The 57,671-nt window shown below is 35.5% G+C and carries 67 protein-coding genes and 1 riboswitch (2 of these 68 only partly in view); of the genes, 11 read left to right on the top strand and 56 right to left on the bottom strand.

The features are described 5' to 3' along the window. Positions 1-1,332, bottom strand: the 5' portion of a protein-coding gene (locus ACHUE4_RS02900) for a sigma 54-interacting transcriptional regulator (RefSeq protein ID WP_394187813.1). It extends 720 nt beyond the left edge of the window; the window shows 1,332 of its 2,052 coding nt (coding positions 1-1,332); the start codon lies at positions 1,330-1,332; its stop codon lies off the left edge, out of view. A 122-nt stretch (positions 1,333-1,454) separates the two neighbouring features. Here ACHUE4_RS02900 and ACHUE4_RS02895 point away from each other — a divergent pair, with 122 nt between their 5' ends. Next, on the top strand, positions 1,455-1,700 hold the full coding sequence (locus tag ACHUE4_RS02895) for a DUF2627 domain-containing protein (protein ID WP_394187811.1): 246 nt from the start codon (positions 1,455-1,457) through the stop codon (positions 1,698-1,700). 5 nt (positions 1,701-1,705) lie between these two features. Here the strand turns inward: ACHUE4_RS02895 and ACHUE4_RS02890 are convergent, their stop codons facing one another. The 27 genes from ACHUE4_RS02890 to ACHUE4_RS02760 form a co-directional block, all read right to left on the bottom strand. Next, positions 1,706-2,437, bottom strand: a complete 732-nt coding sequence (locus tag ACHUE4_RS02890) for a glycerophosphodiester phosphodiesterase (protein WP_394187809.1) — start codon at positions 2,435-2,437, stop codon at positions 1,706-1,708. Then, a complete protein-coding gene (locus tag ACHUE4_RS02885) occupies positions 2,430-4,001 on the bottom strand; it encodes a DUF342 domain-containing protein (RefSeq protein ID WP_394187807.1) in 1,572 nt (523 codons plus the stop codon). The genes ACHUE4_RS02890 and ACHUE4_RS02885 overlap by 8 nt, the downstream gene beginning before the upstream one ends. 197 nt (positions 4,002-4,198) lie before the next feature. After that, positions 4,199-4,993, bottom strand: coding sequence for a sporulation transcription factor Spo0A (gene spo0A / locus ACHUE4_RS02880; RefSeq protein WP_394187805.1), 795 nt, complete (start codon positions 4,991-4,993; stop codon positions 4,199-4,201). 280 nt (positions 4,994-5,273) lie between these two features. Beyond that, on the bottom strand, positions 5,274-6,227 hold the full coding sequence (locus ACHUE4_RS02875) for a SpoIVB peptidase S55 domain-containing protein (RefSeq protein WP_394187803.1): 954 nt from the start codon (positions 6,225-6,227) through the stop codon (positions 5,274-5,276). A gap of 116 nt (positions 6,228-6,343) precedes the next feature. Then, complete coding sequence (recN, locus tag ACHUE4_RS02870; protein WP_394187801.1) at positions 6,344-8,035, bottom strand: DNA repair protein RecN; 1,692 nt, start codon at positions 8,033-8,035, stop codon at positions 6,344-6,346. Between the two features lie 15 nt (positions 8,036-8,050). After that, positions 8,051-8,500 (bottom strand): transcriptional regulator AhrC/ArgR, encoded by a 450-nt coding sequence (ahrC, locus tag ACHUE4_RS02865; protein ID WP_394187800.1) that lies wholly within the window; start codon positions 8,498-8,500, stop codon positions 8,051-8,053. 104 nt (positions 8,501-8,604) lie between these two features. After that, on the bottom strand, positions 8,605-9,423 hold the full coding sequence (locus ACHUE4_RS02860; protein ID WP_394187798.1) for a TlyA family RNA methyltransferase: 819 nt from the start codon (positions 9,421-9,423) through the stop codon (positions 8,605-8,607). Further along, positions 9,420-11,324 (bottom strand): 1-deoxy-D-xylulose-5-phosphate synthase, encoded by a 1,905-nt coding sequence (dxs, locus tag ACHUE4_RS02855; RefSeq protein WP_394187796.1) that lies wholly within the window; start codon positions 11,322-11,324, stop codon positions 9,420-9,422. Before dxs ends, ACHUE4_RS02860 begins: the two co-directional genes overlap by 4 nt. A 92-nt stretch (positions 11,325-11,416) precedes the next feature. After that, positions 11,417-12,301: a polyprenyl synthetase family protein gene (locus tag ACHUE4_RS02850; RefSeq protein WP_394187795.1), complete on the bottom strand. Its 885-nt coding sequence runs from the start codon at positions 12,299-12,301 to the stop codon at positions 11,417-11,419. After that, positions 12,298-12,540 carry an exodeoxyribonuclease VII small subunit gene (locus ACHUE4_RS02845; RefSeq protein WP_394187793.1) on the bottom strand — a complete coding sequence of 81 codons (243 nt, stop codon included), beginning with the start codon at positions 12,538-12,540 and terminating at the stop codon, positions 12,298-12,300. The genes ACHUE4_RS02850 and ACHUE4_RS02845 overlap by 4 nt, the downstream gene beginning before the upstream one ends. 2 nt (positions 12,541-12,542) lie before the next feature. Further along, positions 12,543-13,895 carry an exodeoxyribonuclease VII large subunit gene (xseA, locus tag ACHUE4_RS02840; protein WP_394187792.1) on the bottom strand — a complete coding sequence of 451 codons (1,353 nt, stop codon included), beginning with the start codon at positions 13,893-13,895 and terminating at the stop codon, positions 12,543-12,545. 89 nt (positions 13,896-13,984) lie between these two features. Further along, on the bottom strand, positions 13,985-14,845 hold the full coding sequence (gene folD / locus ACHUE4_RS02835) for a bifunctional methylenetetrahydrofolate dehydrogenase/methenyltetrahydrofolate cyclohydrolase FolD (protein WP_394187790.1): 861 nt from the start codon (positions 14,843-14,845) through the stop codon (positions 13,985-13,987). 23 nt (positions 14,846-14,868) lie between these two features. Then, positions 14,869-15,249 carry a transcription antitermination factor NusB gene (gene nusB, locus ACHUE4_RS02830; protein ID WP_394187788.1) on the bottom strand — a complete coding sequence of 127 codons (381 nt, stop codon included), beginning with the start codon at positions 15,247-15,249 and terminating at the stop codon, positions 14,869-14,871. Positions 15,250-15,385: 136 nt separating this feature from the next. After that, complete coding sequence (locus ACHUE4_RS02825; RefSeq protein ID WP_394187786.1) at positions 15,386-15,793, bottom strand: Asp23/Gls24 family envelope stress response protein; 408 nt, start codon at positions 15,791-15,793, stop codon at positions 15,386-15,388. Between the two features lie 15 nt (positions 15,794-15,808). After that, positions 15,809-17,158 carry an acetyl-CoA carboxylase biotin carboxylase subunit gene (gene accC / locus ACHUE4_RS02820; RefSeq protein ID WP_394187784.1) on the bottom strand — a complete coding sequence of 450 codons (1,350 nt, stop codon included), beginning with the start codon at positions 17,156-17,158 and terminating at the stop codon, positions 15,809-15,811. An 11-nt stretch (positions 17,159-17,169) separates the two neighbouring features. Further along, positions 17,170-17,682, bottom strand: a complete 513-nt coding sequence (gene accB, locus ACHUE4_RS02815; protein ID WP_394187783.1) for an acetyl-CoA carboxylase biotin carboxyl carrier protein — start codon at positions 17,680-17,682, stop codon at positions 17,170-17,172. A gap of 194 nt (positions 17,683-17,876) precedes the next feature. Next, on the bottom strand, positions 17,877-18,410 hold the full coding sequence (locus ACHUE4_RS02810; RefSeq protein WP_394187781.1) for a SpoIIIAH-like family protein: 534 nt from the start codon (positions 18,408-18,410) through the stop codon (positions 17,877-17,879). Next, positions 18,407-18,748 carry a hypothetical protein gene (locus ACHUE4_RS02805; RefSeq protein ID WP_394187779.1) on the bottom strand — a complete coding sequence of 114 codons (342 nt, stop codon included), beginning with the start codon at positions 18,746-18,748 and terminating at the stop codon, positions 18,407-18,409. The genes ACHUE4_RS02810 and ACHUE4_RS02805 overlap by 4 nt, the downstream gene beginning before the upstream one ends. A 157-nt stretch (positions 18,749-18,905) precedes the next feature. After that, entirely contained in the window at positions 18,906-19,067 is a 162-nt protein-coding gene (locus ACHUE4_RS02800) for a hypothetical protein (RefSeq protein WP_394187777.1), read from the bottom strand. Position 19,068: 1 nt separating this feature from the next. Next, positions 19,069-19,971 (bottom strand): stage III sporulation protein AE, encoded by a 903-nt coding sequence (locus tag ACHUE4_RS02795; protein ID WP_394187775.1) that lies wholly within the window; start codon positions 19,969-19,971, stop codon positions 19,069-19,071. 406 nt (positions 19,972-20,377) lie between these two features. Beyond that, a complete protein-coding gene (locus tag ACHUE4_RS02790; protein ID WP_394187773.1) occupies positions 20,378-20,587 on the bottom strand; it encodes a SpoIIIAC/SpoIIIAD family protein in 210 nt (69 codons plus the stop codon). A 104-nt stretch (positions 20,588-20,691) separates the two neighbouring features. Further along, on the bottom strand, positions 20,692-21,249 hold the full coding sequence (gene efp, locus ACHUE4_RS02785) for an elongation factor P (protein WP_394187771.1): 558 nt from the start codon (positions 21,247-21,249) through the stop codon (positions 20,692-20,694). A gap of 19 nt (positions 21,250-21,268) precedes the next feature. Next, positions 21,269-22,330, bottom strand: a complete 1,062-nt coding sequence (locus ACHUE4_RS02780; RefSeq protein ID WP_394187769.1) for a M24 family metallopeptidase — start codon at positions 22,328-22,330, stop codon at positions 21,269-21,271. Further along, positions 22,330-22,770 carry a type II 3-dehydroquinate dehydratase gene (aroQ, locus tag ACHUE4_RS02775; protein ID WP_394187767.1) on the bottom strand — a complete coding sequence of 147 codons (441 nt, stop codon included), beginning with the start codon at positions 22,768-22,770 and terminating at the stop codon, positions 22,330-22,332. The genes ACHUE4_RS02780 and aroQ overlap by 1 nt, the downstream gene beginning before the upstream one ends. 66 nt (positions 22,771-22,836) lie before the next feature. Further along, a complete protein-coding gene (locus tag ACHUE4_RS02770) occupies positions 22,837-23,253 on the bottom strand; it encodes a hypothetical protein (RefSeq protein WP_394187766.1) in 417 nt (138 codons plus the stop codon). A gap of 113 nt (positions 23,254-23,366) precedes the next feature. Continuing rightward, positions 23,367-25,931 (bottom strand): vitamin B12-dependent ribonucleotide reductase, encoded by a 2,565-nt coding sequence (locus tag ACHUE4_RS02765; protein ID WP_394187765.1) that lies wholly within the window; start codon positions 25,929-25,931, stop codon positions 23,367-23,369. Positions 25,932-26,111: 180 nt separating this feature from the next. After that, positions 26,112-26,948, bottom strand: coding sequence for a lipoate--protein ligase family protein (locus tag ACHUE4_RS02760; RefSeq protein WP_394187764.1), 837 nt, complete (start codon positions 26,946-26,948; stop codon positions 26,112-26,114). 98 nt (positions 26,949-27,046) lie between these two features. Here ACHUE4_RS02760 and ACHUE4_RS02755 point away from each other — a divergent pair, with 98 nt between their 5' ends. Further along, positions 27,047-27,427 carry a rhodanese-like domain-containing protein gene (locus tag ACHUE4_RS02755; RefSeq protein WP_394187763.1) on the top strand — a complete coding sequence of 127 codons (381 nt, stop codon included), beginning with the start codon at positions 27,047-27,049 and terminating at the stop codon, positions 27,425-27,427. Positions 27,428-27,793: 366 nt separating this feature from the next. Here the strand turns inward: ACHUE4_RS02755 and gcvPB are convergent, their stop codons facing one another. The 12 genes from gcvPB to ACHUE4_RS02695 all read right to left on the bottom strand — a co-directional run bounded on the left by gcvPB (position 27,794) and on the right by ACHUE4_RS02695 (position 37,044). Continuing rightward, positions 27,794-29,284 (bottom strand): aminomethyl-transferring glycine dehydrogenase subunit GcvPB, encoded by a 1,491-nt coding sequence (gcvPB, locus tag ACHUE4_RS02750; RefSeq protein WP_394187762.1) that lies wholly within the window; start codon positions 29,282-29,284, stop codon positions 27,794-27,796. Beyond that, positions 29,247-30,593 (bottom strand): aminomethyl-transferring glycine dehydrogenase subunit GcvPA, encoded by a 1,347-nt coding sequence (gene gcvPA / locus ACHUE4_RS02745; RefSeq protein WP_394187761.1) that lies wholly within the window; start codon positions 30,591-30,593, stop codon positions 29,247-29,249. The genes gcvPB and gcvPA overlap by 38 nt, the downstream gene beginning before the upstream one ends. Positions 30,594-30,617: 24 nt before the next feature. Continuing rightward, complete coding sequence (gcvT, locus tag ACHUE4_RS02740) at positions 30,618-31,721, bottom strand: glycine cleavage system aminomethyltransferase GcvT (RefSeq protein ID WP_394187760.1); 1,104 nt, start codon at positions 31,719-31,721, stop codon at positions 30,618-30,620. A gap of 315 nt (positions 31,722-32,036) precedes the next feature. Then, positions 32,037-32,125: riboswitch (glycine riboswitch) on the bottom strand. Between the two features lie 151 nt (positions 32,126-32,276). Continuing rightward, positions 32,277-32,789 (bottom strand): shikimate kinase, encoded by a 513-nt coding sequence (locus ACHUE4_RS02735; protein WP_394187759.1) that lies wholly within the window; start codon positions 32,787-32,789, stop codon positions 32,277-32,279. Positions 32,790-32,825: 36 nt separating this feature from the next. After that, positions 32,826-33,011, bottom strand: a complete 186-nt coding sequence (locus tag ACHUE4_RS02730; protein ID WP_394187758.1) for a hypothetical protein — start codon at positions 33,009-33,011, stop codon at positions 32,826-32,828. Continuing rightward, on the bottom strand, positions 32,986-33,426 hold the full coding sequence (gene comGF, locus ACHUE4_RS02725) for a competence type IV pilus minor pilin ComGF (protein ID WP_394187757.1): 441 nt from the start codon (positions 33,424-33,426) through the stop codon (positions 32,986-32,988). Before comGF ends, ACHUE4_RS02730 begins: the two co-directional genes overlap by 26 nt. After that, positions 33,411-33,710 (bottom strand): hypothetical protein, encoded by a 300-nt coding sequence (locus ACHUE4_RS02720; RefSeq protein ID WP_394187756.1) that lies wholly within the window; start codon positions 33,708-33,710, stop codon positions 33,411-33,413. The genes comGF and ACHUE4_RS02720 overlap by 16 nt, the downstream gene beginning before the upstream one ends. Further along, positions 33,700-34,128: a competence type IV pilus minor pilin ComGD gene (gene comGD, locus ACHUE4_RS02715; RefSeq protein ID WP_394187755.1), complete on the bottom strand. Its 429-nt coding sequence runs from the start codon at positions 34,126-34,128 to the stop codon at positions 33,700-33,702. The genes ACHUE4_RS02720 and comGD overlap by 11 nt, the downstream gene beginning before the upstream one ends. Then, entirely contained in the window at positions 34,121-34,441 is a 321-nt protein-coding gene (gene comGC / locus ACHUE4_RS02710; RefSeq protein ID WP_394187754.1) for a competence type IV pilus major pilin ComGC, read from the bottom strand. Before comGC ends, comGD begins: the two co-directional genes overlap by 8 nt. A 9-nt stretch (positions 34,442-34,450) precedes the next feature. Beyond that, a complete protein-coding gene (gene comGB, locus ACHUE4_RS02705; RefSeq protein ID WP_394187753.1) occupies positions 34,451-35,485 on the bottom strand; it encodes a competence type IV pilus assembly protein ComGB in 1,035 nt (344 codons plus the stop codon). Then, complete coding sequence (comGA, locus tag ACHUE4_RS02700; protein WP_394187752.1) at positions 35,478-36,524, bottom strand: competence type IV pilus ATPase ComGA; 1,047 nt, start codon at positions 36,522-36,524, stop codon at positions 35,478-35,480. Before comGA ends, comGB begins: the two co-directional genes overlap by 8 nt. Positions 36,525-36,666: 142 nt before the next feature. After that, a complete protein-coding gene (locus ACHUE4_RS02695) occupies positions 36,667-37,044 on the bottom strand; it encodes a Spx/MgsR family RNA polymerase-binding regulatory protein (RefSeq protein ID WP_394187751.1) in 378 nt (125 codons plus the stop codon). Between the two features lie 327 nt (positions 37,045-37,371). Between ACHUE4_RS02695 and ACHUE4_RS02690 the strand changes: the two genes are divergently transcribed. After that, positions 37,372-37,614, top strand: a complete 243-nt coding sequence (locus ACHUE4_RS02690) for a DUF2626 family protein (RefSeq protein ID WP_394187750.1) — start codon at positions 37,372-37,374, stop codon at positions 37,612-37,614. A 51-nt stretch (positions 37,615-37,665) separates the two neighbouring features. Here ACHUE4_RS02690 and ACHUE4_RS02685 read toward each other — a convergent pair whose 3' ends face one another. Continuing rightward, positions 37,666-38,304: an MBL fold metallo-hydrolase gene (locus ACHUE4_RS02685; RefSeq protein ID WP_394187749.1), complete on the bottom strand. Its 639-nt coding sequence runs from the start codon at positions 38,302-38,304 to the stop codon at positions 37,666-37,668. Positions 38,305-38,467: 163 nt separating this feature from the next. On the opposite strand from ACHUE4_RS02685, the gene ACHUE4_RS02680 reads away from it, so the two are divergent. Further along, on the top strand, positions 38,468-38,647 hold the full coding sequence (locus tag ACHUE4_RS02680; RefSeq protein ID WP_394187748.1) for a DUF2759 domain-containing protein: 180 nt from the start codon (positions 38,468-38,470) through the stop codon (positions 38,645-38,647). A 40-nt stretch (positions 38,648-38,687) separates the two neighbouring features. Here the strand turns inward: ACHUE4_RS02680 and ACHUE4_RS02675 are convergent, their stop codons facing one another. The 5 genes from ACHUE4_RS02675 to rpmG all read right to left on the bottom strand — a co-directional run bounded on the left by ACHUE4_RS02675 (position 38,688) and on the right by rpmG (position 43,161). Then, positions 38,688-39,803: a YqgU-like beta propeller domain-containing protein gene (locus ACHUE4_RS02675; RefSeq protein WP_394187747.1), complete on the bottom strand. Its 1,116-nt coding sequence runs from the start codon at positions 39,801-39,803 to the stop codon at positions 38,688-38,690. Between the two features lie 209 nt (positions 39,804-40,012). After that, entirely contained in the window at positions 40,013-41,914 is a 1,902-nt protein-coding gene (locus tag ACHUE4_RS02670) for an LTA synthase family protein (protein WP_394187746.1), read from the bottom strand. 272 nt (positions 41,915-42,186) lie between these two features. Then, a complete protein-coding gene (locus ACHUE4_RS02665; protein ID WP_394187745.1) occupies positions 42,187-42,378 on the bottom strand; it encodes a YqgQ family protein in 192 nt (63 codons plus the stop codon). Next, complete coding sequence (locus tag ACHUE4_RS02660; protein ID WP_394187743.1) at positions 42,375-42,956, bottom strand: 5-formyltetrahydrofolate cyclo-ligase; 582 nt, start codon at positions 42,954-42,956, stop codon at positions 42,375-42,377. Before ACHUE4_RS02660 ends, ACHUE4_RS02665 begins: the two co-directional genes overlap by 4 nt. 55 nt (positions 42,957-43,011) lie before the next feature. Continuing rightward, positions 43,012-43,161 (bottom strand): 50S ribosomal protein L33, encoded by a 150-nt coding sequence (rpmG, locus tag ACHUE4_RS02655; RefSeq protein ID WP_394187741.1) that lies wholly within the window; start codon positions 43,159-43,161, stop codon positions 43,012-43,014. 171 nt (positions 43,162-43,332) lie between these two features. On the opposite strand from rpmG, the gene ACHUE4_RS02650 reads away from it, so the two are divergent. Together ACHUE4_RS02650 and ACHUE4_RS02645 are read left to right on the top strand one after the other, a co-directional pair. Next, positions 43,333-43,680 carry a hypothetical protein gene (locus ACHUE4_RS02650; RefSeq protein WP_394187740.1) on the top strand — a complete coding sequence of 116 codons (348 nt, stop codon included), beginning with the start codon at positions 43,333-43,335 and terminating at the stop codon, positions 43,678-43,680. Further along, positions 43,680-44,153, top strand: coding sequence for a hypothetical protein (locus tag ACHUE4_RS02645; RefSeq protein WP_394187739.1), 474 nt, complete (start codon positions 43,680-43,682; stop codon positions 44,151-44,153). The genes ACHUE4_RS02650 and ACHUE4_RS02645 overlap by 1 nt, the downstream gene beginning before the upstream one ends. Positions 44,154-44,194: 41 nt before the next feature. On the opposite strand, the gene phoU is transcribed toward ACHUE4_RS02645, so the two are convergent. From phoU to ACHUE4_RS02600, 9 genes are all read right to left on the bottom strand, one after another. After that, the gene (gene phoU / locus ACHUE4_RS02640) at positions 44,195-44,854 is read right to left on the bottom strand and encodes a phosphate signaling complex protein PhoU (protein ID WP_394187738.1); all 660 of its coding nucleotides are present in this window, start codon (positions 44,852-44,854) and stop codon (positions 44,195-44,197) included. Between the two features lie 19 nt (positions 44,855-44,873). Beyond that, positions 44,874-45,632, bottom strand: a complete 759-nt coding sequence (gene pstB, locus ACHUE4_RS02635) for a phosphate ABC transporter ATP-binding protein PstB (protein WP_394187848.1) — start codon at positions 45,630-45,632, stop codon at positions 44,874-44,876. A 93-nt stretch (positions 45,633-45,725) separates the two neighbouring features. After that, positions 45,726-46,604 (bottom strand): phosphate ABC transporter permease PstA, encoded by an 879-nt coding sequence (gene pstA, locus ACHUE4_RS02630; RefSeq protein ID WP_394187737.1) that lies wholly within the window; start codon positions 46,602-46,604, stop codon positions 45,726-45,728. Position 46,605: 1 nt separating this feature from the next. Then, the gene (gene pstC / locus ACHUE4_RS02625; protein ID WP_394187736.1) at positions 46,606-47,553 is read right to left on the bottom strand and encodes a phosphate ABC transporter permease subunit PstC; all 948 of its coding nucleotides are present in this window, start codon (positions 47,551-47,553) and stop codon (positions 46,606-46,608) included. 74 nt (positions 47,554-47,627) lie between these two features. Continuing rightward, positions 47,628-48,557, bottom strand: coding sequence for a PstS family phosphate ABC transporter substrate-binding protein (locus ACHUE4_RS02620; protein ID WP_394187735.1), 930 nt, complete (start codon positions 48,555-48,557; stop codon positions 47,628-47,630). A gap of 147 nt (positions 48,558-48,704) precedes the next feature. Further along, on the bottom strand, positions 48,705-50,915 hold the full coding sequence (locus ACHUE4_RS02615) for a peptidoglycan D,D-transpeptidase FtsI family protein (protein WP_394187734.1): 2,211 nt from the start codon (positions 50,913-50,915) through the stop codon (positions 48,705-48,707). A 114-nt stretch (positions 50,916-51,029) separates the two neighbouring features. Next, entirely contained in the window at positions 51,030-51,638 is a 609-nt protein-coding gene (locus ACHUE4_RS02610) for a superoxide dismutase (protein WP_394187733.1), read from the bottom strand. 121 nt (positions 51,639-51,759) lie between these two features. Next, the gene (locus ACHUE4_RS02605) at positions 51,760-52,239 is read right to left on the bottom strand and encodes a DUF456 domain-containing protein (protein ID WP_394187732.1); all 480 of its coding nucleotides are present in this window, start codon (positions 52,237-52,239) and stop codon (positions 51,760-51,762) included. Between the two features lie 104 nt (positions 52,240-52,343). Next, positions 52,344-53,975, bottom strand: a complete 1,632-nt coding sequence (locus ACHUE4_RS02600) for a Na/Pi cotransporter family protein (RefSeq protein WP_394187731.1) — start codon at positions 53,973-53,975, stop codon at positions 52,344-52,346. Between the two features lie 196 nt (positions 53,976-54,171). On the opposite strand from ACHUE4_RS02600, the gene ACHUE4_RS02595 reads away from it, so the two are divergent. The 5 genes from ACHUE4_RS02595 to ACHUE4_RS02575 all read left to right on the top strand — a co-directional run bounded on the left by ACHUE4_RS02595 (position 54,172) and on the right by ACHUE4_RS02575 (position 57,106). After that, a complete protein-coding gene (locus ACHUE4_RS02595) occupies positions 54,172-54,669 on the top strand; it encodes a DUF1189 family protein (protein ID WP_394187730.1) in 498 nt (165 codons plus the stop codon). Between the two features lie 50 nt (positions 54,670-54,719). Then, entirely contained in the window at positions 54,720-55,058 is a 339-nt protein-coding gene (locus ACHUE4_RS02590; protein WP_394187729.1) for a hypothetical protein, read from the top strand. An 87-nt stretch (positions 55,059-55,145) separates the two neighbouring features. Then, positions 55,146-56,252, top strand: a complete 1,107-nt coding sequence (gene ispG, locus ACHUE4_RS02585; protein WP_394187728.1) for a flavodoxin-dependent (E)-4-hydroxy-3-methylbut-2-enyl-diphosphate synthase — start codon at positions 55,146-55,148, stop codon at positions 56,250-56,252. Positions 56,253-56,266: 14 nt separating this feature from the next. After that, on the top strand, positions 56,267-56,845 hold the full coding sequence (locus tag ACHUE4_RS02580; RefSeq protein WP_394187727.1) for a hypothetical protein: 579 nt from the start codon (positions 56,267-56,269) through the stop codon (positions 56,843-56,845). Positions 56,846-56,902: 57 nt separating this feature from the next. Continuing rightward, the gene (locus ACHUE4_RS02575) at positions 56,903-57,106 is read left to right on the top strand and encodes a hypothetical protein (RefSeq protein WP_394187726.1); all 204 of its coding nucleotides are present in this window, start codon (positions 56,903-56,905) and stop codon (positions 57,104-57,106) included. A 372-nt stretch (positions 57,107-57,478) separates the two neighbouring features. Here ACHUE4_RS02575 and ACHUE4_RS02570 read toward each other — a convergent pair whose 3' ends face one another. Beyond that, positions 57,479-57,671, bottom strand: partial view of a Fur family transcriptional regulator gene (locus tag ACHUE4_RS02570; RefSeq protein WP_394187725.1) — the 3' end only. Its footprint extends 221 nt past the window's final position; only the last 193 of its 414 coding nucleotides appear in the window; its start codon lies off the right edge, out of view — the gene reads right to left on this strand; its stop codon occupies positions 57,479-57,481.

Below are 57,671 nucleotides of genomic sequence, written 5' to 3'. Positions count from 1 at the left end.
TTCTTCATAACCAAATAATTCACTTTCTAATAAATGTTCAGCAATGGCTGCACAATTAACACGTACGAATTTGTTGTATTTTCGATCACTCGCACTGTGTATAGCATGAGCAAATAGCTCTTTACCGGTACCAGATTCACCTCGAAGTAATACAGTGACAGGTGTTTTTGCGGCTAGCTTCGCTTGATCAATTGAAATCTTCATTTCTTTTGAATCGCCAATGATGTCATCAAACGTATATTTTGACTCTAACGTCCGGATAATACTCCTCGCTCGATCCAATTCCTTCATAAGTGAACGAATTTCTGTCATATCATGGATAACCCCAACACTACCTTTTAATCGATTGTTAACGATTATTGGTGCAACATTAACGATCACTTCACGTTTTGCTGGTCCGACTCGCATGTTTACTCCTCGAATCGCTTTCCTCGTTTGAAGTACTTTTAAATGCATACTTTCACCTTCACTAATATCTGCAGTTGCTGGCTTACCTATGATGTCTTCAGTCTCAAGACCAGTAATTCGAGTGTAAGCAGGATTAATGAGTAAGCCCTTCCCATCCTCATCAACGACAGAAATCGCATCATCACTTGATTGAATGATAGCTTGTAGCATAGTCTGAATTTCCTTCAAGTTGGTTATTTCTTCAGCTAAGTTCACCACTTCTGTTATGTCTTTGAAAATGGAAAATGCGCCAATTCGCTCGCCTTGTTCATTTACAACAGGAAATCTAGAAGTGACAATTTTTGATCCATTGCTTAAAACTAATTCCTTATTTAATTCGGTTCTTCCACTTTCAAAAATCCGTGGGAGTGCGCTTGTTGGAATAACTTCATAAATGTGTTTTCCTACAGCATCTTCCGCAGTTACATCTGTCATGCGAGCAGCACTTTTATTGAAAAAGTTTATAATACTATTTTTATCAACTCCGACCATACCTTCGTCAATTGAGTTGAAAATTAATTGTTGTTGATGGGCATGTTCTTTTGTTAACTGAAGCAACGTATCTTTTTCGGTTAATAATCGAACGAGCATATTAGCGACACTACCAGGGATTAGAACTACGTGGTCGTGCTTGGCTTTAAGGAGCGCTTGGTATACTTCAGTTTGTCCCGTTAAATCAAAAATCATATGTAAATCATTGTTGATATATTTGCGCCAATCATCATCAACTGTGATTTGATGTTGTTTAGCAATTTCTAACGCTGAAGCATTCTTATTAATATCAATAATAGCTTCCACTTCAAAAAATTCAGCTGATAAGAGTAACTTTAAAATAGCAGTTCCTCCAATACCCCCACCAACGAGCAACACTTTTTGCAAAGACATTCAAAACACCCCACTAACTGTATGCAATCTTTTGCAAATTCTATTTCTATCATACAAGATTCTCCTTGTCTTGACAAAGATATAGCGGCTAGTAAAATACAATGAAGAGGAGTGATTGTAAGATGGCTAGAATGCTCGCTTTCATCGTTTTACTAATCCCAGGTCTATTAGCAGCCGGGGGAATTAAATTGATAAGAGATACTTTTTTTGGAAAGTTAATTGGACCCATTCCCTTTTTATGGCTTCAAATGGTGATTGGGATTTTATTCTTAATTATCGGTTTAGGTTTTTTTGCAGGATTTTTATTACACCGTGATCGTAAAAACGGGAAAGTACAAGCGAAGTTTGCAAAAAAAAAGGAATCCTAATGTCATTATGACATTGAGATTCCTTTTTGTTTCTTTAAAACAATATCTGGGTAATCAGTTATCCACCCAGCAACAACTGGATGAGGATTGATGATAAAAGATTCTTTTCCATCAATTCCATAAAATCGTACTTTTTTAAAAGATTGCTCCGCTAAGTCTAAATTTTCTTTTTTATAGTATCGCTTATGCACATGGATAGCATCTGCGGCTGCTAGAAAAGAAAGTTGCTGCCAGTTTAATTTTTTTGTCCCTATGAAAGCAGTTTCAAGGGAATGATTTATTTTTTTAATTCGTTCCAAAACTTCATAATGAAAAGATGAGAAATGAATATCAATTCCTTCGAATGAACGAGCGAATATCAAATATGCACTATCATTTGCCGTCAAAAAAGATTCTTTTAGTTCCACGTTTAATTTCAACGAATTACGGATAGCAAATTGTAGCACTTCTTCGAACGTCATTACATGCTCACCGTTAAACTTTCGCCAAAACCTTCTTTTACCTAACTTGATTTTTTGAGCTTCTTCTAATAACAAATCAGAAACTTTTTTCGGGTTTCCAGCCAATCGCCAAAAATCAATATCATGTGTAACGATTGGTACGCCATCTTTTGTTAATTGAAGATCTATTTCAAGACCATCTGCACCCATTTCTTTCGCTTTCACAAAAGCAGTAAAGGAATTTTCAAGAGCATAAGCAGATGCACCTCGATGAGCGTAAATTGGCAGTCTAGACATTTAATACACCATTTTCTATTTTAAATACACCTGATGTCACATGATTGAGTGATTTCGTTTTTGAACCAACTTGAATATGTGTTCCTGCATGTGCTTCTTTTGTAACTCTGATCTCACATTCGTCCGGTGTTCGTAACGTAACCAAAATTTGTTGAATTTCCTTGTCTAATTGTGAAGAAAGTTTCTGTTTCTCTTCTAATAACCGCTTAGATTCTTCATAAACCCCGATTTGTTGCGGAGACATTTTCCCTAACATTAACTGAAGTTGAGTAACTTTTTTCTCGAATGAATAAATTTCTTCTTGAATCTCTCTCAATTCAACTGCTTTAATTTTCACTTCATTTTGAAGGGCTTGTCGGTTAATACCATGTACGATTAAATCGGTTTTTCTTTCTAAATGATTTCCGGAATAAGCAGTGGTTATCACATTTATAGCTTCTGTCCGACCACCAATAATTTTCCCTTTTAATTCATTCACGAAAACATTATTCGCTCGAATGGTTGATCCTAAAGCATAATAGCCTATATGGATGTCTTTGTTTGCGGAAAGAATACTCTCATTTGAATGTTTGACAAAGATTGAACCACCAGCCTCAACCAGCGACTCTCCTTTGCCAAAAATGCCGCCACGAATATAAATGTCACCATGAACAGACTGAATATGTTTCGCATGAAAAACGCCATCAGAACTTTCAATGGAAATATCACCAGATGCAATCACAGAAAATCCACTAATGACGGTTCCAGTGATGCTTATGGAACCATCAAATTTCAAATTCCCCGTTTCGACACCCACGTCACCTTTTATCGGAAGGTGCTTATGAACCATAATTCTTCCGTCTTGAATATCTAATACTCCATTCATTTGTGCACGCAATACACTTTTCCCTAATTCTTCAATTTCGTAGACAGATTTAGAATCATATTTTAAGTTAAGGTCCTTCCCTTTTATTGCAGGAATCGAATCCCCTTTAATATTCGTACCCAAGACACCTTCTTGTGCTTCAAGCTTCTCTCCTAACCAGTCATCTTTATTGATTTCGAGAATGAAATTCATATCGAAGTAATCTGCTTTACCTTCTTCATCAATAATTGGTTTTCTCTCAGGTCTTTCAAGGTACTTTATTTTAGCATCCGGCCCTTTTTGTGGAGGAGTTCCTTTTGCAATCGTATAAGGTTTACTCGTTTTCAATTCCTTCAAAATAATATCTTGAATTCCATGAACAATTCCGTTTTCTCTCAGTAGCAGATTGACTCGTTTATTAAGATTCGTTTCATACTCATCATAATATTCAATGGTTTCATGGACAATGATATGTGCAGACATCAAATCATTTGTATATTCTAATTCAATCGACGGTAAAAATAAACCGACTTCAAAATCTGCTAGTTCTTCACTAATTAAAGCTTTCTTAAGTTCTATAAAGTTCGGAATTTTAATCCGTGGGTTTCTATGTAATATTTTTTCAAATTCCTTTAATGGGTAACCAGGTTTATGAATTGTAATCATCACTTTACCTTCGACCTCATTTAATGAAATGAATTTATTTTCTTCCAGTAACAAGATGTTTCTCCACCCTTCTCACCTTTCCATTATAATCATAAACTCAAGATTTGTTGATAAAAATCTGAAGATTTTCTACAAATAGATTTTTATCATAATTCACACATTCATGGATATTAGTAAATTATTGCAAGGAAAAAGGGCCACCTCTTAGTCATTTATGACTTAAGAGAAAGCCCCATCAGTATTTTATATTTTTAGCTTGCCATATGCTCCAAACGAATTTTGTCTGCGATCATGGCGATGAATTCAGAATTTGTCGGTTTGCTCTTTAAGTGATGAACTGTATAACCGAATGTTTTTGATATAGATTCGTAATTCCCACGATTCCATGCCACTTCAATTGCATGACGAATTGCTCGTTCTACTCGAGAAGCAGTCGTATTAAACTTCGTTCCGATTTCGGGATAAAGCACTTTTGTAATAGACCCTAGTAACTCGATGTCTTCATACACCATATGAATAGCTTCTCTCAAATAAGCGTAACCTTTAATATGTGCAGGAACACCAATTTCTTTAATAACAGCTGTAATAGTTGTATCAATCATTTTTTGATTAACTTTTTGTTGTGGAAGTCCTTGTAAAATACCTGCCGAACTTTGTTTGTTTTCTTGACGATGGCCAGATACCTGAAGAATTTGGTTTACTAAACGATCAAATTCAAATGGTTTCAACATGAAATACGAAGCGCCTAAATCCACTGCTTGTTTCATAACATCTTCTTGCCCGAAAGCTGTTAACATGATTACTTGTATTGAAGCTAGTTGTTCATTATTTTGCATCGTTTCTAACACAGCTATACCATCTAAGTGAGGCATGATTATGTCTAGTAGTAAAACGTCTGGAGCCTCATTTTCAATCATATTCAAACAAATTTTACCGTTTGCAGCCGTACCAATCACTTCGATTTGAGGATGATTTCCAAGATACGACTCCAGTGTTTTTACTAATTCCTTGTTATCATCTGCAATTGCGACTTTAATTTTCTCCATCTCAATTTCCCCCTTGAATAGCTTTAGCGTACATGGTTGTTTGTTTTCGCCACATTCTCCCAATTCCACACATGTCAGTTTCGACAATTAATAGTCAATTCCTTTATTAATTATAAAAATAAGTCTTTAGTTCGAATATTCAGTCAAGTTTCGACGTTTGTCAATCTTTTCTATGGTTTTGTCGAATTATCGTTATGCTTATTGTATCAAACTACAAAAAAAAGACCACACTTATTTAAGTGTGGTTAAATCTATGCATTCCTTCACTTTTATGCGAAGGTTAAGGATGTTTTTTTATCATTTCTCTAATTGTAATTGCAGCACCTTTTGTGGGATTATCAACAACCATATGCGTAATGGCACCAGCAAATTTATTGTTTTGGATAATCGGGCTACCGCTCATTCCTTGCAGAATGCCACCCGTTTTTTTAATTAATCGTTCATCCGTAATGTGAAACTGGAAAGTTGTATCTTCTACATTAATTATTTCAATGACGTACGTTTCAACCTTTTTCCCATTTAATGTGGTTAATATTTCTGCTTTACCTTCTTTAATCTCATTTACATGAAGCGTTGGAATTGCTTGTCCATTTTGCAAGTTCTTATCCAGTAAATTACCGAATATCCCATAAACCGTGTTTGCATTCACAATTCCGGCATTCTCACGAATGGAAATTTGTTTAGCAATTTTGTACCCTGGACGACCAGGTACACTTTTATGAATACTCGCTATTTCAGAAAGAAAAATACTCCCTCCTAAGAATGGAGGAATTTTTTCTATTTGTTGATCCACGATTTGATGTCCTAATGCACCATATTCACTCGTATTAGGGTCAACATACGTTAATGTTCCAATACCTTCCGTATGGTCTCGCATAAACGGTAATAACTCACTCAATTGATGCTTAGACACGGTAATTAAATGTTGTTTATTGGCTCGATTAAATGATACTTTTACTTCGTTTGTATTTATTTTTGATGAAATCTTTTTCCAGTCTTTTGTTGTTTCAACGGTTTCGTCACCGACTTTTAAAACTTGATCTCCACTTTTAAACCATATTTCGTCTTCAATTAACACATCATGAACAAAGGTAACTCTTTCTAATTTCAGTTGCACACCAATCGATTGTCCCATCGGAATTAACTCATCCGAATTTGCTAATGAATGAATAGGCATTGACATGAAGCAGATTGCAGCTAAAGCAATAATTCGCTTACCTAGATTCCATCGCATACTTCACCTCCATTCATCAAGATGTACTTACTATGTGTCTTCACAAAGTAGTTATGAAAGGTAATTTTTTCGAAAAAAAGCACTTTGCTTTAACAGCAAGTGCTTTTCGGTATACATTATTTATTTATTTTTTTTCGCTCTTCAGCTGTGGATAAAAGCTCCGTTGCATGATCTAAAGTTCGAGCCGTAATTTCTGCCCCAGACATCATACGACTAAGTTCATGAACTCGCTCTTTACCGGATACTTCCGTTAAAGTTGTCGTGGTTCGTTCATCCAGAACTTCTTTCGCAATCAAAAGCTGTTGATCGGCCATTGCGGCAACTTGTGGTAAATGCGTAATACATAATACTTGTGAAGAATTTGAAATGCTGGAAATTTTCTCAGCAATAGCTTGTGCAACTCGACCACTAACTCCAGTATCAACTTCATCAAAAATAATCGAAGTAATACCTTGGTGTTTTGAAAAAATACTCTTTAGTGCGAGCATCATTCGTGAAAGTTCTCCACCTGAAGCAATTTTTGATAAAGGTTTTTCTGGTTCACCAACATTTGTCGACATATAAAATGAAAGTGAATCTTTTCCATCTTTATCAAATTCATTTTGTGGAGAAAACTTCACGTGAAATGTTGCTTTTTCCATATATAATTCTCGAAGCTGAGTTAGAATAGACTGACTTAATTCAACCGCAGCTGATTTTCTTAATTTAGTTAATTTATTTGCTTTAGTTTCTAATTCCGATTCAATTTTCGTTAACTCTGCTTGACGCATTTGAACGCGCTCATCACGGTTAATAAGTTCGTCGAGTTCCAAACCAATTTTTTCTCGGTACACAAGAATATCTTCAATTGATGAGCCATATTTCCGCTTCATTGATTGGATCGTCGCTAAACGGTCTTCAATTTCGTTCAATCTGCCCTCATCAAATTCCATTTCATCCAAAATTCCCTTTAAATAATATGCGGATTCTTGTAAAGAATAAAATGTAGAAGATATTGTCTCGGAAGGTTCCTTAAATTGATCGTCGTAAGAAGCCACATCCGTCAATTCGCTCATAGCTTCTCCAACCCAGTCTAACCCTCTGGATTCATTGTTAATGGCTTCGTATGCCTTTGAAATTTTCTCGAAAGTTCTGTGATAATTTTGATGTTTTTTTCTCTCATCCGTTAAAGTTTCTTCTTCTCCTTCGTTTAATTGAACCGCATCTATTTCCCGAATTTGATATTCGTACAAATCAATTTTTTGGGCAATTTGTTGCTCATTATCATTTATACTAGTAAGCTCTTTTTTTAATTTTTTATACGCATTATATGTATTCTGATATTTCTCTTTTTGAATCATTAAATCTTTTCCTGCAAATTGATCCAACAAGGTAATATGTAGACGATCATCCATTAATTCTTGACTCTCATGTTGACCATGAATATCGATTAAAGATCCACCAATTTCTCTCAATATAGCAATGGTTACTAAACGTCCATTGACACGACATACACTTTTTCCATGGTCATTAATATCTCTTCTCAAGATAATCGTATCTTCATCAGGCTCAATGCCAAATTCAATCAGTTTGTTAAAAACAGGGTGCTTCTCATCTTGAATGAAAAAAAGACCTTCTAACTCAGCTTTTTTAGCCCCGTGTCGAATAAATTCCTGAGATCCTCGCCCACCTGCTAACAAATGGACTGCATCGATAATAATGGATTTCCCTGCGCCAGTCTCACCAGTTAATACAGTTAAGCCGTCAGTAAAACTAACCGATACTTCTTCAATAATCGCAAAGTTTTTAATCGATAATTCCTTCAGCATGATATCCCACCTCGTTTATAACATTTCCAACAATCTAGTCTTTATAATATCTCGTTCTGTTACGTCACGACAAATAATAAGACATGTATCGTCTCCACAAATAGTCCCTAAAATTTCACGCCAGTCTAAGTGGTCGATTAAAGAACCAATTGCGTGAGCATTACCAGGTAAAGTTTTCATCACCAAAAAGTGGCTTGCCCCATCAATACTTACGAAAGCATCTGTTAAAGCTCGGTGAAGCTTTTGCATAGGATTAAAGCGTTGATCTGCCGGTAAACTATATTTATAACGACCATCTTGCAATGGCACTTTTACCAAATGAAGTTCTTTAATATCTCTAGAAACCGTTGCTTGGGTTACGTTGTAGCCAGCATTTTTTAGAATATCAACCAAGTCATCCTGCGTTTCAATTTCATGATTTGCAATTATATCTCTAATCCTAATATGGCGTTGTCCTTTGTTCATTGAAAGTCACTCCTAGTATGAATGAATAAATATACTTAATATCTCATATCGTACCACCAACGAATAAGACAAACAAGAAAAACACGTCCTCAGTGAGGACGTGTTCAAGTTAGTTGTTTATGTGCTTCTTGGACTAGCGATTTTAATTGATCATAGCTATAAACAGGTTCTTCTGATTCTGTAGCGATCAAATGAAATAAAAATTCGATATTCCCTTCTCCACCTGTTATTGGAGAGAACGATGCATTTTGTAGAGTGAAACCTTCATTTTGAGCGAATTGAGCAATCTTTTCTAACACAGAGTAATGGACTTTCGGGTCACGAACGACGCCTTTTTTGCCAACATTATCTTTGCCAGCTTCAAATTGAGGTTTGACTAATGCAATGACACTACTTCCTGGAACAAGCAATGTTTTTAATACCGGAAGAATCAGTTTTAGTGAGATGAATGAAACGTCAATTGTAGCAAATTCGGGCATGCCTTGCGTTAAATCAGCCGCCGTTACATATCGAAAATTAGTTCGTTCCATCACTGTCACACGTTCATCTTGACGAATTTTCCATGCTAGCTGATTATATCCAACATCAAGAGCATAACAATGTTTAGCGCCATTTTGTAACGCACAGTCCGTAAATCCACCCGTTGAAGCCCCTATATCTAACATTAACTTATCTGTTACATCCAAATCAAAAATTTCAAGGGCTTTTTCGAGCTTCAAGCCCCCTCTGCTTACATACTTCAATGTATTTCCTTTTACCTGGAGAGGCGTGTCAATTGGAATTTTTTCTCCTGGTTTTTCGAGACGGTTTTCATTTGAAAAGACTGTCCCAGCCATAATAGCTCGCTTTGCTTTTTCACGCGTTTCACTTAATCCGCGTTCAACTAACAAAATGTCCACTCGTTCTTTCGCAATTTTACTCATAGCACATGTGTACCGGTCTGACGTTTTTCTTTAATAACATCCTCTATTCTTACGACTAATTCATCCGAGGTTAAGTGAATTTCATCTAATAATTCTTCAACACTTCCGTGCTCAATAAAATGATCAGGTATACCCATTCTACTTACTGTAGTATTGGAATATTGGTGATCACTTAAGAATTCGATAACACTACTACCAAACCCACCTTGAAGAACAGCTTCTTCAACTGTGAAAATTGGAAGCTTACGCTTAACAATTTCATGTAACATAGATTCATCTAGCGGTTTGATAAATCGAGCATTCACAACTTCAGCTTGAATACCGAGAATTGACAATCGTTCAGCTGCTTCTAACGCAAGAGTAATGGTTGTCCCAAATGTTAAAATAACAGCATCACTTCCAGGTCGTAGCACTTCCCAAGTTCCAATTGGAATCGTTTGCAATTGCTCATCCATCGGGACGCCAAGTCCATTTCCACGAGGATAACGTAGAGCGATAGGACCATCATTATATTCAATTGCTGTCTTCACCATATGTTGGCCTTCATTTTCGTCTTTCGGCATCATGATCACCATATTCGGTAAATGTCTTAAGAAAGCAATGTCGAATACGCCTTGATGCGTTTCCCCATCTGCCCCAACTAAACCAGAACGATCTATCCCGATAAAAACATTTAAGTTTTGGCGACAAATATCATGAACGACTTGATCATAGGCACGTTGTAAAAATGTCGAATAAATCGCTAGGAAAGGTTTCATACCTTGTGTTGCTAACCCAGCTGCCATTGTTGTGGCATGTTGTTCTGCAATACCAACATCAAACATTCGAGTTGGAAATTCACTCGCAAAGCCTTCTAATTTAGATCCTACCGGCATTGCAGGTGTAATAGCTACAATGCGTTCATCTTCACGCGCAAGTTTACGAACGGTTTCAGCTACTAAACCACTCCAAGAAGGCGCTGTTGATGAAGACTTAACAAATGCGCCAGTCTCCATTTTATATGGACCAGTACCATGCCAAGTTCCGATTTTGTCTTCTTCTGCAGGGCTAAAGCCTTTCCCTTTTTTCGTCAGAACATGAACAAGCACAGGACCTTTCATCTTCTTCGCGTTTTGCAAGGTATCTTGTAAATCTTGATAGTTATGTCCGTCAATTGGTCCTAAGTAGGTAAAGCCAAGCTCTTCAAAGAAAATACCTGACACCAATAAATACTTCAGGCTATCTTTTACTCGCTCAGCAGTAGAAGCAAGTTTTCCACCTACTGCTGGGATTTTCTTCAACAAATATTCTAAATCATCTTTAACTTTGTTATATTTACCGGCTGCTCGTAATTTCCCTAAAACTGTATGCAATGCTCCTACATTGGGTGCAATCGACATTTCATTGTCATTTAAAATGACAATCATGTCCGTTTTTTCATGCCCAATATGATTCAAAGCTTCCAAGGCCATCCCGCCGGTAAGTGCGCCATCACCGATAATTGGTATCACATAATTTTTATCCTTTTTAATATCACGCGCTGCAGCCATACCCATAGCAGCGGAAAGAGACGTGGAACTGTGACCAGTTTCCCAAACGTCATGTTCACTTTCGATGCGTTTCGGAAAACCACAAAGACCTTTAAATTGGCGTAATGTATCAAATTGATTGCCACGTCCAGTCAAAATTTTATGCACATAAGCTTGGTGCCCAACATCCCAAATGAATTTATCTTCTGGGCTGTTAAATGCGCGATGTAAGGCAACTGTAAGTTCGACTACACCAAGATTTGGTCCGATGTGACCACCAGTTACAGAAAGTTTTTCAATTAAAAACGCACGAATATCATCACTTAACTCTAAAAGTTGTTCGTGTGATAAATCTTTTATAAAAGATGGATTAGTTATTGTATTTAAATCCATATCCATCACTCACCTTTTCCCAGTTATCTGTATTTATTATTTAATTTCATTATAACAATGTAAAGGAATTGTACAAACAATACCTCACTATGTTAATTGCTTCGATTAATGATATAAGCAGCTAATTCGTCTAATATACCTGATTCTTCATGAATTAATCGCAGGCTAGAAAGAGCTTGATTAATATGCCATTCCTTTTTATCTTTCGCACCTTGTATGGTTAACAAGGCAGGATATGTATTTTTATCACTCGCCACATCTTTCCCTGCAGTTTTACCCAGGGTTTCTGAAGTTCCTTCTATATCAAGAATGTCATCTTGAATTTGAAAAGCAATGCCTATATGACGGGCGTAATTTTTTAGTGCCTCGACCTTTTCGCCTGTAGCATTTGCCAAAATTGCTCCTGCATAAATACTGAATTCTAACAATGCACCCGTTTTGTTTTCATGAATAAATTCAAGTTCAGTAACACTGATTTTTTTTCGTTCACTTTCCATGTCAAGTACTTGACCACCAACCATTCCTTCTGCACCAGATGCTTGACTTAATGCTTGAATTAAATCTAGTTTAGAATCGGAATTCAAGTTAGGTAAGCGAGCAATCATGCCAAAAGAATACGTTAGAAGTGCATCACCAGCTAGTATGGCTAATGCTTCACCGTACACTTTATGATTCGTTAATTTTCCACGGCGATAATCATCATTATCCATACTTGGTAAATCATCATGAATCAATGAATATGTATGAATCATTTCAATCGCAGCACCAATAGTATATGCATCTTTATGTTGTTCATTTAAAAAATCTAATACAGCCATTAGAAAAAGAGGTCGAATCCGCTTTCCTCCAGCTAACACAGAATACAACATGGATTCTTTTAATGGCTGTGGAGCAGAAATGGATTGAATTTGAAATTCAAGCTCTTTTTCAATTAATGATAAATGTCCATTCATAAAATGATTGAGGTTCGTATTCATTCAGTTTTTCCTTCTTTATCAGATTGATTAAAAGGTGTTTTTTCTCCATTCTCATCCATAATCGAAATTAATTGTTTCTCTGCATTTTGTAATTTATCGTGGCAGACCGAAGATAATTCCATTCCTTTTTTATATAGCGAAATAGCATCTTCTAGGGGTACATCACCTTGTTCTAGTTGACGTACAATATCCTCAAGTTCTTGAATTGCTTGATCGAAAGAAACTGCTTTTTTTGTCATGTTCATTCTCCTTCTACTTTTTCAGAAATAGATGTAATGGTAGCTTGAATTTGCCCATCTTGTAAAGACACTTCAATCGTCTCGTCTACTTTCACTTCATGAATTGATTTCACGACTTGCTGATTTTGATAAGCAATACTATATCCCCTACTCATAATCGTTAATGGATTTAAGGCTTCAAGTGTTCTAACGGTACTTGCAAAGGACTTTTCTTTTTCTTGGAAAGTACTCTTAGTCGCCATTTGAATTCTACTTCGCAAGTTTTGTACGTTTTTTTGCAAGGGTAAAATCATTCGATTTGGGTTTTGGAGTTGCAAACGCATCGATTTTTGAGTAAACAAATCTGTTTTATTCACCAAAATTGTTTTTCTGTTTTTCTCTAGTTGTTCCTGTAATCTCGTCAGCCTTTCAATAAACGGACGATAAAGCCGCTCCGGATAAGCAAGAGGATAAGATGATGCTACTCGACTTAACCTTTTTCTTTCCTGAGTGATCAATGTGGTTGTTAACTGAACTAATTGATTGGATAGTCTTACTGATTGTTGTAATAATTCAATTTGACTTGGCACGGCTAATTCAGCCGCAGCCGTTGGAGTTGGTGCTCGTAGATCGGATACGTAATCAGCAATGGTTGTATCTGTCTCATGACCAACCGCACTGATGATTGGGATTGTACTATCAGCGAATGCACGTGCAACAACTTCTTCATTGAATGCCCATAAATCCTCAATAGAGCCGCCACCACGTCCAACAATTAACACATCTATCCCATGATTTTGATGTGCTGCATGAATTGATTTGACAATACTAGGAGCGGCTCCAGCACCTTGAACTAAAGCGGGAAATATGAGAACTTCCGCTAGAGGATACCGACGATTTAAAGTTGTTACAATATCTCGTATCGCTGCACCAGTCGTTGCCGTAATGACACCAATCTTATTAGGAAAAGAAGGGATGACTTTTTTTCTTGATGGATGAAAAAGTCCTTCTTGATCGAGCTTTTTCTTGAGTTGTTCGTAGGCAATAAATAACTCGCCAATCCCATCTGGCTGCATATGTTGTGTATAAAGCTGATATTGCCCAGAATTTTCATAGACATTAATATCACCTTGAATCAAAACATTCATGCCGTTTTCAGGCTTGAATTTCATTGAACGAGCTTGAGCTGCAAACATAACTGCTGGCATCCTAGACTGTTCATCTTTAAGGGTGAAATAAATATGACCACTTGTATGAATTTTAACATTTGAAAGCTCACCTTTTACATATACATTTCGCATATGAGGGTCGGCATCAAATTTACGTTTTATGTATTTAGTTAAGGCTTTAACCGTTAAATAAGAAATAGAAGACACGAAATCATAGCTCCTTAAAAAGAAGAAATAGAAAAGCTGTCTTTCTATAAGAAAAACAGCTTCTTTTACCTATTTTACCTGTAATAAACTCATTTGTCTTGACGTAACTTATTTTCTGCCGATTGAATGGTGTTTTCCATCAACATCGTGATCGTCATTGGACCCACTCCACCAGGAACTGGTGTAATAAATGATGTTTTTTGTGAAACGGAAGCAAAATCAACATCACCACACAACTTATTGTTTTCATCACGGTTCATTCCTACGTCTATTACAATCGCTCCATCTTTAATGTGTTCAGCTTGAATTAACTTAGCAATTCCAACTGCCACAACTAAAATGTCTGCTTGACGAGTAATAGAACCTAAATCTGGAGTTTTTGAATGAGCATAGGTAACGGTCGCATCTTTTTGTAAAAGTAGTTGACCCATTGGTTTTCCTACAATATTACTTCGACCTACGACCACAGCATGTTTTCCTGTGATTTCTATTCCACTATGTTCTAATAACTTCATTACACCAAATGGCGTACATGGTAAAAATGTTTCTTGTCCTAAAAGCATTTTCCCTACGTTATTAGGATGAAAGCCATCAACATCTTTATCTGGTGAGATGGCAGATAATATAAGTGATTCATCAAAATGTTTAGGAAGAGGCAATTGCACAAGGATTCCATGAATAGACTCATCAGTGTTTAAATCATGTATAGTTGCCATTAATTCTTCTTGACTTAAAGAGGATGTAAACGAAAGTAGACGCGAGTACATGCCTAATGATTCGCATGTTTTTTGTTTATTGGTAACATAGGTTTTTGAAGCAGCATTATCTCCTACCAGTACAACAGCTAAACCTGGAACGACTCCTTGCTTTTTCAAATCTTCAATACGTGTTTGTAAATTATTGCGTATGACTTTTCCTATTTCATTTCCATTAATCAAGACACTCGACATGTTGGCCCCCTAATTTAAATCGCTTAAGAATCTGCGTATTTTGAAAGAACTCCATTAACAAATTTACTAGACTTTTCGTCACCAAACGTTTTGCAAAGTTCAATCGCTTCGTTCATGATTACTTTTGCTGGTGCATCTTTCATGAACAATAACTCATAAACCGCTAATCTTAAAACGGTTCGTTCAATTTTAGGCAATCGGCTTAATGACCAGTTTTCTAAATGGCTAACTAATGATTCATCAATTTGTGTTAAGTGCTCAGTCGTTCCAACTACTAATTGTTCGTAGAACGAGTCAGAGTTACCGTCCAAAACATGACTTTTTGCATCTTCTACAGTTAGACCAGTGTTTTCAAGTTGAAACAAAGTTTGCAACGCTTTTTCACGGGCTTCTCTTCTTTTCATGTATGTGTTCTCCTTTTATCCTGCTTTAAGTATCCGAACACATCATAGCATATTTCGTACTTACAAAACATACTCAACATGATTTTCGAAAGTTCAGAAAAAAGCATCACTCACAATGAAGGAGTGATGCTTTGCGTTATTCTATAGTTGATTCTTTTTGATGTTCAAATTGAACACCCGTGATGTGAACATTTACTTCTTTTGTTTCAAGTGAAGTCATATTAAAAATCGCTTGACGGACTTGATTTTGAACTTCTTTTGCTACAGTTGGGATAGCAGCTCCGTATTGAACAACACAGTAAATTTCAACAAACAAACCTTGATCTGTTAATTCGGTTTTGATCCCTTTACCATGCACCTTTTTGCCAAGTCTTTCAACGACACCTGACGCAAAGCTTCCACGCGTACCAGCTACTCCTTCAACATCAGTTGTAGCAATACCTGCTATTACTTCCAACACTTCTGGTGCTACTTCTATTTTACCTAGTTCTTCTTTACCCGAAGGTGTCATTTGAACATAAGCGGAAGTTGTTTTTTCAACCATTTTAATCCATCCTCTCTAGGAGTTTAATACATCATACGTTTCTAAAAACTTCGTATCGAAATCTCCAGATTTAAATACTTCATGATCCATTAGTTTTGCATGCAAAGGAATCGTTGTAAATACTCCTTCAATCACAAACTCACTTAATGCACGTTTCATTTTAGCTACTGCTTCTTCACGTGTATCAGCATGTGTAATTAATTTTGCAACCATAGAGTCATAGTATGGCGGGATGCTATAACCAGTATACATTGCAGAATCCACACGAACTCCATAACCACCTGGTGCTAAGTACATTGAAATTTTACCCGCTGAAGGCATAAAGTTTTTAGCGGGATTTTCTGCATTAATACGACATTCGATTGACCAACCGTTTATTTTAACATCAGATTGTTCATAGCTTAGTTTTTCTCCAGAAGCAATTTTCAACTGTTGCTGAATTAAATCGATTCCCGTGATCATCTCAGTAACCGGATGTTCAACTTGAATACGTGTATTCATTTCCATGAAATAAAACTTTTGATTAATATGGTCAAAAATAAACTCTACTGTCCCAGCACTTCGGTAATTTACAGCCAGAGCAGCTTTTACAGCAGCTTCGCCCATTTCAGCACGCAGTTCTGGAGATAAAGCAGGTGATGGAGCTTCTTCAACTAACTTTTGCATGCGACGTTGAATGGAACAATCTCTTTCGCCAAGGTGGATTGCATTTCCATATTGATCGGCAAGAACTTGGATTTCAATGTGGCGGAAAACTTCAATGAATTTTTCAATATAGACGCCTGGATTTCCAAAAGCAGCCGCAGCTTCTTTTTGCGTAATCTGAATTCCTTTTACAAGCTCTTCTTCCGTACGAGCTACACGAATCCCTTTACCTCCACCACCAGCGGTAGCTTTTATGATTACAGGGAATCCAATTTCCCGAGCTATTGTTAGACCCTCTTGGTCGTCAGCAACGATGCCGGTTGAACCTGGTACGACTGGCACTCCAGCTTTTCTCATCGTTTCTCTCGCGACATCTTTTGTACCCATTTTAGATATTGCATCTGAAGTAGGTCCAATAAATGTAATATTACATTGCTCACATAATTCAGCAAATGAAGCATTTTCCGCTAAGAAACCATAACCTGGGTGAATCCCGTCACAACCTGTTAGCTTGGCAACACTAATAATGTTAGAAAAGCTTAAATAACTATCTTTAGACAATTTCGGACCGATACAGTATGATTCATCAGCCATTTGCACATGTAAAGCATCATGATCAGCTTCTGAATAAACGGCAACTGTTTCGATATCTAATTCTTTACAAGCTCGAATGATACGAACTGCAATTTCTCCACGATTAGCAATTAGAACTTTTTTCATTTTAATCCCCCTCAGTTCGCTTTTACTAAGAACAGAGGTTGGCCATATTCTACAAGTTGTCCATCTTCTACTAAGATTTCAACAATCTCGCCTGACACTTCTGCTTCAATCTCATTAAATAATTTCATAGCTTCAACAATACAAACTACCGCGTCAGCATTTACCTTGTCACCAACTTGAACATATGCAGGTGAATCCGGTGATGAAGATTGATAATAGGTACCAACCATTGGTGAAGTAATTTTGTGCAATGATGAGTCTAAAATTGCTGGCTCTTTTACTTCTTCAGCTGAAAACGTTTCAACTTTATCATTTTTTGGTGCTGCAGCAACTGGTGCTTCTTGTGGAGCATTAGCAATTGGTTGTGCAACAGGTTGAGGTGTTGAATTCAAACCTTCTGTGTGAACATGACCGTTATTCTTTTTTAATTTCACTTTTGTTCCTTCAGACTCGTAAACAAACTCATCAATTGTTGAATGATCGATTAATTTTATGATTTCACGTATTTCTTGTACTTTTAACATCGCGAACTCCCCTTAAGTGTATGTAATTACGTACCCCTTCTATTTTAGTCTTTTTTTGTTCAATTTGAAATAGATAACCCAAAAATACTTAAGAGTTGGTACTAATTATTAGTAATAAGTTTAATTAAACACAATAAAACCACAACCATTTGCGGCTGTGGCAAAATATTATGATCGATACTTATTGACTACTATTATTGTCCATCATCAAATTCTACTTTAACTTCTTTTGCATCTTCCCACTCATTCATTACAATGTAGATAATTTCATTAGCTTGAGCTTTTGATTGTTCTGAAGATACAACCGTAACTAATACTTTCCCATCACTTGTGCGTACCAAAGCATCTGAGTACCCAAGGTTTTGTACTAACATTTCTAACATTGCTTCTGTTGCTTCTCTTTTCGCTAAGTCTTCCATTTCTGAGTACGCTTCGTTTACCTGGTCAGCTGATAGTTCATTAGAAGCAATTTGTGCCTCTAATTGTTCCCTTTGTTGACTACGTTGGTTCGCAACTTCCATTCTCATTTCTTCAAATAGTGAACTTTGTGCTAATACCGGTGTCACTTCACCAGTTTCCTCAACTGCCAATTGATCTAATGTTTCATTTGAAAATATCGCCAATCCATCAAATCGTGAACTTGGATCTTCTTGAACATAATATACGGAAATAACCGCAACCAAACTTAAGAGAGTAAGCATCCACACTGTACGTTTTTTGACCTTCATTTCAAAACCCCTTTCTCATCCATAGGGACGACTACAATTCTATGTTCTGGCAAAATAAATATGGAAGACAAATATTGCTTTAATTTATTTTGAACTTGTATATTATCAGCACCTGCTGCAACTACAAGTATGGACTGAATGCCACTTTCCTTACTTGTTTGTTCATTAAATAATGAAAAAGTTGGTAAACTACTTTTTGAATCCACTTCTTTTTGTTTGCCACTATAAATGAATAATTCTACATCACCTACTCCGTCTATTTTTTGTAATACTTCTTTAAGTTCTTGTGAAGCGGATGCTCCATCTTCGATTGTTGGTGTAGAAGTAGAGTCATTCAAAAAAGGCACACCATTCATAACGAAGAAAATTAATAGCATCGACACAATCAAGATGATAGGTGGAAACTTCTTGTTGTTAAATAGAGTGGATATGCCCCACACTCCCTTCTCTTGCAAAACGATGCATTTGATAAACTATATGAACAGGTATGCCTGTCTATGCATATGAAAATGTAGATAAATACAAGATTAAATAGATAGCGATCCCAAAACGGGTAATTCGTTGAATATGTTCTACGGAATCTTTATTGCTAAACATGAGTTGAGCAATCTGACTGATAAAGATTATAGCAATTAAACCTTTTAACCATCCGTGCATATCAACCCCTCACTAACATGGACAATTTTAAGATAATAACTACAAAAATTGCTGTGTAGAAAAAGGCAAAAGCAATGAGGAACGAAATCATGCTTAAAACAAATAGGGACTTCCCAATATCATCTAAAAAATCCGCAAGATCTTCTGGAGCAAATGGTTCGATAAATGCTGCAACAAATCGATAGCAAAAAGCGATCAAGATCGTTTTAATCGTTGGAACTAAGACAATCACTAAAATACCTACTGCAAGTCCAGAACCAGTAACGGCTGTTATGGAAGAAGAAAATCGACTAAATGTACTTAAGCTCTCAGAAAAAAAAGAACCTACAAATGGAATATTTTGTTGTATTAATTTTTTTACGGGTTCACTAAAAGCACTTGAAATATTCCATGAAATGAATCCTTGGATGGAAATGAAAAAGCTATAACTCACGACAATGGCTGAAACAATGCTCAATAAGGAAGTCCGAATTAAATCGGATAATTTTGTAAAAGAAGTACTTGGGTGAAAACGACTGACAAAATCGAGCAAAATGGTTGTTATTAGTAAAGGAATCAGTAGTTTTTCGGAAAGAAATACGGAAAATTGGATAAAGAAAAATAACGCGGGATTCCAAATGGAGAAAGCCAATGTACCTCCATTCATAAACAGACCAGCCGTTAATACCGGATAGACACTCATGAATAAAGAAATCATATTCGATGCAAAATCCTTCATATTTTGAATAGCTTCAATTGCCGGGGTAATGGTAAATAAAACAGCGATGGCAAATAAAGAAAACCTTGTCCATTTTTGTCCGTTTGGAATCATAATATCTAAAATAGAAGCGATTAGAATTCCGATGATTAACACAACAAAATAAGTACTAATTCCAAACAAATAGGAGATTAAGGGCTCTAACACAGGCTCTTCCTCTCCTTTCAGCACATTACTCAATAATCAGAGTTGATAATATTGAAAACATTTTTTTAATCAATGGAATCCACTGTGATAGTACGATTACATTACAGCTAACTTGAATCATTGGTATATAGAGATCGTAAGATAGATTTCTAAACCAAGCAGACAACGCTTCAGATAGGAACGTGAAAAAAACTGAGATTAATAATACCCGAATGATGGGTCCACCTTCAGAAGGCACTGCTAAAATGATTTGTTGGGTAAAAGGTACGAGTAATGTTATAAAGACATGGGCTAGTAGCATGAAGAAAAAGAATGTCGTGAAAATGGGTGTGAACTGAGGAAGTATTAAGTGTAGTAATAGTAGGAGTAAAATCATGAGTATAGAAAGAAAAATACTAATCATAGCTTAAACCGAAGTTGTTAGCCATTCGAAAAACGTGGAGATTTCCGAAAAAAAGTACCTTAAAAACCTGAGCATTTCAGCAGTCATATACATATAGCCAAAAACAAAGAGGAAAAATGTAAACTCTTTTTTTCCTGTTTGCTCAAAAAACAAATGCAAAAAAGCCAAAATTAATCCTATTCCTGCTACTCGGAGAACATCAATAAATTCCAACTTGTCCCCTCCTCCGTTTATGTACTTTATGCAAAAACAGGTTTGAGTATGAAAAAGAGATGGGCATGTCTTTCTAAAAAGAAAGACATGCCCATCTCATAAAATTACGCTCTTGAAACGTAAGAAGAATCCGTTGTATTAATAATTAATTTATCACCTTGGTTGATAAAGAATGGTACTTGAACTGAAAGGCCAGTTTCAACTACTGCTGTCTTCGTACCACCACTTGATGTGTCTCCTTTAATACCTGGTTCAGTTTCTGTTACTTCTAGCACAACTGAATTCGGTAGCTCGACACCTAATGTCTCACCTTGATATTGCATAATATGAACTTCCATATTCTCACGAAGGAATTTCAATTCATGTTCAATTTGTTTTGTATCCAGTTCAATTTGTTCATATGATTCTGTGTCCATGAAGTTATGAACATCACCATTTGCATAAAGATACTGCATTTTACGGTTATCGATTTGTGCTTTTGCAACTTTTTCACCCGCACGGAATGTTTTTTCATTTACTGCGCCTGTACGAATATTACGTAATTTTGAACGAACAAAAGCTGCACCTTTACCCGGTTTTACATGTTGGAAATCTAGAACTCGCCATATTCCACCATCAACTTCAATTGTTAAACCTGTTTTAAAATCATTTACTGATATCATGTGTATATTCCTCCAGAGTCTATAAAATAAGTAATTCTTTTGTTGAATGTGTTAATTTCTCATTACCCGAAGATGTAACAATTGTATCATCTTCGATACGTACGCCACCGATTTCCGGAACATAAATTCCTGGTTCAATGGTGATAACCATTCCCTCTTCTAAAATCGTTTCAGATCGGAATGATAAACCAGGACCTTCATGTACTTCTAGACCAATGCCATGTCCTAGTGAATGACCAAATGCATCTCCAAAACCTTTTGCTTTAATATAGTCGCGCGCAACAGCATCAGCTTCAATACCTGACATACCTGGTTTGATTTCTGCTAAAGATTTTAATTGAGCATCAAGAACAATTTGGTAAATCTCTTTTAATTCATTTGAAGGCTCTCCAACAGAAACCGTACGAGTTAAATCAGATACATACCCGTTGTATAACGCTCCAAAGTCTAAAGTAACAAAGTCACCAGTTTCAATAATTTTATCCGTTGCTACACCATGAGGTAATGCTGAACGAAGTCCTGAAGCTACGATAATATCGAAAGATGAAGAACTAGCTCCTTGTTTTCTCATAAAGAATTCTAATTCATTTGAGACTTCAAGCTCCGTTTTACCAGGTTTGATATACGTGATAATATGTTCAAATGCAGCGTCTGCAATGTTTGCTGCTGCCTTTAATATCTTAATCTCTTGCTCAGTCTTAATCAAGCGGATTTTTTCAACCAAGCCAGATACAGGAATTAAATCTGCTTTGATCGCTTTTTGATAGATTTCAAACATCGCATAGCTCATATGATCTTTTTCAAAACCGACTGATTTGATATTCATTTTTTCTAATTGTGCTCCGACTTCTTCCATTATCGGCTTCGAGTGTTGGACGATTTCAAACCCTACAAGTTCTTTTTGAGCTTGTTGAGTATATCTAAAATCCGTGATAAAAACGGCATGTTCTTGAGTAATAATCGCTACCCCTGCTGTGCCAGTAAAACCAGTTATATAACGACGGTTATATTCACTTGTTAGTAGAATCGCCTCAATATTATGTTCAGCGAAACTTTGACGAAGTTTACGTAATTTCTCCATTACAATTCCCCATTTCTCTTTATGAATGTTTCTAGAGCTAACTGATACCCAAATGAACCCAGTCCGCTGATTTGACCCTCACACACTGCTGCTAGGACGGATATATGTCTGAAGGCTTCTCTCTTATGTATATTTGAAATATGAACCTCAATCACAGGAATAGTAATGGACGCAATTGCATCCCTTATTGCATAGCTCGTATGTGTGTAAGCCCCTGGATTGAGTATAATTCCTTTTACACCGTTATCTTCGGCTTCATGAATCCAATCAATTAATTGACCTTCATGGTTAGACTGAAAACAACTTATGTTTACTTGATGTTGTTTCCCATATTGAATAAGAGAGTTTTCAATGTCAGTTAAGGTTTCTCTTCCATAGACTGCAGGTTCTCTCTTACCCAATCTATTTAAATTAGGGCCATTTAGGCATAGAATTTTCATTCAGAAACCCTCCTATATGTATGCACTCTTTTATTTTAGCATAACCGAATGAGAGGGCAACCTATTTCAATTCCCTTGATGTACAACTCTTCCATAGTACACAGCCGTTTCAGCTAATGCTTGAGTAAAGATTAAAACGATAGCCATAAAAGGAATGGCTGATTTTTTTAAAAAAGAAAAGTCCGTAGCAATCATCCACTCAACTCCTATCCAAAGACATATTCCTAACACGATAGATGTTAACAATGGATGTATGTTTTTAGTATAAGAAAGTAACTTCAATAGGCACAATATGAATAGAAATAATACACAACCAAGTATGATCCACTTAATTGAAATGTGAGTTTCTGTGAATAATTGATATTTTTTTGACCAACCTGTGGGGTTCCAAGATATAAATTTAAACGTCTTCAAAAACAACAAAACAATTGTAAAAATGAAAGCAGTTACGGCTGAAATGACGAGATAAGCTTTTTTATCCATGTACAACATCTCCTTTTCGATTAGTTTTTGACGAACATTGCAATGCCTAATCATTTTCGGCAAAATAAATACACCTTGTCGCTTTAAAAGCAACAAGGTGTATTTTAATCGTATTATAATCCGCATCTTAATTGAGCATTACAATTTGTACACGTATTACATCCGCCCATCTCTTCTACTGTTCCAGTTCGACAAACAGGACAAGTATTTCCAACTTCTGAACCAATTGTTACATTGGTCGAGCGTAAATCTTGAATCGTATCAATTAAAACAACTGGACGATTTTTCATCACTTTTTCTTCATGGTAATGCTCGTCCACAATATTTTCTTCTGCTTTCAATGTTAAAACTTGTGCATCTCGACTTCCATCAACATATACCGTACCGCCTTTAGCTCCACCCTTATATAAACGTTCATACACTTTTTGAACTTGTTCTACTGTATATCCTCTCGGAGCATTCACCGTTTTTGATATCGAACTATCAATCCAACGTTGAATAATACATTGAACATCCACATGAGCTTCAGGTGCAAGTTCCATTGCTGTGACAAACCACTCAGGTAGATTTTCTTCACTAGCATTAGGATTTGCTGCTAAATAATCCTGTACGATATCAGCTTTGACTTCTATGAATTTTCCAAGTCTTCCACTGCGGTAATACGTAAATGAGAAATATGGTTCTAATCCAGTTGCAACACCAACCATAGTTCCTGTTGAACCGGTTGGAGCAACAGTTAATAGATGTGAATTACGGATACCACTTGCTAGAATTTTACTGCGGATATCTTCAGGCATTTTCTTCATAAACCCAGTCTCAATAAACGCTTGTCTTAATCGATTAGTCTCTTCTACCGTAGAACCTTCTAAGAATGGAAAGCTTCCTCTTTCAGTAGCCAATTCTGCAGATGTTTCATATGCAGCGACAGCGATCGTTTCAAAAATTTGATCAACCAATCGATTTCCTTCAACCGATCCATATTCTTTTTCACAATATATAAGCAAATCAGCTAAGCCCATAACACCTAAACCAACACGGCGTTCACCAAGAGCTTGTTTGCGATTATCTTCTAAGAAATAAGGAGTAGCATCAATGACATTATCTTGCATTCTAACTCCAACTTGAACAGTTTCTTTTAGTGCTTCAAAATCAACAGTTTTGTTTTCTTTATTTGCAAATTGAGCTAAATTAACAGCAGCTAAATTACAAACAGAATTAGGTGCTAATGGTTGTTCTCCACATGGATTGGTTGCAACTACTTGTTGACCATATGCTTTTGCATTCGTCATATCATTTGCATTGTCAATAAAGAAAATGCCTGGTTCTGCAGAATATGTTGCACAGATATTTATTAATTTCCATAATTCTTTTGCTTTCATCATACGGTAAGTTCTTACCCCGTGACCTAACTTCTCCCACTCACGTACATCACCAATTTCATGCCACTTTTCATTATACTCAGCCATTTGTTCAGATGTATACTCTTCAACCGCAGGGAAACGAAGAGCGTGTTCGCCATCTGCTTCAACTGCTTTCATGAAATCATCTGTTAATGTAACAGAAATATTAGCACCAGTTAAAAACTCAGAATTATGGACACTGTATGTACCACCATCATTAATCTTTGTTTCAGCATCACGAATGATGGATTCGTTAAATCCACCGTGACCAGGAATCGTCTTGTAATTAATAATCCCTTGATACATAGATTCTTCCTGATGTGTTAAAGGCTTAAATTTTAATTTCTCTTTCGCAAGTAAACGGATTGTTTCATCTTCTGTATTTTCAATTAAGAATCTTAAAATTCTTGGGTTTTGCATTTTAGAAATAATAAATTCTGCAATATCTGGATGCCAGTCTGCCAGCATAATCATTTGTGCTCCACGACGGCTACCACCTTGTTCAACTAAATGAGTAAGTTTGGCAATATCGTCTAACCAAGAAACGGAACCAGATGATTTGCCGTTTACTCCTTTAGCTAACGTATTACGCGGACGTAAGGTAGAACCATTTGTACCTACCCCACCACCACGACTCATAATTTCCATTACTTGTTTTCGATGATCAGAGATACCTTCACGCGAATCTGGTACGAAAGGCATAACATAACAATTAAAGTAAGTTACATCTGTTTCTGCACCAGCACCATAAATGACACGACCAGCTGGTATGAATTTCAATTCAACTAATTGCTTATAAAATTTATTAAACCACTCTGTCTTTTTCTCTTGTGTAGTTTCTACAGAAGCCAAACCAGTGGCATTTCGCATGGCAATTTGTTCATAAAAAACTTCAAGTGGTTTTTCAATGACATGAATTGAACGTTTAACAATTCCTGTAGCTTGTTCGTCTACATCATCAATAGCGCTGCGGTAATCTTCTTCAATCAATACTTCTGCTTTGTTTGATGCTTTATCGATTGAAACGATATACCCAAGACCTCGTGCTGGAAATTTCGGATCTTCTTTAACGGTTAATACGACAAAATCTCCAACTTTTAGCGTTTGCTTTTTTGTATCTTTAAAGGAGTAACGATCAATCATAACTAACCTTGAAACACCCTTATGAGTTATTTTCATTTCACTACTTATTGGGTGAACCTGCGGAAATGCAGCAATATCTTGATTTAAAGCTTCAACATTTACTGAAAAATTGTTTTGTTTTTTTACAATGACCATTTAAATTCCTCCTCTAAACATTAAACAACGCAAACACAATATATAGTGTATTCGATATTTAATAAGATACTATATATGGATGTTTTATTCAAATGATTAAGAGTGAGCATCGAACATACATACCCAACGTCTATAGGATAATAGAATCAATTTATTCTCAAAAATAAATCTTTTTACCCATTATTTTCGATAAGTCCACTCGTCATTAGCGTAACGACTAGCCTCGAGTGATTTCACATAGTTAATTTGAGCATCTGATAAAGTAAATTCTTCAAGATGAATATTTAAACCTTCTTCAAATCCTTGTTTAAATGCCTGAATACATTCTTCCATATTTGCTGGTTTTTCTCTTAATCGATTAATTGCGACAGCTTTCTCGGGTAAACTTTTTCGAATTCTTTCTTTTACTTGTTCAGAAGGATATTTAAATAAAGAAACGAGTTTATCCGCGTCAAGATCCAGCAAAATTGCACCATGTTGTAAAATAACACCCTTTTGTCGTGTTTGCGCACTACCAGCAACTTTTTTTCCTTCTACTACTAATTCATACCAAGAAGGTGCATCAAAGCATACAGCGCTTTTAGGATTTTTTAATGCACTCTTCTTTTCATCTGTATCCGGTACAGAAAAGTATGCATCTAAACCAAGTTTTTGAAAACCTATTAACAAACCTTCGCTTAACACACGGTAAGCCTCCGTGACCGTTGCAGGCATGTTTGGATACTCTTCACTAACGATGATGCTATAAGTTAACTCATGCTCATGTAGAACACCTCGACCACCGGTTGGTCTTCGCACAAATCCAAGATTATGTGCTTTTAGTTGCTCTAAATCAATTTCTTTCTCAACATTTTGGAAATACCCAATCGATAAAGTGGCAGGATTCCATTCATAAAATCGGACAACTGGAGGAATTTCACCAGCACTGTGCCAATCTAGCAATGCTTCATCTAGTGCCATATTGAATGAAGGGCTACATGCTCCAGAATTTATAAAAAACCAAGTTGATTTTGACATCACGATTCCTCCTTACAATGAAATACATATTAACAAACACATTGAATTGTGGCTATACTTTCTTTTATAATATAAATAGAGAGAGAGGGGAACAATTCGTGGAATACTTGTATATTATCGCAGCCGGTTTATTCGGTTTGATTGTTTATTTTTTAGTATCTTCATTTCGTTTAAAGAAAGCTGTTTCTGGTTTAACACAAGAGCAGTTTATCGAAGGTTATCGCAAAGCTCAACTAGTGGATGTTCGTGAACCAAAAGAATATGACGGTGGTCATATTTTAGGAGCACGTAATATTCCTTCTTCACAAATGCGTCAACGTTACAAAGAGATCCGCTCTGACAAACCAGTTTACTTATATTGCCAAAACAGTGCAAGAAGCGCCCGAACTGCTTTGTTCTTAAAGAAAAAAGGATACAACCAAATTTATCAGTTACAAGGCGGCTTCCGTCAATGGACTGGTAAAATCAAAGCAAAATAATAACACTCAAAGGGTTATCTCAAAAGTCATTTAGCGACTGAGAGATAATCTTTTTTTGCATGTATTCATATTCCCGGGTATCTATACAAGCATTGCGATGCAACGTTTTTTCATTTTGAACTTTATAAGTACTATCAAACGCCAATGAGCATGTCATCTTAGTATGAGGTTCCTTACTGATTAAATTAACTCATCACTAGTCGCAACAAAAAGAAATGAATTTATCGACCGATTGCAATTGGGTAATTTGTCACGAGCCACCAGAAACCAGTCAATTCATTCATTAAAAAAAACTGTAAACAAACTATCTTTCACGAGTTTGTTTACAGTTTAAGGAGAGCTCATATTAGAGCTCTCTTTTTGTTTTTAATCTTTTTTAAAACGTAACACAGGTGTACGAGCAGCTTTCGTCTCATCTAAACGTTTAATAACCGTTGTATGAGGCGCTTGCTGAACAATTTCTGGTGTTTCTTCAACTTCTTTTGCAATTTGAATCATTGCATCGATAAATGCATCCAACGTTTCTTTTGACTCAGTTTCAGTTGGCTCAATCATCATAGCCTCTTCCACGTTTAATGGGAAGTAAATGGTTGGTGGATGATAGCCGAAATCAAGCAATCGTTTTGCCATATCAAGTGTACGAACACCCAGTTTCTTTTGACGTCGACCACTTAACACAAATTCGTGTTTACAATGACGATCATAAGGTAAGTCAAAATGAGGCTGAAGTCTACGCATCATATAATTCGCATTTAAAACAGCATATTCAGTAATTGCTTTCAAGCCATCTGGACCCATTGAACGAATATACGTGTATGCACGTACATTGATTCCAAAGTTGCCATAGAAGGGTTTAACACGTCCAATAGATTTCGGTCGATTGTAATCGAACTCATATCCTTCTTCAGTTTTCACAAGAACTGGTTTTGGTAAGAACGGGATTAAATCTTTTTTTACTCCTACTGGACCAGAACCTGGGCCGCCACCACCATGTGGACCTGTAAATGTTTTATGCAAGTTCAAATGTACGCAGTCAAAGCCCATATCTCCAGGGCGTGCTTTAGACATAACTGCGTTTAAATTTGCTCCGTCATAATACAACTTTCCACCAACACCATGGATAATAGAAGCCATTTCTAAAATATTTTCTTCGAATAATCCTAGTGTATTTGGATTAGTTAACATTAATGCAGCAGTATCATCTCCTACCACACGTTTTAAATCTTCTAAATCCACTAAGCCGTTTTCATCTGATTTTACTGTGATTGTATCAAAACCAGCAACAGTAGCTGAGGCTGGATTTGTTCCATGTGCAGAGTCAGGCACGATTACTTTTGTACGCTGAGTATCTCCATTCGCTTCATGGAAAGCACGAATCATCATTAAAGCCGTCCATTCTCCATGAGCACCAGCAGCAGGTTGAAGTGTAACTTCATCCATTCCAGTAATTTCAATTAAATGTTCTTGTAGATCATACATTAACTCCATAGCACCTTGCACCGTTTCTTCATCTTGTAAAGGATGAATATTTGCAAAGCCTGGGAATCGAGCAACTGACTCATTGATTTTCGGATTGTATTTCATAGTACATGAACCTAAAGGATAAAATCCTGAATCTACTCCATGATTCCTTTTTGAAAGAGCTGTATAATGACGCATAATATCTAGTTCTGATACTTCGGGAAGTTCAGCAAGCTCTTCTCGTAATAAACCGTCAGGTAATAATGAAGCTAAGTCAACTTCTGGTATATCAAGTTCAGGTAAGCTATATCCTACGCGTCCCTCTTTTGTAATTTCAAAAATTAGTGGTTGATTATCTTTATGCACGGAAAGACCCCATTTCTTGCACAAGCGCATCGATTTCTTCTTTTGTGCGTTGTTCAGTAACAGCGATTAATACATGTCCTGCTAACTTATCATCAACTTTACCTAAATCAAATCCACCGATAATACCCTTTTTCAACAGTTCTTTTGTTAGAACAGTGATATCGGTATCTGCTTTAACAACGATTTCATTGAAATGAGGACCTTGATATACAACTTCGAACCCCTGAGCTTCGAAAGCTTTTTTAGCATAATTCGTTTTTAAAATATTTTGAGTCGCAATTTCTTGAACACCTTTTTTACCAAGAGCAGTCATTGCTACAGAAGCTGCTAATGCATTTAGTGCTTGGTTCGAACATATATTGGAAGTTGCTTTATCACGACGAATATGTTGTTCACGAGCTTGTAATGTTAAGACAAATCCTCTACGTCCAACTTCATCTGTTGTTTCACCAACTAAACGTCCTGGAACTTTACGCATTAACTTCGTAGTAACTGCAAAATAACCGCAATGTGGTCCCCCAAATGATTCAGAGATTCCAAATGGTTGAGCATCCCCGACTACAATGTCAGCACCAAGTTTACCTGGTGAAGTTAAAATACCAAGTGACAGTGGATTAGAAGAAACAACCATTAAGGCTTTCGCTTCGTGAGTTACTGTTTCAACTTTACGTAAATCCTCAACTTGACCATAAAAGTTTGGATATTGAACAAGCACAGCTGCTGTATTATCATCAATTAACTCGTTAAGTGCATCAATATCTGTAACGCCATCTTTAGTTGGAATTTGAACGACTTCAATCGATTGTCCTAAAGCATACATACGCACTACGTCTTGAGATTCCGGATTAACTGCACCTGAAATTAATAGCTTTTTACGCTTAGTATGACCAGCTGCTAGCATTCCTGCTTCAGCCAAAGCTGTACCACCGTCATACATGGAAGAGTTGGCTAAATCCATTCCCGTCAACTCACAAATCATTGTTTGAAATTCAAAGATTGCTTGAAGTTCACCTTGAGAAATTTCTGGTTGGTAAGGCGTATATGCCGTATAAAATTCAGAACGAGAAATAACGTGATCTACAATAATCGGTTTATAGTGATCGTAAACACCTGCTCCTAAAAACGAAGCATACGTTTTGTTATCTGCATTTTTGGCAGCCATTTGAGATAGTTCTTTTAGTAGAGATGATTCAGACTTAGCTGGTTTAATATTATATTGACCTTTAAATCTTACTTTTTCAGGTATATCTGAAAATAACTCATCTATAGAAGAAACTCCAATTGTATCTAACATATCTTTTTGGTCTTGCTCTGTCATTGGTAAGTAACGATGTTTCATCCGGGCACAACCTCTTTCCAACAATTATTTTTGTCGTTTATAAAATGGTGTCGCAACTGTTACTGCTTTTAAACGCTTTCCACGAATCTCAACTTCTACTTCTGTTCCAAGATCGCTGAATTTCAGATCGATTAAACCTAACCCAATATTTTTCTTTAATGTTGGTGACTGCGTACCGGTTGTAATCTCACCGATTTTTTCATTATTAATAAATACTGGATAACCAGTACGAGGAATCCCTTTATCAATCATTTCAAGTCCCACTAATTTACGAGGAATGCCAGATTCTTTTTGTTGGACAAGCGCTTTCTGTCCAATAAAGTCATCCTCTTTCTTCAATTTCACAGCAAAGCCAATGCCAGCTTCAAGTGGAGAAATATCTTTTGTAAGTTCTTGGCCATACAATGCTAAACAAGCTTCAAAACGCAATGTATCACGTGCACCTAAACCACAAGGTAAAACACCGTCATCCTTACCTTCTTTTAAGATTTCGTGCCATAAAGCTTTAACTTCTTGTGGATCTCCGTAGATTTCAAAGCCATCTTCACCTGTGTAACCTGTTCTTGAAACAAGGTATTCATATTCGCCTATTTTCACTTGTGTTTTAAATTTAAAAAATGTTATTTCTGAAAGGTCTTCTTTCGTTAATCTTTGTAAAACAGTTTCCGCTAAAGGTCCTTGAAATGCTATTTGACCATAAGAATCAGACACGTTCGAAACTGACAAATCACCGAATAAGAAACCTTTCATCCATTCAAAGTCTTTCTCAATGTTAGAGGCATTTACAACCAAAAGGTAATGATGCTGAGCAATTTTATAAACTAATAAATCGTCTACTGTACCACCATCTTCATAACACATCGCAGAATACATCGCTTGTCCATCTTGTAGCTTCGACAAATCATTCGTTAATATGCGCTGTAAATATGACAAACTATCTTCACCTTTTACAATGATTTCACCCATATGAGATACATCAAATAATCCCGCTTTTGTACGAACCGCTTCATGTTCTAATTTAATGCTAGAAAATTGTACTGGTAACTCCCAGCCACCAAAATCAATTGTTTTCCCACCATATGATGCATATACGTCGAACAAGGGAGTACGTTGTAATTGCTCTGACATTTTCATTTCCTCCTTTTTTAACACAATAATCAAAAAACAAAGAATACATGTTTATTGCACACGATGTTGTTTTTGTTTGTTGATCTTCCTACACTTACATTCTCGTATCCATACTAGAAAAAACTAGTACCAAAATTGATTCAAACTAATTTTCTCTAATACTGAAATCTGTAAACTTATGTTTCCTAATCAGTACAAAAAAAAGACAGAGAATCCCCTTATTAAAGGGATTCTCTGTCCTGGCACCTGAAAGTTTACCTGAAATCGGCTTTCCTCTTTGGTAGCTATATATAGATATAGCATTCTCCAGAGATGCGTCCTATACGAGTCTTTTTGCCTGAGAGATTCGTTATTTAACTTGCTCCTTCGGCGACGCTATTTGCGTTCTCTCCCCGTATACTCATCCGCCCCAAAACAATTGTTTTGGAATATAAAAAATTCAATGTACATAAAGCGTTTACCGCTTTGTCTATATCCTAACATTGAACACAAGGAAAGCGCAATCTTTTTTACTACAACATCCATTCACGAACAATTACCTAATAATCTAGATATTCATTCGCCTTTTAGTCTATTTACTTGAAAAGCAGCATATTCAGTTATTTGTCTCAATGAACGGCCTTCCGTTCTAATTGTTATATGAGCAACAGATTTGTAGAAACGCTTTCTGTAAGTATAAAGTGATTCTAACTCCTCTTTAGTGGAAGCTTGTACAATGGGTCTATTCACATCTTTGTGAATCCGTTTCCAAATGTCAGGAAACGTTGCATCCAGAAATAGAACTAAACCCGTTTGCCTCATGAGTCTCCTATTTAATGCATCAATTGCAACCCCACCGCCAGTTGACACAATACACCACTCATCTCGAAATGTTTTCAAAAACGCTCTCTCTTGCTCCCTAAAGAACGGCTCCCCATATTCCCTAAATATATCTGGAATAGACATCCCTACTTTTTTCACAATTTCTTGATCCATATCATAGTAGGGAATTTTCAACAAAAAACTTAACCTTCTACCGATCGCACTCTTCCCACTACCCATGAAACCGACTAAATAAATTTTTCTCATACTATACCCCGCTTATTACGGATCATCGAATCATTTTTATTCTTGATTTTCCATTTGTACTATCGTAGCAGATATATAGCGACTTTCCAACATTTCATAAATTCCCATTTGGGTTACATAAGCCCCTACAAAAACAATCAGTAAACCACTGATCACAAATAGTAAAATCAATGCAGCAGGCAAAAGAATTCCTTTTTCATTCCTCAGCAAATGAAAGTTCATAAACACGTTCCTTCTTTAATCCACTTTCAAATTCAACAGCTATCTTTAATTTTTTACCATTTAGTTGAAACTGGCTCTTAGTTATATGTAACAACATAGGTTCATGGCCTAATCTATTTTTTTGTTTGCGGATTAAATTCCCTGAAAACTCAATATCGAATTCTTCTTCGGACTGTCGAAATCGTATTCCAACACTATTTGGCTGTTCCTCTACATGTTGTAAATTTATTAAATACGGTAAAACATCTAGTGAAAACATTTCAAATTCCATTTCTTCTGTATGAGTCAAATACTTCTCGGAATCTTTTAGCCATTCAAAGTAGAAGAAAATCATATTGGAAAAAAGTAAGAATAGCATGATTTGAACCAAAGCATCGACGAATGTATACCCATTGCTTGTTAATAATTTTCGCATGATTGATAAGTATTCTCTGTTTTTGTGTAATTAATGCAAAGCAATCTCTCTTCCCATGTCCATGAATAATTCACTTTATCCATAACTCGGTTTCCCGTTAGGATTCCGTGTCCCCGTGCGATAGCAGCTTGATGTGATGTGTAGGCTAAATGGACACTGATTTTTTGATCGTTTAACTTAGCGAACATTCGATAACTGGTTGGTAGCAGCGAGCCAAATATCACCATCGTTACAGTCAAAGTCAACATTGCTTCTGCAAATGAAAATCCTTTTTCATTCCTCAACTGTCATCTTTCCTTTTCCTATATATATTCTCACCGTTTTTATTGAATCTGTTGTATCGAAAGTTAAAGTACCAAAATTTACGATTGAACCATTCGGGTTAAATGCAATACTTTTTAATGTACTTTTAGTTGAGAGTTTGATTCCTTTCGGCAAACTCCTATGAACAATAGGCTCAAAATATGATTTCCTAGTAGTATAGGTAGTTCCATTATTCCCAAATACAAGTTCTGTTTGTGAACTATTTACGATTGAATAATTTTGCATATTGTAAATATCCAACTTAAATTGATTCATAAACAAAGAAAAAGCTTTCTTTTCAAAATAAGAATTACTCATAAAGATCACGCTCATTGTGATTGTTCCTACAATACTTAAAACGAGCAAAACTTCTAGGAGAGTATATCCACGACTATTCAATTACATCTATTGAACTAACTACACCAGAGGAATCAATTGAAAGCGTACTCCCATCAGGACAAGTGATTTGATCAGCATTTAAATACTCTGTATCAACCAAATTTTGCACCGTTGGAACTCCATTCAATTCCATCCGGTATGCTTCTACTTGTCCTTGAACCATTTTCACATATGCTTGACAACCCTTCTGATCAATAGTCGCAGAATGTTTTGTTACATTTGGAATAGCGATTAAAATGAGCACAGAAATAATTAATAATACAACCATCATTTCAATTAAGGTAAATCCAAACTGATTTCTAAATTTTTTCATATGTTCCTCCTAAATAAAATCGATCATTCCGTAAACAGGAAGTAAAATTGATAAGTATGCGCCTAATATACAAATTGCTAGTATTCCAAATAGAATGGGCTGAACAAACGCCAAATTTTTTGTTACCTTATTTTCAATTTGTTCTGTTAGTAGGTCACTAAATATTAATAATTCCTTTGCTAAATGACCACTCGCTTCTCCATGCGAAATATAAGCTGGAAACTCTTTTAAGAAACAACCAGCGATTGTTACGGCTTTTTCGACACTTTCACCAAGGCTAATCGCTTGGTATATTTGTATGCTAATCACTTGAATAAAGGGCTGATTTGTTTGAGTTCTTAAAAGGTCTAAAGCTTTAAAGAGAGAAATACCGCTGGCTAATAACGTACCTAATTCTTGCGCAAATGATCTTGTCCAAAATATCTTCATCCAACTTGAAAAATAAGGTGCTTTTTTAAGTGTTTTTAACTGAAATTCAAATGATTTTCTTTTTAACCATTGATGAAAAAGAAAATATATTAAGAAGCCCCCTATGGTTATCAAAATTAACATATCGGGAACGTGCAGTAATGTGTTTGTCCAATTCAATATTTCATCTTGATCAGCAGACTGCCTAGAAGCCACCAAAGTCTTCATATTAGGAAGAAAATAAGTTCTAAAAGCTATAAACAAACCACCAAGTATAATGAATAAAAATAATGGGTATATCATGATTTTCTTTAAACTCTTCTTTGCACGTTCTTTCATCGAAATATGCCTTTGAAGTGTTCCTATAGCGATATTTAACCTACCATGAGACTCAGCCATTTCAATTGGAAGAAGGTAATCTACAGAAATACCTAATAATATAAATATCTCAACGACTCCGTTACCATTTCTAAAGGTTTCCTCTATCTTTCTAGAGACTTCGTGCTCATGCTTAACATGATATGGCAGTAACATTAATAGAGATGAATGAAAGGTATATCCCTCCTCTAATAAGTTAGACAATCTCAATAAAAACTGACTCTGAAGTTTTTTAGGAATTTGATCTTGTTTAGCCATATTCAAATCCGCCTACTTGAAATTCACCACTTTTAAAAGCTTTCTCTATTTTTGCTCTGAGAGTTAAATGGGGAGGAATAGTAAATATTTCTCCTGCTTTAATCGTTGCCATTGCTTGATGAAGTGTTTCGCCATGCAACACTTCATATATAGAGCTGCGACTTGCTTCCCGCTCCCCATCGTTCTGCACCTCAAATCTTGTGAGTAATTGTTGAGAAGAGACACAAACAAGGGCTTGTTGTAATTCATCTATGGTTATCCCTAAATCCATTAATCTAAATAGACAACCTACCGTATTTTTGGAATGTACAGTTGTTAAGACCAAGTGTCCTGTTAATGCAGCTTGTATTGCTGCTCGTGCAGTTTCGACATCACGGATTTCACCAATCATAATGACATCAGGTGAATGCCTTAAAATAGCTTTTAATCCAGCTGAATAGGTAACACCTGATCGTTCATTCACTTGGATTTGAAGTAAATGAGACTGATTATTTTCGACTGGATCTTCAAGCGATATAACATGACGGTTTAACTGGTGTGAACTATAACTTGTCAATGAATACATGGTGGTCGTTTTACCACAACCAGTAGGACCAGTCAGACAAATTAATCCTTGTTTTTCCTTCATAAGTTCTTGGAAAACAATTGCGTCTGCTGGTTCTACCATTAATTCATGTAAGGGTCTTGTTTCGTCATGTAATTGCATACGAATGACAAGACTTTCTTTGTTTTGAATCGTTGGAAGTGTTGATACTCTAAAAGAACATTTTTTATCGGAAATGTTTTGTTCGAATGAACCACTTTGAGGTTTTCGTTTCTCACTAATATCGAGAGAGGATAAAAATTTGAAGTATGAAATAATTCGATCTCCTATATCCAGGTGAAGCTTACCTGCAGGAATCAAATTTGAGTGTTGTCTAAAATAAATAGTATACATATCGGGATTAGGAACAAGATGTATATCAGAGGCATTGGACAAAAGTCCTCGTTTTAACAACTTGAGACATTTTTGTTCGATAATATTAAACTCAATCACCATATATTTACCAATCATCCAAAACAGACGATGACCGCTCTTCGTCTGTTGTGAGAATTATACTTGCTGCTCGTTTTAAATGGAAGCTTTTTCCTTAAAATAAAAATTTCCTACCTTTTATGGCAGGAAATTTTTATTTTACCTATTATACAGCTTCAGAAAATTTAATTTTGCTTATAAAACTTTTTAAATGTTCCGGTTGATACCCCACTACTAAGCGTTTTCCATCTGAAATAATTGGACGTCTCAATAATTTTGGATCTTGAATAATCAATTCTACAACTTGTGAAAGTGGTAGATCTTCTATTTCTACATTTAGGTCTTTAAATGACTGACTTCTTGTAGCTAATATTTCATCAAGTCCTTCAGTTGTTAATGATAACAAAGAATATAATTCTTCAGCAGTTGGAGTTTGGCGGAATAGATGTCTTTCCTTAAACTCCACGTTATTTGCAACCAACCATTTTTTTGTTTTACGACATGATGTACATGATGGATAAGTAAAGAATGTAACAGGATTCATTTCTAATTCCTCCATTTCATTATTTTTACGTTATACATACTGTACAACATTTGTATATGTTTTGTCACGTTAATTGTTCAGTAATTATAAATAAAATTTTGGACTTTGCTTTTTAATTTGTATAAGCCTGATTTTTATGACTTAAATTGATTTCAAGGACCCTATTAAAACAGCCAATTTAAACAAACTCATTCAAATTAGATTAAAAATATTCACTCTACACTGGTTTGTCACAATCTATAGGCAATCTAGAGTTTACATTTTCGATTAGAATCATTTATAATAAGTAAGAGATTATTGTATGGTTTTTTAAAGGAGGAACTACTCATGAACAATATGTATAAAGTTATGGGTTTCTGGACAGGTATTTTTGCAGTTATGTTTCATTTAGGTGATATGACAGAAGCTTCTTTATTAATGTTAGCGAACACTGGATTATTCCTTCTTCTAGGGTTCTTGAACCTTACAGAACGTATGTATATCTATATTTTTGGAGCTTACTTAACAATCTTCTTTGCAGGCTTCACGTACTATACAACGTTTATACACGTACCAGGAGCAGGGCATTAATCAAAAACAAAAAAACAGCTTGCATCATATGATGCAAGCTGTTTTATTTTGTTAAAAGCCGTTTAAAAAAGGGTTATGATTCATTTCTTCTTCCGGTGTAGTTGGGTAACCGTGACCAGGATAACACATAGTTTGTTCTGGAAGTGTCAATATTTTTTCATGAATCGATTTCATTAATACTTTTTCATCTCCATTGGGAAGATCGGTTCGTCCTATACTTCCTTGGAATAAAGTATCTCCAACGATTGCAAATTCATCATGTTTAAACCAAAATGTTAAACTACCTGGAGAATGACCAGGAGTATGGATGACGTGAAAAGAGAAAGTACCGATTTCAAGAGTAGATTCTTCATCAATTAAGATATCGGCTGGTTTTCCAGATATATTAGGCAGTTCATTAAATCTTGATGAACCATTTTTAAGAGGGTTCGTTAACCAATCTTTTTCGGCCTGATGAATATAAACAGGAACTTTAAATTCATCTCTAACAGCATCCACTGCTCCTATATGATCAAAATGAGCATGTGTTAAAACAATCGCTATTGGTTTTAGCTGCATTTTCTTCAATTCTTTGATTAATTTTAATCCTTCTTCACCTGGATCAAATACTAAACATTCTTTATCCTTATTTGAAACGACATAACAATTCGTTTGTAATGGTCCAAGTGGATAGGTACGTATATTTAACATGCAAATCACCTCTCGTGTATTGTATCAGATAGTAGCCTAGGAAAACATACACGTTCAAAGAACGTTCACTTTTTATCCTCGACAAATGCTTAAATAAAACATATAATGGTACATGAAACGTGTATTCGACATTCATTTTCTAATGTCAAAAGGAGTGTCCTTAATGAACTTATTAATGGTTATTTTTGGCCTTGTGGCAATTCTCGGTGCAGTAGGAACCGTTCAAGCTATTAAAGAGAAAAACCTTTTAGGTGTAGTCTTTAATGTAGCAACCTTTGCTATTTTCGCTTGGTTTACTGTAATGACAATTATAGACCAAGGCTATCCACCATCACTACATTAATCAATACGAAAAAGCTGACGAATTAATTCGTCAGCTTTTTTCATTCCGAAATATATTCAATCCACTTGAATTCTTCCCCACTATTCAAATTAATTATCGTGAACAAGCCTTCGCCCTTTAAACAGTACTCCCCATTTGGCGAGCAAATCAATTGAACATATCCTTCATCAAATTGAACACGTTCGTTTTCGGATTTAAAACTAAATTCCACTAACTCTAATTTACTTTGATTTACATCTAAAAGACCAGAATTAGGTGAAATATAAGTTAAGAATGATTCTTGATTTGTCCAAATTATTTCCGGAATAAACCACTGTGAATAATTACTGATTGCAGGAGTATCAAATATTTTCTCCGTTTTATTTTTTAAATCAGAAAGTTTGTAAATGAATAGTTCCCTTTCTTGATCAATTTGAACGGTTAATGATAAATCTTCAAAGTAATCAACAAATATATAGTTACTCTCCTCAGACTTAGAAATTAAACCATCTGATATAGAAATTGTCGTTAGTGGACCTCCAGATAATGCATCAGTTTCATTCCACTCCACCCCCACTAATTCATTATCCGAAGCCCATTCCAAAAACGGCTGAGAAGATGAAATTAGTTCCAGTATTTGAGTTTTACTTGAGTACCTAAAAGTATCGAATGTCCAATCTTCATAAAAAGCAGTAACCGTCATCAATTCAACTTGAGCTGGATGCCACTCAAATACAATTTCAGAAGACTCTATAGTTAATTCATCTACCTTAGTACCACCCATTTCATATATCCCAATTGTTGCTTGAAGCGAATTTTCTGACATAAGTAAAGTAAAGTGAGATTTTGAAGGATGTATAATCACATCATTTATAGGCATATCAACAGTTGCATGATGTGTTTTTTTATTGGAATTCAAATCGTATGTATAAACATGTGACCCTTCCATATTTTTCTCTAAAAACATTATTTCTGTTTCAGAAATCCAACCAATGACTCGGTCGAACTCCTCACTTCTAGCAAAATATTGTGAAGGGATCTTTACTTCATTGACTTCATTTGGAGTTTCAGGACTTTCCATTGGAGGTTGTGCTGTTGAAACAGCGACATTAGGTTGATCATCTTTACAACCATATATCAATAGAATTGCCACCAAGATTATTATCAACCGTTTCAAACAGACCACCTCCTCTTTTAAAGTAGTACGTTTAAAATCAAATTTTGTTTCAGGCAATTGCATATTTATTTTGGTAGAGTATTTTCTGGAAGTGCAAGGAGAATAAATTCGTATCTTTATGCAGTAGAAATCTCTACAGATTCCGAAACTTAATAAAAAAAACCGTTTGTAATAAGCAATACTCTGCTCATCACAAACGGTTTACATTTTTATTTAGATTGATTCGCTTCATCAATTAATAAATTACCCGTTTTCACATCGTAAAATCTGAGTAAATCACCATTGATAATTTGATCTGAGTAGCCTAGTTCTTCAGCTGCGCGCTCTGTATAAGGAGCACATGATGCTGCATCAGTTGCTAAACCTGTTTCTTTCTCATAGCATGTATTCCCAGCATAAACAAAATCTTTAGTTACAAATCGACCATCTCTAAACACGACAAATTCTTCGTGGTCTTCAGAGAAAACATCTGCACCAAGTTGCATATCTTTACTTGTTTCAATACCAAGTAAATGTAATAAAGTTGGTCGAATATCAATCTGTCCAGATACTTCTTCGACTACTTGACCTTTATCAGATCCAGGGACATGAATGAAGAATGGTACGCGTTGTAATTGAGCACTTTCAAAAGGAGTAATTTCTTTCCCTAAATATTGTGCCATTGCATCATTATGATTTTCAGAGATACCATAGTGATCACCATACATAACGATAATTGAATTTTCGTAAAGTCCTTTTTCTTTTAGATCTTCAAACAAGAGTTTAACCGATTCATCCATATAACGTGCAGTCTGGAAATAACGATTTAATGTTCCAGAATTGGAATCATACTCTGGTATGAATTGATCTGGTTCATCTAAATGGAAAGGATAATGATTCGTTAGAGTGATTAAACGAGAGTAAAAAGGTTGTGGCATTTCTGTCATATGATCGACAGATTGCTCAAAGAAAGGAATATCTTTTAAACCCCAGTTTACAGCATCGCCATCTTCAACTGTATAGCTATCAACGTCGTAAAACTTATCAACATTTAAAGCATTATACATCATGTCACGATTCCAGAAACTCTTGTTATTAGCATGCATAACATTTGTAAAATAACCGTTGTCTCCAAGTCTTTCAGCCATTGAGTTATAAGTATTCCCACTATGAGTAAAGAATACAGCTCCACCGCCTAATGGATATAATCCATTTTCAACTAGGAATTCAGAATCGGACGTTTTGCCTAATCCCGTTTGATGATAAAAGTTTGGGAAGTAGAATGTATCTTTATCGCTAGATAACTCATTTAAGAAAGGTGTAACAACTTGACCGTTCATTTCTTCATTCATCACAAATGTTTGAAGTGATTCAAGTGAAACAACAATCAAGTTTTTACCTTCAGCTAATCCGAAAACTTCCACATCTGGTTCTGCTTGATTAGAACGAACAAAGTTATTTACTTCTACAAGTTCACTACCATCAGCTAAAGCTCGTTGAGCATGAGATTTTGACTGAATATAAATATCATAGATGTGGTAGTTATATGTCCCAATATTTTTAACTAATAACTCACGATCAAAACTACGTGTTAAAAGTTGAGGACGTTCTGTTTCAGATAATCCTAAATTTAAAAACAACACTGCTGCTGCTAAAACAAAGTAAGCTTTACGAATAGCAGGTTTAATAACGCCAAATTCTTTTTCAACCACAATAAATTTCATAACGATGAAAAGTATCACAACGTCTGCAAAATACAATACATCTGTTACGAAAATACTTTCTGCAGCAGAAGCTCCTAAATCACCAAAGTTGCTCGTTTGGAATAATACCGGCAACGTGATGAAATCGCTAAAGAAACGATAGAAAGCTACGTTCGCATATAAAATAACTGCGAGTACGCTGCTGGTAATCAGTAAATATCGATTTCTAGCTTTTACGGATTTAAAGAAAAGTGAAACTCCATAAATAAACAATAGAAAACTAAGTGGATTCAAAAACAATATTAATTGTTGCATAACATTTTCAATTTTCATGTCAAAACTTATATGATAAACAACATATGTTTTTATCCATGTCAATACTATGGCAATTGCCAGAATCGAATGTTTTGGCCAATTAAAGGTCTTCATTCAACATCCTCCTCTAATCTCCCTTATCTTTAGTAAGATATTCGAGAGAACATTATTATATCTTAATACTTTTTTTACAATATCGCAACTTACAGTTCATATGCATGAGTTATCATATAAAAATGTCTCAACAATTCATATACCCTTTATTAGACGGATAAAACATAAAAAAGTTTCATATTTTTTATGTTTATTTGTAATCTCTTGAAAATGCCTTTATTCCAAAAAAAAATGATAACCAGTAAGATTATCAATTCCTCCTATTGAAATGCTCATTTGTGCTTCGCAGCTTCCTGTCTAAGGATTAGAATGACCATTTGAAAATCTTTCAAATCCAAAACACCAGCATTATATAATTCTCGAACTTCATCTTCCATTAACATGGCATCTGAAAGTCGGTCTTTCGTATAAATATATGTCCCATATTTTTTCAGCAATTGCATAACATCGTATAAGTTTTTCATGACTTACCTCTTTGAGCATGACATATCCATTTATTTTGATCTGTTAAAATGATGTCCACTGGTAAATCATGATGTTCTTTTGGTACTGTCGGAACCACTTGTTCATCAAATGCTAATGAAATTGTTGCTCCTTTATATTTCTGTAAGAAGCGATCATAATAACCGCCGCCAAAACCAACTCTAAATCCTAAAGTATCAAAAACAACGCCAGGAACAATAAGGTAAGATATGTCTTCCGCATTTATTTTATTCGTAATTTCTGGTTTCGGTTCATGTAATTTCATATAGACAATTTCTAATTGATCGAACGAAGTAATTTCGTAAAATTGCATATCTCTTGTTTTAGCATGGCATTTTGGCACTGCTACACGAATGCCAAGTGACCAAAGATGTTCAATTAAATGCCAAGTATCAACTTCAGGAAATGAGGAGATGGTAATGCCGATGATTTTAGATTGAAGGATTTGTTCCTCATTCAGCAAACTTTGAGTGATTTGAGCAGAACGGGTTTGATATGTTAGTGAGTCCATTTCTTTTAATACAGATAAGACTTCATTACGCATGATTGTTTTGTCCAATTAAATACCCTCCATGAAAAAAACCAAAACCTCGCGAGGTTTTGGTTAAATGTTATTATTTTGTTTCACGGTGAACAGTCATTTTCTTTTCACGTGAGCAATACTTTTTCATTTCAAGACGTTCCGGGTTGTTACGCTTGTTTTTCTTAGAAATGTAGTTGCGCTCGCCGCAATCTGTGCAAGCTAGTGTAATATTAACGCGCATCTTTATCCCTCCCATTTAATCAGGATTCAAGTTATCATTTTTGAGCATGATTTATACGACTAACCTATTATAGCATAGCTACTGAAAAAATCTAGTATGAAATTAAACATTTCATTCAAAACTTCGTGATTATGCTAAAATAAAACAAAGAAGCTAATTGAGGTGAGAAGTATGACACTAGAAATATTGATTATGGCTACAGGCGTGGTATTAATTGTTCTTTCTTTTTTTATGAAGAGTCCAGTCAAACGCTTAGAAAAAGAAATTGAAGATTTATCAATTGATTATTATCAAGATATCAATCAACTGAAAAGACGACTTAAAGTTGTAGAAGAAGAATTGATGATTGATCCTAAAATTAGCTTAAAATCGAGTAAAGCACCAAAAAAGCCGATACACGAAATTTTGGTTAACCAAGTACTCGCACTTCATCAACAAGGTTATAATGATGAGGAAATTAGTAAACGTTCAGCCCTTTCTATCGAACAAGTACATTCGGTAATCGGGGGTAAACGCTGATGTCATCTATAATCAAAGGTCTTGGTATTGGATTATTTACGGCTGGCATTTTATTTACATTTATTTCGACTTCGAATTCTTCTGGCGTTAGTAAGACTGCACCTAACGGATATGAGCTTGTTAAATCAGAAGAATTAAAGTCTTTACAAGCAGAGCTATCTACCTCAAAAGAACAACTGGCCCAAATACAGCTCGATTTAGAAGCTATATCTAAAGAAAATAATACAGACGAACAAGTTGAAGAATTTGATGATCCATCATCCGATCAAATAAAAACAGTTCTTATTATACGCTCAGGAATGACATCAACTGATATTAGCTCGATATTGGAACAAACCAATATTATTAAAAACCGCAAAGATTTTTATCAATATCTAGAAGACAAAAAGTTGTCAGAAGGTATTCAAATTGGCACCTATGAACTCAATTCATCTATGACAATTGCAGAAATAGCGAATCTTATAACGAAATGACGATAAAAGGCTTATCCAATAAAATTGGATAAGCCTTTTACTTAATTGTTTAAGTCGTAATGGCGACCTTTTACTAAGTAGAACAATTGCTCTGCAATATTCGTTGCGTGATCAGCTGAACGTTCTAAGTATCTACAAACAAATGATAATTGAGTGATTTGACTTAATTTATCAGGATGTTCTGCACCAACACTTAATAATTGTTGGATTGTTTCACCATATAAACTATCCACTTGATCATCAAGAGCAGCGATTTCTCTCGCTTTCTCCACATTTTCTTCAGTGAAAGCTTGCATCACTTGTTCAAGCATGACAATTGTTTTATCTCTCATTTGTTCGATATTGCGTATTGGGTAGACAAATTCTGACTTCCCTACTCGAATTGTCTCTTTTGCAATATTAACCGCATAATCCCCTACACGTTCCATATCATGGGCTGCTTTAAGCATAACAATCAATCTACGCAGATCGGTTGCAACGGGTTGTTGCTTAGCAAGTAACAAAATGACACGATCATTAATTTCTTCTTCCATTCGATTTATATACATGTCATTTTGAATAATTGATAAGGCGATATCTACGTCTTGATTCAAAAGAGCTGTAATTGATTTATCCAATGTCGATATGGAAAGTTTACTAAGTGCTATAAACTGTTCTTGAACACCACGAAGATCATTTTCAAATTTCTCTCTTACTACCATTATTCATTCTCCTCCTTAATTAACCAAATCGTCCCGAAATATAATCTTCTGTACGTTTGTCAGAAGGCGTAGAAAAAATGGTATCCGTTTGGTCAAATTCAATTACTTCACCGTTTAGGAAAAATGCAGTTTTATCTGAAATTCGAGCTGCTTGTTGCATGTTATGAGTCACGATAATAATTGAGTAGTTTTCTTTTAATTCTTGTACCAATTCTTCTACTTTTAAAGTTGAGATTGGATCCAAAGCAGATGTAGGTTCATCCATCAAAATGACATCTGGTTCAATTGCCAAAGCACGTGCAATACAAATTCGTTGTTGTTGCCCACCTGAAAGACCGTATGCGTTTTCGTTTAAGCGGTCTTTTACTTCATCCCAAATGGCTGCACCTCTTAAGCTTTTTTCTACTATTTCATCTAACGTTTTCTTGTTTTTAATACCATGAATTCTTGGTCCATAAGCAATGTTATCGAAAATAGACTTTGGAAAAGGATTCGGCTTTTGAAAAACCATTCCTACTCTTGTACGAAGTTCTTCTACATTATAATCACTATCAAAAATATTGCGATCACGATATATGATTTGTCCAGACGTTTTTACAGATGGGACTAATTCCACCATACGATTTAACGTTTTAATATATGTGGATTTTCCACACCCTGATGGTCCGATAATTGCTGTTACTTCGTTTTCTTTAATAGCAAGATCGATATTTTTTAATGCGTGATGATTCCCATACCATAAATTTAATTGTTTTGTATCATACACAATATTATTCATATTTACATTTTGATTTAAATCAGCTGTTTCTTTAAGTTGTGGTTTATTTAAGTTTACTTGAACCATGTTGAAACCCTCCCATGCCGCTATGGCTTAATACCTTTTTTGGAATTTATTACGAATCACTACTGCAATTGAATTCATGATTAATAAAAACATCATTAATACGATAATTCCAGCAGCAGCTACACTTTGAAATGCTTCCTGTGGTCTCTTCGCCCAGTCAAAAATTTGCATTGGCAATGCAGTAAATTGACTTAATAGGTTGTCAGGTAGGAATTGAATAATAACAGGAATCCCGATTACAACTAGCGGAGCAGTTTCTCCTATTGCACGTGATAATGCTAATATACCTCCAGTTAATATACCTGGAATTGCTGACGGCAAGACAACTTTAGAAATTGTTTGCCATTTCGTCGCACCCATTCCATATGAAGCCTCTCGTAATTCCTTAGGAACAGCACGAATTGCTTCTTGTGATGCTACGATAATAACTGGCAAAATTAACAAACTCATTGTAAATCCAGCAGCTAAAATACTATTACCTAACGCTAAAGCTCTTACAAAAATCGTTAAACCTAAGAGCCCGAATACTACTGAAGGAACACCTGCAAGATTTGCTATATTCATTCGAATAAAATCATTTAGTTTATTTTTCTTTGCATATTCTTCTAAATATATGGCTGAACCAACTCCTAATATTAAAGAAACAGGAGCGATTACCGCCATCATCCAAAGGGAACCGACTAATGCAGCAACGATCCCTGCATTTTCAGGTATACGAGACCCAAAGTTAGTAAAGAAATCTATGGATATAAAGCCAATTCCTTGGCTGACAATTCGATAAAATAGTATCGCTAAAGATAAAAGCGCGAATAATGTGGCCATGAAAAAGATGGCTTTAAATGTTTTGTTCAAAATCATTCGGCTTCCCATACGCTTAACGACATTTTTGTGATCAATATGACGCATTTTAGTATTCCTCCCTAAACCGTTTTGAGATAGCATGAGCTAACCAGTTCATGAGAAGTGTAAATAAGAATAACGTGAAACCAACTGCGTAAATGGAATAGTAGATTGTTGTACCAAATCCTGCATCACCAGTTGAAACTTGAACAATATAAGCTGTCATGGTTTGAATAGAATCTGTCATGTCTAAATCGAAACGAGGTGTCGATCCACCTGCTAACGAAACAATCATTGTTTCCCCTATTGCTCTTGACACAGCTAAGACTATAGACGCCATTATTCCTGAAAGTGCAGCTGGCAATACTACTTTTACAGCAACTTCAAGTTTAGTAGCCCCTAGTGCTAATGCGCCATCACGAATCGAATTCGGAACAGATGTCATTGCATCCTCAGATAATGAAGCAATCATTGGTAATATCATAATACCAACTACAATACCCGGGCTTAATGCATTGAATATCTTTAAATCCGGTATGAATTGCTGTAATAATGGTGTCACAAAGGTTAAAGCAAAGAAGCCGTAAACAATTGTTGGAACACCAGCTAAAACTTCTAGAATAGGCTTAATAATTCTTCGTGTGTTATCACTAGCATATTCACTCAAATAAACAGCCGAAGCAAGTCCAAATGGTACCGCTACAACTACAGCAATAGCAGTTACTTTCAAGGTACCCGCAATTAAAGGAAGAATTCCATATAGCGGTTCCTTATTTGAAAACGGAAGCCATTCTTTCCCAAAAATGAAATCTAAGAAAGGTACGCGTTGAAAGAACTCAATTGTTTCAAAAATGAGTGTAAATACAATCCCAAATGTCGTTAACACCGAAATTGATGCAATAAGAAATAATATAATAGGAATTGACTTTTCAATTCGTTTTTTTGTTTTTTTGCCTCTTTGCTCTTCAATCATTTGTTGAATCGATAATTCTTCAGTTCGTTCTGATGTAGCCATTTGAAATCCCCCTTTACCTAAAAAGAGAAGAGAGTAGCACCGCTGCTACTCGCCTCTTACATGCATATTATGGCTTATTTTATTGCTTCAAGTGCTTCTAAATCTTCTTTATACGTCTCTTCTGGTGATCTAACATAGCCTACAGCTTCAGCCATATCGCCAGCATTTTCTAATGTAAATTTCATGAAGTCATAAACTGCTTCGTTTTCTTTTACAGAATCATTTTTCACATAAACGAACAATGGACGTGATAATGGTGAATATTCACCTGATTCAATTGTTTCGTTCGTTGGTTCTACGCCATCGATTGTTACAACACTCATCGAATCTTTGTTCGCTAAGTAATAAGCATATCCAAAGAATCCAATCGCGTTTTTATCACCTTGTACACCTTGCACTAAAACATTATCATCTTCAGAAAGCGTTGCTGCTTTAACAATATCTTCATCTTCTAAGATGATTTCATTGAAATAATCAAATGTTCCTGAATCTGTGCCTGGTGAGTAAAAAACAACTTCTTCATCTGGCCATTCCGGATTAATATCTGACCATTTCTTAGTTGTGCCATCTTCAACCCATAATTTTTTTAAATCTTCTACCGTTAAATCCTTAGCCCAATCATTTTCTTTATTAACAACGATTGATAAACCATCATAAGCTACTTCTAGCTCTGTATATTCAATTCCTGCTTCTTTTAATTTTGCAGCTTCTTCTTCTTTAATTGGACGTGATGCATTTGAAAAATCTGTTTCACCAGCGATGAATTTTTCAAAGCCGCCACCAGTTCCTGAAACACCTGCAGTTACTTGTACATCTGGTTGAACTCCTGCATATTCTTCAACTAAAGCTTCTGTAATTGGCGCTACTGTTGATGAACCGTCACCAGTTACCGAGCCAGATAAATTTTCTTCCCCATTATCTTTGCTGTCACCATTTCCACAAGCACCTAATAGTAGTGCTGATCCGATCATTGTTGACATCATAACGAATTTAAATTTTTTCATCTGACGAGTTCCCCCTAAGAATGGTTGTTTTTGCCTTACAAACACTACTATAAAGGTCCTATGTTGAGGACATATAAAGCTAATGTAAAGAGATTGTAAATAGAAAAAGCCATGATAATAAAGTTATCATGGCTTAAAATCTAAATTCTATTCAATTGTTTCTTCCGTTTCTTCTTCTATCTCTTCTTTTACAAATACAGGTTTGATTGTTTGGATGGTTTTTGAAACTTCTTCGTTTGTCTCACTATTTTTTTGCTTTATTTCAAAATAGGCATCTACTACTTCTCGAGCTAGAATCGTACCTGTACTTTCATACACACCGTTGAAATAAGGAGCATAAGGAATCATCACCGCATAGGCAATTTCAGGATTATCAAATGGAGCAAATCCAATATGTGTTGAATTGATCGCAGCTGTAATCTTTCTTGTCTCAGGATTGTAATGTATAGATTGAGCAGTTCCTGTTTTTCCTGCTGCTTGAAATGGTAAATCACCGAAGTAGGATCTTGCTGATCCATTGTCACCAAAATACACGCGGGCCATCCCTTTTTTAATATGTTCAATTTGAGTTTGTGTATTCTGAATGCGATTTAATACTGTCGGACCAATTTCTGTTACGAGCGGTCCCATCGTTACACCATCTAGTGAAGGTTCTCTAATTTCTTTTACAACATGTGGTTTTACTCGATTTCCTCCGTTAGCAATGGTTGAAACGTATTGTGCCATTTGAAGTGGTGTATACGTATCGTACTGACCAATGGTTAAATCCATTAGATTACCAGGCAGTCTACCTGTTCCTGTTACCCCGGATACTTCACCAGGGAGATCAATTCCCGTGCGAACACCAAGGCCAAATTGAGCATATGAATTTCGTAAAATACTAAATGCCGCGAAATCATTGTAACTTACTCTCATACTCTGTTCATATTTATAAACGGCATTCGCTAATCTGAAGCCAACTTTGAACATGTAAACGTTGGAAGATTGTTCAATCGCTTGTAAATCATTCATTGGAATTCTTGACGAGCGATTAAAAATGGAACTCTTGGGATCACCTTTACCAATTTTAATTGGTTCATCGATTAAAGTTTCACCCATATCTATAACGCCTTGTTCATATCCGGTTAACAATGTGGCAGGTTTAATGGTTGAACCTATCTCATATGCAGAAGTAAATGTTCCATAAGCATAGTCTAAAATTTCGCGTTTACCGGTTTCTTTATTCGTGCTTAATTGTTTTCCTACCATTGATAAAACTTCACCTGAATAAGGATCCATCATCACAACAAATGCACGATCCAATAAATTAGAACCTTGTTTTTGCTTCATTTCAATTAATTTCGTCTCTACTAAATCTTCTATTTTAGCCTGAATTTCACTATCAATCGTTAGAACCAGATCTTTTCCAGGTTCTCCTTTAAATACAGTTTCAGTAGACGTCACACTACCTTTACCATCTGTAATGTTTTTCACCACAGATTTTTGACCTTGTAGGATTTCTTCATATTGTTCCTCAATATAACTTTTTCCAACTCGATCATTTCTGGTATAATCCCTCGCGATAAAATAATCTATACTTGAACGAGGTATCCCTTCTTTTGGTGAAGTAGTTCGACCTAAAATTGCGAGATTCGATTTAGGAACACGTACCCAATCCGTTGTTGTATTGACACCTTTTAAATCTCCTAATCTTTCTGAAACTCTCGCAAATTCTTCTGGACTTACCGTATCACTTTTAATAATTTGAGGAGATAAGGCATACCCTGAAGACATTTCACGAAAAATTGCTAATACTTCAAGCTCTTCTTCAGAAAATGAATTTAATTCTTCAGGCGTTATTCGATCACGAACAAGTTTATCAATTTGTTGTTGTTTTTGTGAAGTTGTTAAATCTACATTTGCGTTAATTTTCGCTTGTTCTTTTTTAGAAACTTTTTTATATGCATCTTCAGTGTTCTTCATAATCCAAAAATCTTGTTGATCCCTTAAGTTAATATCATCTACCGATTTATCGATTAACGTAGCTAATTTTTCGGCTATTTCCATCATTTCTGATGATTTTGTGGTTTGCATTTTCGTATATGTAATGGCATTTTTAGGTTCATTATCGACTAAAATTCGGCCAACACTATCATAAATTCTTCCTCTTGGAACACTTGAATTAACAGGCACTTCTTCCGTTCGTTCTAATGCACGTTTATATTCTTCACCTTCTACTATTTGTAAATAACCCAATCTCAAAATTAGTATTGTAAAAAGTAAAAAGATAGAAAAGAAGAGGATATTCATACGAAAAGCGACATTTGCGCGAAGTTTGGCTTTGACACTTGCGGAGCGTTTTTTATTAGGTTTACGCAATTTTCATCCTCCTATTAACTAAAATCCTGTCTATCAGTATACCATTAATTGAAATAAAAAAGCACACCCCTAAATGACGATTTAAGGGTGTGCTTAGTTTCATATTTTGTGAAATTATTTAGCAGATTCGTAACGTTTTGAAACTTCGTTCCAGTTAACAACATTCCAAAATGCGCCAATGTAATCTGGGCGACGATTTTGGTAGTTTAAGTAGTATGCGTGCTCCCATACGTCTAAACCAAGTAAAGGTGTTTTGCCTTCCATGATTGGTGAATCTTGATTTGGCGTAGATGAAACTTCAATTTCACCATTGCTCACTGATAACCAAGCCCAACCAGAACCAAAACGAGTAGTAGCCGCTTTTGTAAATTCTTCTTTGAAAGCGTCAAAGCTACCAAATTTCGCATCGATTGCTTCAGCTAGTGCACCAGTTGGAGAACCGCCACCATCAGCAGATAATAATTCCCAGAATAATGAGTGGTTAGCATGACCTCCACCATTGTTACGTACTGCTGTGCGAGCAGCCTCAGGTACTGCGTCTAAATTAGCAATTAACTCTTCAACTGATTTACTTAATAAGTCTTCATGTCCTGCAAGTGCATTGTTTAAGTTTGTAACATATGCATTGTGATGTTTTGTGTGGTGAATGTTCATCGTTTCTTTATCAATATGAGGTTCAAGTGCGTCATACGCGTAAGGTAATTGTGGTAATTCATAAGCCATTTGTTATTTCCTCCTAAGCGATTATAAGAATTGTTTTTACAATGTCTAGCGTATCAAACTTATGTCATACGTTCAAATATTAAAGACTCAATTGTGCAAATTCAGTCTTTTGTCTGAATCGTTATACAACCCAAAGAAAAATAACAATCATAACAATCTGAACAATTCCTTTTGTAAGAACAGATGTTAAGAATCCGACAACTGATCCTACCCCTGTTTTAAGTGCCTGTTTAATAGAAGTTCTAGTAAACAATAATTCTGCGATTATAGCTCCAACAAAAGGTCCGACTAGGATTCCAAAGAATGGAATGATAAAGGGCCCAATTAGTAAACCAATGGTACTCCCCCAGATTCCCGCTTTACTTCCACCATACTTTTTAACACCAAACGCGTTCGCCATCATATCTGCACCAAAAAGTAAAATCACAAATAAAATTTCGATTAGCCAAAACCACCAAGGTAAATCCGAGAATGTAAAGAATAGTCCATATAATAAAAAACCACCCAAAATAAAAACGACTGCTGGTATTATCGGATAAACTAAACCGATAAATGCAATAATGAAACATATAATAATAAGTGCCCAACCAAGATATTCCATCCTTTTCCCCCATTAGAACAAAATGTATTTACAAATAAAAAATCTCCTCTATATCGTGCCTTACATCATCTGAGATGTAAAGACACTAGAGGAGAAAAATTGGATTATGCTCTTTTTCCTAGAACTGCTTCAGCAATATTAACTGCGTGATCACCAATACGTTCTAAGTTACTTACCAAGTCAACAAAAACAATTCCAGCTTGAGGAGAACAAACGCCCTCATTTAAACGCATAATATGCTTTTTGCGGAATTTACGTTCCATTTTGTCGATTAAATCTTCTTGTTCTGCCACTTCACGTGCCAGTTCAGAACTTCCGATATCAAGAGCTTCTAACGCTTTTTCTACCGTTTGAATCGTTAATACAAACATTTCAGTGATATCTTCCATCGCTTGATCAGTCAATTTCACACGATTACCAATTTGATAGTCAATTAATTCTAAAATATTTTCAAAATGATCTCCAACTCGTTCAATATCACGCACAGTTTCCATTAACATGATATGACGACCTGAATCGGCATTTGAAATTGATTCAGCTGAAATTTTAACGAGATAGTCTGTAATTTTATGATCTAAATTATTAATAGCATCTTCGAGTTGGTAACCCGTTTCTGCATGTTTTTTATTATTCGTTTTCAAATACTCGAATGATTCTTTTAATCCTTGTACACTAAAGTGACCCATACGAAGAATTTCTTCTTTCGCTTGCCCTATGGCAATAGATGGTGCCGTTTCAATAAAGTGTGGATCTAAATGTTTTGGTTTGTATTCAATCGTCACTTCTTCACCTGGGATAAACTTCGTAACCAGGTAAGCCCAAGCACCAATCAAAGGGAACTGAATAATGGTATTCGCTACATTGAAAGTACCATGTGCAAAAGCAATTTGCATTTTTTCTTCAAGTCCTAAAACACCCGTGATCCATTCGATGTACATTGTAAATGGAACTAATAAAATCATAAATATAATAGTACCAACTATATTGAATAACACATGGGTAGCAGCAGCTCGACGAGCGGCAATTGAAGCACCAATTGAAGCTAAAATAGCTGTAATCGTTGTCCCAATATTATCACCGAACAATACCGGCAATGAAGCGTCCAAATTTAAAATACCTTCAGAATATAATCCTTGTAGAATTCCTACAGTAGCACTCGAACTTTGAACAATTACAGTAAATACAGTTCCAACTACTACACCTAATATAGGATGCTCACTCATATTAATTGTTAAGTCAATAAATGCTGGTAATTCTCTAAGTGGTTTCATTCCCCCACTCATTAATTCCATCCCTAAGAATAAACCACCAAAACCAAAAATAACTTCTCCTAGGTTTTGAATTTGATTTTTCTTAAAGAAGAAAATGAGAAATGCTCCTAAAGCCATAATTGGTAATGCTGCTTCACCAACATCAAATCCAATGATAAAGGCTGTAACGGTTGTCCCAATATTGGCTCCCATAATTACACCAATCGCTTGACGTAACGTCATAAATCCAGCACTTACTAAGCCTACAGTAATAACAGTTGTACCAGAACTTGATTGTATTAAAACAGTTACAATAATACCCACTAATACACCCATAAATGGGTTAGTAGTAAATCGATCTAATATATCACGCAAACGATCTCCAGCAGCTTTTTGCAACCCGTCGCCCATATATTTGATAGCGAACAAGAAGATCCCGAGACCTCCAATGAATTGAAACAGCATTTCCTGCCAATTTAATTCCATTATTCAACTTCAGCTCCTAATTCGACAATTTTCAACATTCCCCATTATGAAGAATTCGACACCACATTGTAAAGGACCTTCACATAAAATTTACAATAACTTAACAATCAGTGCAAATTTGGTCTTATAGTTTTCACAATTCTAGTTAATATACTTATTTAATAGTAGTATGATTAATGTATAAGGAGTGATGTACTTGGCTTTTACAAAATTATTTTTTGCTTCCATTTATGAGCCTAAAAAAATGGCTGCTTTCAGGCTGCTTTCTATAGGAAAAGTTATTCAATATATATTTATATTTATAACTCTCATCACGATTTTTTCTTTCATACAATTTGTTTTCGGTATAAATAATCAATCATCTTCTATAGTTGGATTGATTGAATATATAGAAGGAATGGCATGGATCCTCTTTCCTTTTGCTTTTATATTACAATTTGTGATGTCAACATTGTTTGTATTCAGCCGCATTAGTATATTAGCTCTAGTTGGCTTCTATTTATTAAAATTGTTAAATCGTCGCGGGGATTATCGCCATGTATGGCGCACAGCAGCATTTGCCTACACAGTTCCTACTATCCTTTCCTTTATCTTATTGTTCTTAGGAATTGGAGATACAATTATTTTCCTTGTGACACATTCTCTTAGTTTCACCTACTTATATCTTGCATTAACCTATTATCCCGCCAAATAATCATAATCTCTCTTGATTCAACATATAAGTTGATAAAGGGGGATTTTCTTATGCGCATTATTGGACTAGCTACTTTAATATTACTTGTTTCCTATATAATAAAAGTTGATCTACTCGACGGAACAATTTCTCTTGCTGCATTTACACAAGAGGAACCTATATGTACTGAAAACGTCTATTATGATGTCTTTCCTGTTCAAACAGTAGAAAATGACACCATCTTTTCTTTATTTGCCGTCTATCCTTCTGAAACTTGGGTCAGTTTTCCTGAACGCTTAGAAGCTTTTTATCAAGAGAATCCACATTATCGAAATCAATCTTTACAATCTTTTGAAACAGTGCAAATTCCGATCTTCAAAAAAGAGTCATCTGCATGTTCTGAAAAGTGAAGTAACGTTTCTTCCTTGTCATTTCCTTTTCAAGACTGCTAAAATGTAGAGTAGTGAAGGCGTAATGCCTGAAAAGGAGAGAATCTAATGAGTGAACTAATACACCGTTCTAAAACTCGTCCCGTTCGTGTTGGGGATTTAACTATTGGTGGAAGTAATGAATTATTTATTCAAAGTATGACTACTACAAAAACACATGATGTTGAAGCAACTGTTGCAGAAATATTGCGTTTAGAGGAAGCAGGTTGTCAAATTGTACGCGTAGCATGCCCTGACGAACGTGCAGCTGATGCAATAGCAGAAATTAAAAAACGGATTAATATACCTCTAGTTGTAGATATCCATTTCGATTATAAATTAGCTTTAAAAGCAATCGAAAACGGAGCTGACAAAATTCGAATTAACCCAGGCAACATTGGACGTCGTGAAAAAGTTGAAGCGGTTGTCAATGCGGCAAAAGCTAAAAACATTCCGATCCGAATTGGTGTTAACGCTGGGTCACTTGAACGTAAAATCATTGAAAAATACGGCTATCCTACAGCTGATGGAATGGTTGAAAGTGCTTTACACCATATTAAAATACTCGAAGACCTAGATTTCCATGATATTATCGTTTCACTAAAAGCATCAGATGTTAGCTTAGCTATTGAAGCTTATATTAAAGCGTCACAAGCATTTGATTATCCATTACATTTAGGAATAACTGAATCTGGGACTTTAGTAAATGGTTCTATTAAGAGTGCCGCTGGATTGGGTGCGCTTTTAAGCCATGGTATTGGGAATACCCTTCGAGTTTCACTGAGTGCAGATCCAGTCGAAGAAATTAAAGTGGCGAGAGAATTACTGAAAGTATTTGGTCTTTCTTCAAATGCAGCAACACTAATTTCATGTCCAACTTGCGGACGAATTGAAATTGATTTAATTACAATTGCCAATGAAGTTGAAGAATATATTTCTACAATTAAAGCACCTATTAAAGTAGCTGTACTTGGCTGTGCTGTTAATGGACCAGGTGAAGCTCGCGAAGCAGACATTGGGATTGCTGGAGCACGTGGTGAAGGTTTGCTGTTCATGAAAGGGAAAACTGTTCGAAAAGTTCCTGAAGCAACGATGGTCGAAGAATTGAAAATTGAAATTGATAAAATTGCTCAAGAATATTTCGATAAGCAAGAATTAGAAAAACAAAACGTATAAAGGAGTCATTGCATATGTCTAACATTCGATTCGGTATCGACATTGATGGTACCGTCACATGCCCTACTTCTTTATTACCACATATCAATAAGCAATTTTCCTGTAATTTAATTTTAGATGATATTAAGGAATATGATTTAACCAAGGCATTTCCGATTACACCAGATGAATTTTATCAATGGTTTCGAAAAGCCGAACCTGAAATTTATGCCACTTCCCCTATTCAAATTGACGCTCATTCAATTTTGACAAAGTGGAAAAAGGACTTTGAATTATATTTCATTTCAGCTCGTGGCCAAAATGTGAAGGATGTAACTTTTGAGTGGTTTTTAAACCAAAACCTAGAATACGATCACATAGAATTAATTGGTTCTCACGATAAAATTCAAACAGCAAAGAATTATAACATCGATGTATTTTTCGAAGATAAGCATGATAATGCAGTTGGACTCGCAGAAGAGCTTAATATCCCAGTTATTCTTTTTAATACTCCATACAATCAAGAGCCAGTTCCAAATGGCGTTGTAAGGGTAGATAATTGGTTAGAGGCCGATACATGGATACAACATCATTTTATTAAAAATAAAGCGTGAGGACCCTTCCTCGCGCTTTTTACATGCTACATAAAGTAAAGAAAAGGTTGTGAATAAATGAAACGCTTCAAAGTAGTTATTCCTATCATGGTTATTGTTGCGATTTTAGCTACATGGATTCTAGGAAAAGACCATAGTACGGTTCCTCTTGAATCTAGAATTTTCATCACCATTGGTGGAACTTTAATATCTGGAATAATTTCATATTTTTTGTTAAGCAATAAAGAAGATCAAATTGATCCAAAACCAAAACATAAATAAGTTAAAAAAGAGACCATTCACAAAAATGTGAATGGTCTCTACAGTTTGTAACCAAAGAATATTGAAATTGAGTGCTTATACTTAAGACGGAATGATAATGAATGTTGTCGGCTATTTCTTTCGTTTTTCCGCAGGAGTCTTCAGAAATAGCCGAGAACGTTAATGTTAAAAAGTGAACAGAGTAATGTTTACTGAAGAAATTAGTAATTAAATTAAAAGATTGTTCACTTAGTAAGAATTCATTTGTCATATTGCTTATTACAAATTATTTGGAATCATGAAAGCTACAGGTTAACCAATAAGATAGTCTCACCGTTAAGGGTTCCGATTCTTGATAATGGATTTGAAAATATAAGCAACAAACTGCCTATATTATGCTATACATTCAGGGCATTTACCGTAAATTTCTAATTTATGATTATCAATTTGATACGCAGGCAGTTTTTCTTGAACAGCATCCATTGGACAAATGTGAATCTCTTTTATTTTCCCACAGGACATACAGATGAAATGATGATGATGATGGTCTGTTTCACACTGCATACGAAAGTGTCTTTCCCCAGAT

This window comes from Paenisporosarcina quisquiliarum (assembly GCF_043641925.1).
GTDB lineage: Bacteria > Bacillota > Bacilli > Bacillales_A > Planococcaceae > Paenisporosarcina > Paenisporosarcina quisquiliarum_A.
This window is presented reverse-complemented; position numbering and strand designations above follow the sequence as displayed.

Coding starts and splice junctions, on each gene's coding strand:
- nusB (WP_394187788.1), bottom strand. CDS start 15,249: ATGAAAAGAAGAGAAGCCCGTGAAAAAGCGTTGCAAACTTTGTTTCAA.
- rpmG (WP_394187741.1), bottom strand. CDS start 43,161: ATGCGCGTTAATATTACACTAGCTTGCACAGATTGCGGCGAGCGCAAC.
- ACHUE4_RS02860 (WP_394187798.1), bottom strand. CDS start 9,423: ATGAGTAAAATTGCGAAAGAACGAGTGGACATTTTGTTAGTTGAACGC.
- ACHUE4_RS02600 (WP_394187731.1), bottom strand. CDS start 53,975: ATGGAATTAAATTGGCAGGAAATGCTGTTTCAATTCATTGGAGGTCTC.
- ACHUE4_RS02575 (WP_394187726.1), top strand. CDS start 56,903: ATGAAACGCTTCAAAGTAGTTATTCCTATCATGGTTATTGTTGCGATT.
- ACHUE4_RS02670 (WP_394187746.1), bottom strand. CDS start 41,914: ATGAAGACCTTTAATTGGCCAAAACATTCGATTCTGGCAATTGCCATA.
- gcvPA (WP_394187761.1), bottom strand. CDS start 30,593: ATGAAACATCGTTACTTACCAATGACAGAGCAAGACCAAAAAGATATG.
- efp (WP_394187771.1), bottom strand. CDS start 21,249: ATGATATCAGTAAATGATTTTAAAACAGGTTTAACAATTGAAGTTGAT.
- ACHUE4_RS02845 (WP_394187793.1), bottom strand. CDS start 12,540: ATGACAAAAAAAGCAGTTTCTTTCGATCAAGCAATTCAAGAACTTGAG.
- ACHUE4_RS02850 (WP_394187795.1), bottom strand. CDS start 12,301: ATGAATACGAACCTCAATCATTTTATGAATGGACATTTATCATTAATT.
- ACHUE4_RS02680 (WP_394187748.1), top strand. CDS start 38,468: ATGAACTTATTAATGGTTATTTTTGGCCTTGTGGCAATTCTCGGTGCA.
- comGA (WP_394187752.1), bottom strand. CDS start 36,524: ATGGTGATTGAGTTTAATATTATCGAACAAAAATGTCTCAAGTTGTTA.
- ACHUE4_RS02610 (WP_394187733.1), bottom strand. CDS start 51,638: ATGGCTTATGAATTACCACAATTACCTTACGCGTATGACGCACTTGAA.
- pstC (WP_394187736.1), bottom strand. CDS start 47,553: ATGGCTACATCAGAACGAACTGAAGAATTATCGATTCAACAAATGATT.
- ACHUE4_RS02760 (WP_394187764.1), bottom strand. CDS start 26,948: ATGTCAAAATCAACTTGGTTTTTTATAAATTCTGGAGCATGTAGCCCT.
- folD (WP_394187790.1), bottom strand. CDS start 14,845: ATGTCGAGTGTCTTGATTAATGGAAATGAAATAGGAAAAGTCATACGC.
- ACHUE4_RS02690 (WP_394187750.1), top strand. CDS start 37,372: ATGAACAATATGTATAAAGTTATGGGTTTCTGGACAGGTATTTTTGCA.
- gcvT (WP_394187760.1), bottom strand. CDS start 31,721: ATGTCAGAGCAATTACAACGTACTCCCTTGTTCGACGTATATGCATCA.
- ACHUE4_RS02875 (WP_394187803.1), bottom strand. CDS start 6,227: ATGCGATGGAATCTAGGTAAGCGAATTATTGCTTTAGCTGCAATCTGC.
- ispG (WP_394187728.1), top strand. CDS start 55,146: ATGAGTGAACTAATACACCGTTCTAAAACTCGTCCCGTTCGTGTTGGG.
- aroQ (WP_394187767.1), bottom strand. CDS start 22,770: ATGAAAATTCTATGCCTAAATGGCCCTAATTTAAATAGATTGGGTAAG.
- ACHUE4_RS02765 (WP_394187765.1), bottom strand. CDS start 25,931: ATGGTCATTGTAAAAAAACAAAACAATTTTTCAGTAAATGTTGAAGCT.
- spo0A (WP_394187805.1), bottom strand. CDS start 4,993: ATGGAGAAAATTAAAGTCGCAATTGCAGATGATAACAAGGAATTAGTA.
- ACHUE4_RS02800 (WP_394187777.1), bottom strand. CDS start 19,067: ATGCACGGATGGTTAAAAGGTTTAATTGCTATAATCTTTATCAGTCAG.
- ACHUE4_RS02890 (WP_394187809.1), bottom strand. CDS start 2,437: ATGTCTAGACTGCCAATTTACGCTCATCGAGGTGCATCTGCTTATGCT.
- comGF (WP_394187757.1), bottom strand. CDS start 33,426: ATGCGAAAATTATTAACAAGCAATGGGTATACATTCGTCGATGCTTTG.
- phoU (WP_394187738.1), bottom strand. CDS start 44,854: ATGGTAGTAAGAGAGAAATTTGAAAATGATCTTCGTGGTGTTCAAGAA.
- ACHUE4_RS02605 (WP_394187732.1), bottom strand. CDS start 52,239: ATGGAATATCTTGGTTGGGCACTTATTATTATATGTTTCATTATTGCA.
- accC (WP_394187784.1), bottom strand. CDS start 17,158: ATGAAAAAAGTTCTAATTGCTAATCGTGGAGAAATTGCAGTTCGTATC.
- gcvPB (WP_394187762.1), bottom strand. CDS start 29,284: ATGCGCTTGTGCAAGAAATGGGGTCTTTCCGTGCATAAAGATAATCAA.
- accB (WP_394187783.1), bottom strand. CDS start 17,682: ATGTTAAAAGTACAAGAAATACGTGAAATCATAAAATTAATCGATCAT.
- ACHUE4_RS02650 (WP_394187740.1), top strand. CDS start 43,333: ATGACACTAGAAATATTGATTATGGCTACAGGCGTGGTATTAATTGTT.
- ACHUE4_RS02620 (WP_394187735.1), bottom strand. CDS start 48,557: ATGAAAAAATTTAAATTCGTTATGATGTCAACAATGATCGGATCAGCA.
- comGB (WP_394187753.1), bottom strand. CDS start 35,485: ATGGCTAAACAAGATCAAATTCCTAAAAAACTTCAGAGTCAGTTTTTA.
- ACHUE4_RS02590 (WP_394187729.1), top strand. CDS start 54,720: ATGCGCATTATTGGACTAGCTACTTTAATATTACTTGTTTCCTATATA.
- pstB (WP_394187848.1), bottom strand. CDS start 45,632: ATGAATAATATTGTGTATGATACAAAACAATTAAATTTATGGTATGGG.
- ACHUE4_RS02730 (WP_394187758.1), bottom strand. CDS start 33,011: ATGAACTTTCATTTGCTGAGGAATGAAAAAGGAATTCTTTTGCCTGCT.
- ACHUE4_RS02770 (WP_394187766.1), bottom strand. CDS start 23,253: ATGGATAAAAAAGCTTATCTCGTCATTTCAGCCGTAACTGCTTTCATT.
- dxs (WP_394187796.1), bottom strand. CDS start 11,324: ATGGATTTAAATACAATAACTAATCCATCTTTTATAAAAGATTTATCA.
- pstA (WP_394187737.1), bottom strand. CDS start 46,604: ATGCGTCATATTGATCACAAAAATGTCGTTAAGCGTATGGGAAGCCGA.
- ACHUE4_RS02645 (WP_394187739.1), top strand. CDS start 43,680: ATGTCATCTATAATCAAAGGTCTTGGTATTGGATTATTTACGGCTGGC.
- ACHUE4_RS02580 (WP_394187727.1), top strand. CDS start 56,267: ATGTCTAACATTCGATTCGGTATCGACATTGATGGTACCGTCACATGC.
- ahrC (WP_394187800.1), bottom strand. CDS start 8,500: ATGAACAAAGGACAACGCCATATTAGGATTAGAGATATAATTGCAAAT.
- ACHUE4_RS02695 (WP_394187751.1), bottom strand. CDS start 37,044: ATGAATCCTGTTACATTCTTTACTTATCCATCATGTACATCATGTCGT.
- ACHUE4_RS02685 (WP_394187749.1), bottom strand. CDS start 38,304: ATGTTAAATATACGTACCTATCCACTTGGACCATTACAAACGAATTGT.
- ACHUE4_RS02895 (WP_394187811.1), top strand. CDS start 1,455: ATGGCTAGAATGCTCGCTTTCATCGTTTTACTAATCCCAGGTCTATTA.
- ACHUE4_RS02735 (WP_394187759.1), bottom strand. CDS start 32,789: ATGAGAAAAATTTATTTAGTCGGTTTCATGGGTAGTGGGAAGAGTGCG.
- ACHUE4_RS02780 (WP_394187769.1), bottom strand. CDS start 22,330: ATGGAGAAATTACGTAAACTTCGTCAAAGTTTCGCTGAACATAATATT.
- ACHUE4_RS02665 (WP_394187745.1), bottom strand. CDS start 42,378: ATGAAAAACTTATACGATGTTATGCAATTGCTGAAAAAATATGGGACA.
- comGC (WP_394187754.1), bottom strand. CDS start 34,441: ATGAAAAAATTTAGAAATCAGTTTGGATTTACCTTAATTGAAATGATG.
- recN (WP_394187801.1), bottom strand. CDS start 8,035: ATGCTGAAGGAATTATCGATTAAAAACTTTGCGATTATTGAAGAAGTA.
- ACHUE4_RS02810 (WP_394187781.1), bottom strand. CDS start 18,410: ATGAAGGTCAAAAAACGTACAGTGTGGATGCTTACTCTCTTAAGTTTG.
- ACHUE4_RS02825 (WP_394187786.1), bottom strand. CDS start 15,793: ATGGTTGAAAAAACAACTTCCGCTTATGTTCAAATGACACCTTCGGGT.